This window comes from Novosphingobium sp. YAF33 (genome assembly GCF_052113265.1).
GTDB lineage: Bacteria > Pseudomonadota > Alphaproteobacteria > Sphingomonadales > Sphingomonadaceae > Novosphingobium.
In genome coordinates, this window is sequence record NZ_JBFRCW010000014.1 from 57,672 (window position 1) to 108,727 (window position 51,056).

Annotated in this window: 35 protein-coding genes and 1 other annotated feature (1 of these 36 only partly in view); of the genes, 13 read left to right on the top strand and 22 right to left on the bottom strand. The window is 67.1% G+C overall.

Annotation, left to right across the window (positions count from 1 at the left end):
• The 5 genes from AB4Z00_RS22290 to AB4Z00_RS22310 all read right to left on the bottom strand — a co-directional run.
• Positions 1 to 1,800: the 5' portion of a glycoside hydrolase family 3 N-terminal domain-containing protein gene (locus AB4Z00_RS22290; protein WP_442047295.1), read on the bottom strand. Its footprint begins 468 nt before the window's first position; the window shows 1,800 of its 2,268 coding nt (coding positions 1-1,800); the start codon lies at positions 1,798 to 1,800; its stop codon lies off the left edge, out of view.
• A 159-nt stretch (positions 1,801 to 1,959) separates the two neighbouring features.
• Positions 1,960 to 3,489, bottom strand: coding sequence for a glycine betaine/L-proline transporter ProP (gene proP, locus AB4Z00_RS22295; protein ID WP_442047296.1), 1,530 nt, complete (start codon positions 3,487 to 3,489; stop codon positions 1,960 to 1,962).
• A 263-nt stretch (positions 3,490 to 3,752) separates the two neighbouring features.
• The gene (locus AB4Z00_RS22300; protein ID WP_442047297.1) at positions 3,753 to 6,215 is read right to left on the bottom strand and encodes a TonB-dependent receptor; all 2,463 of its coding nucleotides are present in this window, start codon (positions 6,213 to 6,215) and stop codon (positions 3,753 to 3,755) included.
• A gap of 303 nt (positions 6,216 to 6,518) precedes the next feature.
• The gene (locus AB4Z00_RS22305) at positions 6,519 to 7,919 is read right to left on the bottom strand and encodes an ATP-binding protein (RefSeq protein WP_442047298.1); all 1,401 of its coding nucleotides are present in this window, start codon (positions 7,917 to 7,919) and stop codon (positions 6,519 to 6,521) included.
• A complete protein-coding gene (locus AB4Z00_RS22310; RefSeq protein ID WP_132268970.1) occupies positions 7,916 to 8,662 on the bottom strand; it encodes a response regulator transcription factor in 747 nt (248 codons plus the stop codon). The genes AB4Z00_RS22305 and AB4Z00_RS22310 overlap by 4 nt, the downstream gene beginning before the upstream one ends.
• A 192-nt stretch (positions 8,663 to 8,854) precedes the next feature.
• Here AB4Z00_RS22310 and AB4Z00_RS22315 point away from each other — a divergent pair, with 192 nt between their 5' ends.
• The 3 genes from AB4Z00_RS22315 to AB4Z00_RS22325 all read left to right on the top strand — a co-directional run bounded on the left by AB4Z00_RS22315 (position 8,855) and on the right by AB4Z00_RS22325 (position 14,752).
• A complete protein-coding gene (locus tag AB4Z00_RS22315; RefSeq protein ID WP_442047320.1) occupies positions 8,855 to 9,976 on the top strand; it encodes an efflux RND transporter periplasmic adaptor subunit in 1,122 nt (373 codons plus the stop codon).
• Positions 9,977 to 9,980: 4 nt separating this feature from the next.
• A complete protein-coding gene (locus tag AB4Z00_RS22320) occupies positions 9,981 to 13,232 on the top strand; it encodes an efflux RND transporter permease subunit (RefSeq protein ID WP_442047299.1) in 3,252 nt (1,083 codons plus the stop codon).
• Positions 13,233 to 13,345: 113 nt separating this feature from the next.
• Entirely contained in the window at positions 13,346 to 14,752 is a 1,407-nt protein-coding gene (locus AB4Z00_RS22325; protein ID WP_442047300.1) for an efflux transporter outer membrane subunit, read from the top strand.
• Between the two features lie 9 nt (positions 14,753 to 14,761).
• Here the strand turns inward: AB4Z00_RS22325 and AB4Z00_RS22330 are convergent, their stop codons facing one another.
• Positions 14,762 to 15,706 carry a DMT family transporter gene (locus tag AB4Z00_RS22330; protein ID WP_314468793.1) on the bottom strand — a complete coding sequence of 315 codons (945 nt, stop codon included), beginning with the start codon at positions 15,704 to 15,706 and terminating at the stop codon, positions 14,762 to 14,764.
• A 62-nt stretch (positions 15,707 to 15,768) separates the two neighbouring features.
• Positions 15,769 to 16,587, bottom strand: a complete 819-nt coding sequence (locus AB4Z00_RS22335) for an AraC family transcriptional regulator (RefSeq protein ID WP_442047301.1) — start codon at positions 16,585 to 16,587, stop codon at positions 15,769 to 15,771.
• A 155-nt stretch (positions 16,588 to 16,742) separates the two neighbouring features.
• Positions 16,743 to 16,798 (top strand) — a sequence feature (sul1 is cis-regulatory element that is thought to sense ions involved in sulfur or methionine metabolism; They are found in Alphaproteobacteria).
• A 64-nt stretch (positions 16,799 to 16,862) separates the two neighbouring features.
• Between AB4Z00_RS22335 and AB4Z00_RS22340 the strand changes: the two genes are divergently transcribed.
• Positions 16,863 to 18,359, top strand: a complete 1,497-nt coding sequence (locus AB4Z00_RS22340) for a SulP family inorganic anion transporter (protein ID WP_442047302.1) — start codon at positions 16,863 to 16,865, stop codon at positions 18,357 to 18,359.
• Between the two features lie 221 nt (positions 18,360 to 18,580).
• On the opposite strand, the gene AB4Z00_RS22345 is transcribed toward AB4Z00_RS22340, so the two are convergent.
• Entirely contained in the window at positions 18,581 to 19,906 is a 1,326-nt protein-coding gene (locus AB4Z00_RS22345) for a dicarboxylate/amino acid:cation symporter (protein ID WP_314468798.1), read from the bottom strand.
• Between the two features lie 350 nt (positions 19,907 to 20,256).
• On the opposite strand from AB4Z00_RS22345, the gene AB4Z00_RS22350 reads away from it, so the two are divergent.
• The 4 genes from AB4Z00_RS22350 (at position 20,257) to AB4Z00_RS22365 (ending at position 25,644) form a co-directional block, all read left to right on the top strand.
• Positions 20,257 to 20,409, top strand: a complete 153-nt coding sequence (locus AB4Z00_RS22350; protein WP_165921496.1) for a hypothetical protein — start codon at positions 20,257 to 20,259, stop codon at positions 20,407 to 20,409.
• Positions 20,410 to 20,431: 22 nt separating this feature from the next.
• Positions 20,432 to 22,876 (top strand): glucose/quinate/shikimate family membrane-bound PQQ-dependent dehydrogenase, encoded by a 2,445-nt coding sequence (locus AB4Z00_RS22355; protein ID WP_442047303.1) that lies wholly within the window; start codon positions 20,432 to 20,434, stop codon positions 22,874 to 22,876.
• Between the two features lie 87 nt (positions 22,877 to 22,963).
• The gene (locus AB4Z00_RS22360) at positions 22,964 to 24,337 is read left to right on the top strand and encodes a carbohydrate porin (RefSeq protein ID WP_442047304.1); all 1,374 of its coding nucleotides are present in this window, start codon (positions 22,964 to 22,966) and stop codon (positions 24,335 to 24,337) included.
• A 173-nt stretch (positions 24,338 to 24,510) separates the two neighbouring features.
• Positions 24,511 to 25,644, top strand: a complete 1,134-nt coding sequence (locus AB4Z00_RS22365; protein ID WP_442047305.1) for a BON domain-containing protein — start codon at positions 24,511 to 24,513, stop codon at positions 25,642 to 25,644.
• 98 nt (positions 25,645 to 25,742) lie between these two features.
• Here AB4Z00_RS22365 and AB4Z00_RS22370 read toward each other — a convergent pair whose 3' ends face one another.
• The 4 genes from AB4Z00_RS22370 to AB4Z00_RS22385 form a co-directional block, all read right to left on the bottom strand.
• Positions 25,743 to 26,723 (bottom strand): magnesium and cobalt transport protein CorA, encoded by a 981-nt coding sequence (locus AB4Z00_RS22370; RefSeq protein WP_442047306.1) that lies wholly within the window; start codon positions 26,721 to 26,723, stop codon positions 25,743 to 25,745.
• Positions 26,724 to 26,879: 156 nt separating this feature from the next.
• Positions 26,880 to 29,495, bottom strand: coding sequence for a bifunctional lysylphosphatidylglycerol flippase/synthetase MprF (gene mprF / locus AB4Z00_RS22375; RefSeq protein WP_442047307.1), 2,616 nt, complete (start codon positions 29,493 to 29,495; stop codon positions 26,880 to 26,882).
• Positions 29,477 to 29,953, bottom strand: coding sequence for a DUF2147 domain-containing protein (locus tag AB4Z00_RS22380; protein ID WP_132268824.1), 477 nt, complete (start codon positions 29,951 to 29,953; stop codon positions 29,477 to 29,479). The genes mprF and AB4Z00_RS22380 overlap by 19 nt, the downstream gene beginning before the upstream one ends.
• Entirely contained in the window at positions 29,950 to 30,747 is a 798-nt protein-coding gene (locus AB4Z00_RS22385) for an AcvB/VirJ family lysyl-phosphatidylglycerol hydrolase (protein ID WP_442047308.1), read from the bottom strand. The genes AB4Z00_RS22380 and AB4Z00_RS22385 overlap by 4 nt, the downstream gene beginning before the upstream one ends.
• A 260-nt stretch (positions 30,748 to 31,007) precedes the next feature.
• On the opposite strand from AB4Z00_RS22385, the gene AB4Z00_RS22390 reads away from it, so the two are divergent.
• From AB4Z00_RS22390 to AB4Z00_RS22400, 3 genes are read left to right on the top strand one after another with little or no spacing between them, the layout of a single operon-like run.
• Positions 31,008 to 31,466: a PDZ domain-containing protein gene (locus AB4Z00_RS22390; RefSeq protein ID WP_442047309.1), complete on the top strand. Its 459-nt coding sequence runs from the start codon at positions 31,008 to 31,010 to the stop codon at positions 31,464 to 31,466.
• Positions 31,467 to 31,496: 30 nt separating this feature from the next.
• Entirely contained in the window at positions 31,497 to 32,183 is a 687-nt protein-coding gene (locus tag AB4Z00_RS22395) for a winged helix-turn-helix domain-containing protein (RefSeq protein ID WP_132268819.1), read from the top strand.
• Positions 32,180 to 33,580, top strand: a complete 1,401-nt coding sequence (locus AB4Z00_RS22400; protein ID WP_442047310.1) for a sensor histidine kinase — start codon at positions 32,180 to 32,182, stop codon at positions 33,578 to 33,580. The genes AB4Z00_RS22395 and AB4Z00_RS22400 overlap by 4 nt, the downstream gene beginning before the upstream one ends.
• 30 nt (positions 33,581 to 33,610) lie before the next feature.
• Here AB4Z00_RS22400 and AB4Z00_RS22405 read toward each other — a convergent pair whose 3' ends face one another.
• The 9 genes from AB4Z00_RS22405 to AB4Z00_RS22445 form a co-directional block, all read right to left on the bottom strand.
• The gene (locus AB4Z00_RS22405; protein WP_442047311.1) at positions 33,611 to 36,991 is read right to left on the bottom strand and encodes a glycosyltransferase; all 3,381 of its coding nucleotides are present in this window, start codon (positions 36,989 to 36,991) and stop codon (positions 33,611 to 33,613) included.
• Between the two features lie 247 nt (positions 36,992 to 37,238).
• The gene (locus tag AB4Z00_RS22410; protein WP_132268813.1) at positions 37,239 to 37,391 is read right to left on the bottom strand and encodes a YezD family protein; all 153 of its coding nucleotides are present in this window, start codon (positions 37,389 to 37,391) and stop codon (positions 37,239 to 37,241) included.
• Positions 37,391 to 38,368 (bottom strand): sulfate/molybdate ABC transporter ATP-binding protein, encoded by a 978-nt coding sequence (locus AB4Z00_RS22415; protein ID WP_243654394.1) that lies wholly within the window; start codon positions 38,366 to 38,368, stop codon positions 37,391 to 37,393. The genes AB4Z00_RS22410 and AB4Z00_RS22415 overlap by 1 nt, the downstream gene beginning before the upstream one ends.
• Positions 38,365 to 39,204, bottom strand: a complete 840-nt coding sequence (gene cysW / locus AB4Z00_RS22420; RefSeq protein WP_442047312.1) for a sulfate ABC transporter permease subunit CysW — start codon at positions 39,202 to 39,204, stop codon at positions 38,365 to 38,367. Before cysW ends, AB4Z00_RS22415 begins: the two co-directional genes overlap by 4 nt.
• Positions 39,201 to 40,043 (bottom strand): sulfate ABC transporter permease subunit CysT, encoded by an 843-nt coding sequence (gene cysT / locus AB4Z00_RS22425; RefSeq protein WP_442047313.1) that lies wholly within the window; start codon positions 40,041 to 40,043, stop codon positions 39,201 to 39,203. The genes cysW and cysT overlap by 4 nt, the downstream gene beginning before the upstream one ends.
• Positions 40,044 to 40,092: 49 nt before the next feature.
• Positions 40,093 to 41,127 carry a sulfate ABC transporter substrate-binding protein gene (locus AB4Z00_RS22430; protein WP_132268807.1) on the bottom strand — a complete coding sequence of 345 codons (1,035 nt, stop codon included), beginning with the start codon at positions 41,125 to 41,127 and terminating at the stop codon, positions 40,093 to 40,095.
• Positions 41,128 to 41,419: 292 nt separating this feature from the next.
• Entirely contained in the window at positions 41,420 to 42,271 is an 852-nt protein-coding gene (locus AB4Z00_RS22435; RefSeq protein WP_442047314.1) for a TauD/TfdA dioxygenase family protein, read from the bottom strand.
• 130 nt (positions 42,272 to 42,401) lie between these two features.
• Complete coding sequence (locus AB4Z00_RS22440) at positions 42,402 to 43,940, bottom strand: CehA/McbA family metallohydrolase (RefSeq protein ID WP_442047315.1); 1,539 nt, start codon at positions 43,938 to 43,940, stop codon at positions 42,402 to 42,404.
• 77 nt (positions 43,941 to 44,017) lie between these two features.
• A complete protein-coding gene (locus AB4Z00_RS22445; protein ID WP_442047316.1) occupies positions 44,018 to 46,495 on the bottom strand; it encodes a TonB-dependent receptor in 2,478 nt (825 codons plus the stop codon).
• A 97-nt stretch (positions 46,496 to 46,592) separates the two neighbouring features.
• On the opposite strand from AB4Z00_RS22445, the gene AB4Z00_RS22450 reads away from it, so the two are divergent.
• Positions 46,593 to 47,240 (top strand): TetR/AcrR family transcriptional regulator, encoded by a 648-nt coding sequence (locus AB4Z00_RS22450; RefSeq protein WP_442047317.1) that lies wholly within the window; start codon positions 46,593 to 46,595, stop codon positions 47,238 to 47,240.
• A 33-nt stretch (positions 47,241 to 47,273) separates the two neighbouring features.
• Here AB4Z00_RS22450 and AB4Z00_RS22455 read toward each other — a convergent pair whose 3' ends face one another.
• Positions 47,274 to 47,960, bottom strand: coding sequence for a response regulator transcription factor (locus tag AB4Z00_RS22455; RefSeq protein ID WP_165921495.1), 687 nt, complete (start codon positions 47,958 to 47,960; stop codon positions 47,274 to 47,276).
• A 240-nt stretch (positions 47,961 to 48,200) separates the two neighbouring features.
• Between AB4Z00_RS22455 and AB4Z00_RS22460 the strand changes: the two genes are divergently transcribed.
• Positions 48,201 to 50,609, top strand: coding sequence for a TonB-dependent receptor (locus AB4Z00_RS22460; protein WP_442047318.1), 2,409 nt, complete (start codon positions 48,201 to 48,203; stop codon positions 50,607 to 50,609).
• The last annotated feature ends 447 nt before the right edge of the window (positions 50,610 to 51,056 follow it).

Below are 51,056 nucleotides of genomic sequence, written 5' to 3' on the forward strand. Positions count from 1 at the left end.
GGTGGACTTGCGGTCGTAGAAGAACGGTTCCTGGCCCGATTCCCAGGGGAAGCTGACCGGCAGTTTGCCTGAAGGATTGACCTTGCCGAACAGCACGTCGGCCACGGCATGGCCGGTCTCGGAACCGAGGAACCAGGTCGCCAGGATGGCCTGGGCATTGGCGACCCCGTCGTGAAGCGCCAACGCGCGTCCGTGGCGCAGCAGGACGACGACCGGCTTGCCGGTCGCGGTCACGGCATCCGCCAGGGCCTGCTGGGCGGCGGGAATCTCGATGGTCGTGCGCGATTGCGCTTCGCCTGACATGGTCTGCGATTCGCCCAGCGCGAGCAGGACGACGTCTGCCGCCTTGGCCGCGTCCACGGCCTTGGCGATGCCGCCGTCCATCGCATTCTCGATGCCGCAGCCGGGCGTGATCGTCAGCCTGGCCGGGTCTGCCAGCGCCGCGCGCAGACCGCTGGCGATGTCCACGCCCTTGCCCGGGTCCCCGTAGAACGCCCAGGGGCCGTAGACATTGTCCTTGTCTTCTCCGAACGGTCCGATCAGGGCGATCTTCTGGCCCTGCGCGGGGTCCAGCGGCAATAGGCCGCTGTTCTTGAGCAGGACGATGGAGCGCCCGGCAGTCTCTCGCGCCAGTTCGCGATGGGCGGGCGTGGCGATGTGAGTGCGTTCCACCTCCTCGTCCAGCGAGCGCCAGGGATTGTCGAACAGGCCCATGGCCATTTTCACATAGAGGATGCGCCGCACGGCCACGTCCACCGTGCCCATCGGCACGGCGCCGCTCTTCACCAGATCAGGCAGGTAGCGCACGTAGAGCCCGCTCTGCATCGACATGTCGACGCCTGCCAGCACGGCAAGGCGCGCGGCGTCGCGTTCGTCTTCGGCATAGCCGTGCGCGATCAGTTCCTCGTCGGCAGTATAGTCCGAGAAGACGAAGCCGCGGAACTCCATCTCGCCGCGCAGGATGTCGGTGAGCAGGGCGCGGTCGGCAGTGGCGGGCACCCCGTTGATCTCGCTGAAGGCGGCCATGGTGGTGAGCGCGCCAGCGGCGAAGGCGGCGGAGAAGGGCGGCAAGTGGGTTTCGCGCAGCGTTTCGTCGCTGATGTCCACGCTGCCGTATTCCAGGCCGCCTGCGACGGCGCCATAAGCGGCGAAGTGCTTGGGGCAGGCGAGGAGCGAGTCCGCGCGGCGCAAGTCGCGGCCCTGGAAGCCGCGTATCCTGGCCGCGGTCAGCAGCGCGGTCAGCGTGACGTCCTCGCCCGATCCTTCGACCACGCGGCCCCAGCGCTGGTCGCGCGCGACATCGGCCATGGGGGCGAAGGTGAGGTGCAGGCCGGCGGCGGTGGCTTCCACGGCCATGGCGCGGGCACTCCGCTCGGCCAGGGCAGGGTCGAATGTGGAGGCTTCGGCAAGGGGTACCGGGAAGATCGTCTTGAGCCCGTGGATCACGTCGCCGGCGAAAAGCAGGGGTATGCCGAGGCGGCTTTGCTTGACGGCAAGTTCCTGGGCGCGGCGGGCGCCGGCCACGCCGATGCCGTTGAACAGGCAGCCCACGCGGCCCTTGCGGATCTCTTCCGAGAGGCGCTTCTCGTCCTGGATCCCGGCTTGCGGATTGGGCGRGTTGAAGGGGCGGAAGGCGTCGGCAAGGCAGGTCATCTGCCCCGCCTTTTCCTCGATCGTCATGCGCGCGATCAGCGCGTCCACGCGGCTGACCTCGTCGGCGGCGAACGTGATGCGCGGCAGGCCGAGGGCGGCGGCGCCTCCAAGGATGCCAGAAAGGACGGCGCGGCGATGAATGGTCATGGAAACGAGAACAGGATCCGAGTGATGCAAACGATGCCCCCGGAACGCGGCTAGAGATATTATTGTTGCACTGCGGCACAAAAGCGACCGGCCGGGTGTCGCGTGGGACAACCGGCCGGTCGTGGTTCTGTCAGGCCGGGAAGGCCAACAACGTTGAGGTCAGGCGGGGCTGGCGATCATGACTGCGGGCCGGGCCTTCGGCGCTTCCGGGGCCATTCCCGGGATGGCGTCGTCCACGGTGACGGGCTGGCCGCTCTTGATGAGAGCGATGGCCTCGCCCCGGTTCTCCACGGCGGGCGGCGAACCGCGAAGCGGCATGCCGGCGGTCTCGCGCACGGTGAGCATCGTCAGGATGCCGATCGCGGCGGCGCCCATCAGGTAATAGGCCGGAACCAGCGGATCGCCGGTGCGGCTGACCAGCCAGGCGGTGACCAGCGGCGTCGTGCCGCCGAACAGCGAGACCGAGAGGTTGAAGGCGATCGAGAGGCCGCTGTAGCGCACGGGGGTGTAGAACAGCGCGGGCAGGGTGGAGGGCATCGAACTGGTAAAGCAGACCAGCGCCAAGCCCAGCGTCATCAGGCCGAGGAAGATCAGCCAATCGTTGCCGCTGCCGATCAGCAGCATGCTGGGGATCGACAGGACCATCAGCGCCACGCAGGCGCCGATGATCATCGGCCGGCGGCCGAGGCGGTCGCTGAACAGGCCGCCGACGACATTGAGCGGCATCATCACCAGCATGACCAGGATGATCAGCAGCAGGCCCTTGCTTTCGGCATAGCCCATCGTCACCGTCAGGTAGTTGGGCATATAGGTCAGCAGCATGTAGTCGGTCACGTTGAAGACGAGGACCAGTCCCACGCACTTCAGAAGCTGGCGCCAGTGCAGGCGGAACATGTCCGACAGGCCGGGGCGGTCCGCCTCGCGGGCGTCGACCTGCTCGCTATAGGCCTGGAACGCCGGGGTCTCCTCCAGCTTGAGGCGCATGTAGAGCCCCAGCAGGCCAAGTGGGCCGGCGACCAGGAAGGGCACGCGCCAGCCCCAGGACAGCATGTCCGCATCGCTGAGCGACATCTGCAAGGCCGTGACCGTGCCGGCGCCGGCGATATAGCCGCCGAGCGTACCGAATTCGAGCCAGCTGCCCATCAGGCCGCGCTTCTGGTCGGTCGAATATTCGGCGATGAAGGTGGCGGCGCCGCCATATTCGCCGCCCGTCGAGAAGCCCTGGACGAGCCGGGCCACCAGCAGCAGGGCCGGTGCCGCCAGGCCGATCCGGTCATAGGAGGGAATGAGGCCGATGGCGAAAGTGCCGGCCGCCATCATCACCATGGTCAGGGCCAGGATCTTGTGGCGCCCGTAGCGATCTCCGAGCGGGCCGAACACGAGGCCGCCAAGCGGGCGCACGAGGAAGGCCGCCGCGAAAGTCGCCAGAGTGGCGATGAGCTGAACCGTGGGGTTGCCCGAGGGGAAGAAGACATGGCCGAGCGTGACGGCGATGTAGCCGTAGACGCCGAAATCGAACCATTCCATGGCGTTGCCGAGCGCGGCAGCGCCGACCGCGCGCTTCAGCAGCGAGCGGTCTACCAGGGTAATGTCGTCAATGGCCATTTCACGGTGGGATTTGAACCAGCCGAATTGCGCATGTTGCGCAGCGGCGCCAGATTGCGCATTTCGCGCAACAGGATCGTGCATGTCTGTCTCCGTTCACGCCCGGGCAGGCGCAACGAAGCGGCACCACGATCACCAGGCGAGAGAACGGCCGCAAGGCGGCCGTAAAGGGATGCGATGCCGACAGGGCATCAAGCGGGGGAGGCGCCCCCATAGACAGGTTTGCGGAAAAAGGGGCTGCTAATGGCCGAACCGTGCCTCTGCAGCGATGAATCGAAAATACGTACGACTGAGTCGGCGGCGATTGTGCATCGCCGCCGACCAGGTTTTCGTCAGTTCAAAAGGGATCAGAACTGGAAGTTGACGGATGCCGAGAAAGTGCGCGGAGCACCGATATAGGCATAAGTCGTCGCGGTATTGGTGATGCCCGCGTCGTCGAAGGCACCGTAGTAGAACTTGTCGAACAAGTTGGTGACGTTGACTTGCACGAAGGTCTTGTCGTTCAGGCCCAGGAAGCCGAGGTTGAGGCGTGCGTCGAGGTTGACGACGGTATAGGCCGGGACCTTGGGAGCCCAGAGCTGGTTGCCCGAACTGTCGACCACGGCGGCGTTGAGGCTGTTGTAGTAGCGCGATCCGGTCTTCTTGACTTCCACGCCCAGCGATGCGGGGCCGGCATTGCCTTCCACGCGGCCGCCGAAGCTGTAGTGCGGCACGCCGCCTTCCATCTTGCCGGCGGTTTCCGCGTAGCTGGAAGCGCCGGTCTGCACGTCGTCGCGGATGCTCGACCAGAGGTAGGAGCCGAACAGATAGGCCGAGACATGCTTGTCGGGGCGGAACGAGACGCTGCCGTCGATGCCGTAGCGGTCCACGGTGCCGAGGTTGGTGTACGTGGAGGTCTGGGTGTCCGGGTTGTAGGCCGAGGACAGGCGGTTGGAGAAGATCGTGTACCAGCCCGCGACCGATGCCTGGAACATGCCCGAACGGTAGCGCAGGCCGAGGTCGAAGTTGTCGGTCGTTTCCGGCTTCGGATCGGCCGAGCCGTCCGAATAGTAGAAGGCGTTGGTGTAGAGGTTGTCCGTGCCCGGGACCTGCAGGCCCTTCGAATAGTTGGCGTTCATCGACAGGGCCGGGGTGAAGTCGTACGTGAAGCCCACGTTCGGCAGCACGCGGCTATAGTCGAACACCTTGTTCTGCGGCGCTGCATAGGTCGTGGTCAGGCTGGCCTCATAGGCGGCCAGGCTGTCCGCATCGGCAAGGCAGTTGACCGAGCCGCTGTTGCTGTAGGTCACGCAGTTCTGCGTCAGGTTGCGGCGGAAGAACGGTACGCGCAGGCCGCCGACGACGTGGAGCGAGTTGTTGACGAAATCGCCCGAGTATTCGCCCGAGACCTGATGCAGGATGGCGTAGGACAGGCGGTCGCGCTTCTGCAGGACGTTGCCGTTCACGTCGGTCAGCGCATCGTCGGTGTTGAAGTAGTTCGATGCGAAGCCGTTCGAGTCCAGGTAGCCCAGCTCGCCGGTCTGGTGGTGGCGGCCGCGATCGTAAGTATAGGCCACGCGGACACGCTGGTTGTCCGAAAGGTCATAGCGCAGCGAGGCGATCACGCCGATGCGGTAGGTTTCGGTCTGGCTGGGCGCCGAAAGGCGTACCGTGTCCAGCGTATCGCCGTCGCCGTTGAGGTCTACGCCGCCGAAGTAGGGGGTGCCGCCGATATAGCCGCTGGCGATGGTGCTGCTGTAGCTGCCTTCCTTGGCCGCCACGGTGCCGCCGCCGTTGGCGGAAGTATACTGGAGGTAGGGATCGACCGTCAGGGTCAGCTTGTCGCTGAGGGTGAAGCGCGAATTGATGCGGATGTTCGCGGTCTTCGACGGGTTGTAGCGATATTCCCAGGCCGATCCGCAGGAGCTGGCGGCATCGGCCACGCCTTCGGTGCCGGCCGGGATGGTGCAGCGGGCGACGGTATAGGCGTCACGCTCGTCGGCATTGGTGGGGATGCCGCTGGTGTTGGTCAGGGCCCAGTCAGAGGCCATGGTGTTGTGATTGACGTTGTAGTGGCCCGAGATCGCGATGAAATCGCCGTTGCTGCCCAGCGGCTGGTAGAGCTTGGCGTTGAACTGCGTCTTGTCGATCTGGCCGATGCCGCCGTAGAGCGCGTCGTACGTGTCCTTGGAGGCCGAGAACCAGGCGCGGGTGCCGGACGAATTGAGATCGCCGGTGTTGACCATGCCGAACACCCGCATCTTGCCGTAATCGCCGACGGTGCCGACCATGCGGGCGCCGAATTCGTGGCTGGGGTCGATGGAGCGGTAATTGACGGTGGAACCGGAGGCCGAGGCAGTCGGCGAATCGACATCGGTCGTGCCAAGGTTGACGTTGACCTGCTCGATCAGTTCGGGATCGAGCTGTTGATTGGTATAGAGTGCATAGTTGCCGGTATCGTTCAGCGGAATACCGTCGAAGGTCTGCGAGATGCGGCTGTCATCGAAGCCGCGGATCATCAGGCTGCCGCCCGAGGAGCCGTAGCCGTCGTAGCTCTGGAAGTTCACGCCGGGGATCAGGTTGATGATCTCGTCGATCGACTGGCCCGGCGTCTCGCGGCCGATCACGTCCTTTGTCAGGACCTGCTTGGCCTTGGGCGTGTTCGGAATCTCGATTCCGGCAATGTCGTTCTGGGTGCGGCCGGTGACGACGATTTCCGACTTCTCGAAATCGAGCGAACCGGTGGACTGGGCGCGGGCCGGGGCGGAACCGAGCACGCAAGCAACCGCGAAGCTCGCCGCGGAGGCGGCGAGAACGGAACGTTTCTGCATTGGATTTACGACCTCATTGGTTCCCCCTGAAGGGGGCATCATGGCTTCAGCATGCGTCTCCGGGCCTCGGGAAGCACAATCGTCCGCCAACGGTCGTCTTCGGGCAGCCAGGGCGTCGCTGCTGCCGAAGCCTTAATCGGTTTTATGTGACAGTGTCGAGACAGTTGCCGCAGAGTTGAACTGACGAAGATACCAAACTCTATTTGGTGAGGACTTTATGCAACGGCGTAAATCCACATTTCAATCGGATTTCAACTCTGTTGCACCGCCTTGATACAGTCGTGACCAATTGTATCGGCGTCGTCAATCGCGAACGACTTCGCCTTCACCGCGAATCGATGTCGCCGGAATGCGGATTTCGGCGATCAATCCGCCGCCGTCGCGGTTGCGCAGGCCGATTGCGGCGCCGAACGTACCGACCTGCGCCTGGGCGATCGCCAGGCCGATACCGGTGCCGTTGCCCTTGCTGGACGACAGGCGGCGGAAGGGCTGGAACGCCAGTGCCAATTCGTCCTCGGGCAGGCCCGGCCCCCGGTCCGCCACGCGGATCACGAGGTCCGCCCCCTCGCGGTGGCAGCTCAATTCCGCACTGCCGCCGTACTTGAGCGCATTGTCCACGAGGTTGCCGAGCGCGCGCGCCAGGGCATGGGGTTTGACCCGCGCTTCGACATCGCAGCCCTGGCTGAAGACCACGCGGTGCCCGAACTCGGCGGCGTCCTCCGCCGTGCTGGAGAGGATGGAATCGATGTCCAGCACCGACCAGGGTTCGCGGATCTCGCTGCTGCGGGCAAGGTCCAGCCCGTCGCGCACCATCTGCTGGGTCACTTGCAGGTCGGYGACGAGCCGGTCGCGCAAGGCTTCGTCCTCCACTTGCTCCAGCCGCAGGCGCAGCCGGGTGAGCGGGGTCTGGAGATCGTGCGTGACGGAGGCCAGGATCTGCGTGCGTTCGCGCAGGCCTTCGCGCACGCGCTCCTGCGCGAGGTTGAAGGTCTCCAGCGCGGCGCGCACTTCGCTGGGGCCCTTGACCGGGATCGGCTCGAACTCGCCGACCAGCGAGAAGGCGCGGGCGGCGCGTTCCATGCGGCGCAGTGGCGTGGTCGCCAGGCTGGCCGCGAGCAGGCCCAGCAATGCCCCGGCGACGATGATGAGTTCGATATAGGGCGGCCCGACGCGGTGCCGGTTCCAGCTGCGGTCGGGCCAGAGGTCGACGACATAGTCCAGCTTGCGGTCCCCGGCATCGACGCGGATGAACCAGCAGTCCGGCAGCGGGTCGGTGTTCATGCCCGCCGCGTGGGGATAGCGCGTCAGCTGGGCGAAGCATTCGCCGTTCAGCAGAGGCATGACCTGGGCGGGACGGCCGAGGCGCTCGGACAGGCGGCGCGAGAATGTCGGGTCCGGCGCGGTCATGCGCCATGCGGGATTGGCATCGTGCGCCCCCAGGATCACGCCGCGTGACAACAGGTTGGCGGTCCTTGCAGGCTGCCGCTCGAAGCGGTGAGCGATGTCTTCGGCGCTGTCGAGCGCGGCATCGACCTGGTCCCTGCGGAACGTATAGTGGCCCAGGCCGTCGGAGGCCTGCAGCGCCAGGATCGCCGAGGCCGCCATGCCCAGCGAGAGCACCAGCGTCAGGCGCCCGGCCAGCGAGCGCGGATAGTCGCGCAGGCGTTTCAGGAAGCCGGGTTTGACAGGTTCGGCGCTCGTCATTCGAAGGCGATGGGTCCGGGCAGGACGTAGCCTTCGCTGCGCACCGTCAGGATCAGTTCGTCGCCGCCCGGCTCGCTGGCCAGCTTGTGGCGCAGGCGGCTGATCTGGATGTCTATCGAGCGGTCGAAGGCGACGGTGGCGCTGCGCTCGGGCAGCAGTTCCTCGCGCGAGAGCACCTGGTTCGGCGCTTCGATGAAGCGTGAGAGCAGGCGGTATTCGGCGGAGGAGAGCATGACCAGCCGGTCGTCGTGAGTGACCAGGCGGCGCTGGTGCAGGTCCAGCCGCCACGGCCCGAGGCGCGCGAAACGGGCGACGCGGGGGCGCTGGCCGCCCTGTCCCGCCGCGCCGTCGAACACGCGCGAGCGGCGCAGGAGATTGCGCACGCGGGCCAGCAGCTCGCGCGGTTCGAAAGGCTTGGTGAGATAGTCGTCCGCGCCCAGTTCCAGGCCGAGCACGCGGTCGATCGGGCCTTCGCGCGCGGTGACCATCATGATCGCGCCCTGATGTCCGGCGGCGCGCAAGTCCCGGCAGATGTCCAGCCCGTCGCCGTCCGGCAGGTTGAGGTCCAGGATCAGCAGGTCCACCGGATCGCCCTGGAGGCAGGTGCGCAGTTCGGCCACCGAGCCGACCGAATCCACGCGCTGCGGCTCGCGCGAAAGCTGCGCGGCGATGAGTTCGCGAATGTCGGGATCGTCCTCGAGGACGATGATGCGGCCTTCCGGCGCATCGCTCTGCGGGATCATGAATGAAGCCATAAACGCGCTGCCCGGTGAAGTCTGCCCTGGTGATACACGATGAAACAATAGGCTACCGCCGGCAACTTGACGATACGCGCTGTTGATTGCCGTTCCGTGCTGCGGCGCACAATTGCAGGACCAAAGCTGCAAACGTGCACAGGAGCCCCCCGCTTGCGCCCTTCGTTCAAACATTTCGCCATGGCCCCGATGCTATCCATGGCCGCGCTTTCGCTGGCGACGCTGAGCCTTGGCGGGTGCGGGCAGCAGCAGGCCATGCCGCAGCAGGACGTCGAAGTGGGCGTGGTGACGCTGCGGGCCGAGCCGGTGACGGTCTCCACCACGCTGTCGGGCCGCACCGCTGCGACAACGGTGGCGGAAGTGCGCCCGCAAGTGGACGGGGTGATCCAGTCGCGCCTGTTCGAGGAGGGCTCGCTGGTCCACGCCGGACAGCCGCTCTACCAGATCGATTCGCGCCTCTATCGCGCGTCGCTGGATACCTCGCGCGCGCAGCTGGAGAACGCGCAGGCCACGCTCTACAGCGCCGAGGCCAAGGCGAAGCGCTATCGCACGCTCGGGGACAGCGAGGCGGTGAGCGGACAGGATCGGGACGAGACGATCGCCGCCGCCCGCGCTGCGCAGGCCGCCGTGCACCAGTACCAGGCGACGAGCCGCAGCGCCGCGGTGAACCTGGAATTCACCCGCGTGCTGGCCCCGATCACGGGGCGCATCGGGCGCTCGTCAGTAACCAAAGGCGCGCTCGTCACGGCCAGCCAGACCGATGCGATGGCGACGATCCAGCAGCTCGATCCGATCTTCGTGGACATCACCCAGTCCTCGGCCGATCTGCTGCGCCTGCGCAGCGCGCTCGCCAAGGGCAGCATGATGCCGGCCAGCGCGAAAGTCTCGCTCACGCTGGAGGACGGCACGAAATACCCGGGCGAGGGGACCATCGAGTTCAGCGAGGTCAATGTCGATCCCCAGGCCGGAACGGTGACCCTGCGCGCCCGCTTCCCCAACCCGGACGGCCTGCTGCTGCCCGGAATGTTCGTGAACGTCGCCGCGCCGCAGGGCGTGGTGCAGAACGGAGTGCTCGCGCCGCAGCAGGGCATTTCGCGCGATGCAAAGGGCAACGGCACGGCGCTCGTCGTCGATGCCTCGGGCAAAGTGGAGCAGCGCAAGGTCGTGACGGGCCAGGCGATCGGCGACAAGTGGCTGATCGTCAGCGGGCTGAAGGCGGGGGACCGCCTGATCGTGGAGGGCACCGACAAGGCCCGCGCCGGGGCCAAGGTCAAGGCCGTCACTGTGAAGCTGGGCGACTGATCCGATGAACCTCAGCCGCTATTTCGTCGACCGGCCGATCTTCGCCTGGGTCATCGCCATCATCGTCATGATGGCCGGTGTCGCCGGCATCATGAGCCTTCCCGTCGCGCAATATCCCGATGTTGCGCCGCCTTCTGTCACCGTCAGCGCCACTTATCCGGGCGCTTCGGCGCAGACGCTGGAGAATTCGGTCACCCAGGTGATCGAACAGCAGCTGACCGGCATCGACAACCTGCTCTACTTCTCGTCGAGTTCGGACAGTTCGGGTTCGGCTTCGGTCACCGCGACTTTCGCCAAGGGCACCGACCCTGACGTGGCGCAAGTGCAGGTGCAGAACAAGGTGCAGCAGGCCAATTCGCGCCTGCCCACCCAGGTCCAGCAGCAGGGCCTCACCGTCACCAAGTCGGGGTCGGACATGCTGCTGGTGGTCGGCCTCTACGACGAGAGCGACAAGACCACCGACAGCGACGTGGCCGACTATCTCGTCTCGAATTTCCAGGACGATCTCGCCCGCGTCAACGGCGTGGGCGGGGTGCGCGTGTTCGGCGCGCAATATGCCATGCGCATCTGGCTCGACCCGGCCAGGCTGGCGGCGCGGCAATTGATACCCTCGGACGTCACCAGCGCGATCTCGTCGCAGAACGTGGACCTTTCCGCAGGCCAGCTCGGCGCCGAGCCGCTGGCCAAGGGGCAGATGCTGAACGCCGTCGTCAAGGCGAAGTCGCGCCTGCAGACGCCCGAGCAGTTCCGCGACATCGTGGTGAAGACGCTGACGGACGGCTCCGTCGTGCGCCTTTCCGACGTGGCGCGGGTGGAACTGGGACAGGAGAGCTATTCGACTTCGGCCCGCCTCAACGGCCATCCGGCTTCGGGCATCGGCATCGAGTTGGCCTCCGGCGCGGACGCGCTCAAGACCGTGGCCGCGGTGAAAGCGCGCGTCGACGAACTCGCACAGGGCCTGCCCAGCGGCTACAAGATCGCCTACGCCCGCGACACCAGCGACTTCGTGAAGCTTTCGATCAAGGAAGTGATCGAGACCCTGGTGATCGCCATCGTGCTCGTCGTCCTGGTGATGTACGCCTTCCTCCAGAGCTGGCGCGCCACGCTGGTGCCGGCCATTGCCGTGCCGGTCGTGCTCATGGGCACCTTCGGCATCCTGGCGTTGCTGGGCTATTCGATCAACACGCTGACCCTGTTCGCCATGGTTCTGGCCATCGGCCTCCTCGTCGACGACGCCATCGTCGTGGTCGAGAATGTCGAGCGCCTGATGCACGAGGACGGCCTCAGCCCCTATCGCGCCACCGTCCGCTCGATGGAGGAGATCGGCTCCGCGCTGGTCGGCATCGCGCTGGTGCTTTCGGCGGTGCTGTTGCCGATGGCGTTCTTCGGCGGCTCGACGGGCGTGATCTATCGCCAGTTCTCGGTCACCATCGTCTCCGCCATGGCGCTTTCGGTGCTGACCGCGCTGATCCTCTCGCCCGCGCTCTGCTCCACTTTGCTGAAGCCGCGTGAACATGAGGATCACGCGCAGGTGCCCGCCACGGGCCTGCGCGGCGCGGTGCAACGGGGCCAGAAGCGGATCGACGGCTGGTTCGGCGGCTTCAATCGCTGGTTCGACCGCATGACCGGCCGCTATGTCGACACGACCGAGAAGCTGATCGCCCGCCGCCGCGTGTGGCTGGTGGTCTACGGACTGGTGATCGTCGCGCTCGTGGTGGTCTTCACGCGCCTGCCCACCGGCTTTCTTCCGACCGAGGATCAGGGCCAGGTCATGGTCGTCTACCAGCTTCCCGCCGGCGCGACCTCCGAGCGGACCGACAAGGTGCGCGAACAGATCGAGGCGGCCTTCGCCTCCGAAGGCGACAACGTGCCGCTGCGCTTCACCATCGGCGGCTTCAGCTTCAACGGAGCGGGCCAGAATGCGGGCATGGGCTTCGCCAGCCTGGCGCCGTTCGACGAGCGCAAGGATTCCAGCAAGAGCGCAGCGGCGATCAGCGGACGGATCATGGCCAAGCTGGGCAAGATCCGCGATGCGCAGGTCTTCGTGATGACCCCGCCTTCGATCCAGGGGCTGGGCCAGTCGAACGGGTTCTCGTTCCAGTTGCTCAATTCCACCAACATGGACCGGGCCAAGTTCGTCGCCCTGCGCGACAAGCTGATCGCGGCGGCCAACCAGGATCCCAAGCTCTCGCAAGTCCGCGCCTCCACCCTGCCGGATACGCCGCAGTTCGACATCCACTACGATGACGCCAAGCTCTCCGTCCTCGGCCTTTCGGTGGACAATGCCACTGACACCCTGAGCACGGCCTGGGGCGGCACATACGTCAACGACTTCATCGACCGTGGCCGCGTGAAGAAAGTCTACGTCCAGGGCGAGGCTACCGCGCGCATGCTGCCGAGCGACCTCGACAAGTGGTTCGTCCGCTCGACATCGGGCACCAATGGCGACGGCACGAGCAAGATGGTGCCGTTCTCCGCCTTCACGACGATGGGTTGGGAAACCGGACCGAACAGCCTCTCTCGCTTCAATGGCCGCTCGTCCTACACGATCCAGGGCGATGCCGGTTCGGGCTACAGCTCCGGCGATGCGATGAAGGAGATGGTCGCGCTGCAGCAGAAGATCGCGCCGGGCACGAGCTATGCCTGGAGCGACCTGTCCTACCAGCAGAACCAGTCGAGCGGGCAGGCGGTCTACCTCTATGCGCTGTCGATCGCGGTGGTGTTCCTGTGCCTTGCCGCGCTTTACGAGAGCTGGTCGGTGCCGTTGGCAGTGTTGCTGGTGATCCCGCTGGGCGTGATCGGCGCGGTGATCGCGGTGGCCGCGCGCGGGCTGGAGAACGACATCTACTTCCAGGTCGGCCTGCTCACCACCATCGGCCTTGCCGCCAAGAACGCGATCCTGATCGTCGAGTTCGCGGAAATGTCCTGGCGCGACGGCAAGGACATGCTCCACGCCGCGCTGGAAGCGGCCCGCGTGCGCCTGCGACCGATCATGATGACGTCGATCGCCTTCATGGCCGGCGTCGTCCCGCTCGCCATCGCCAGCGGGGCAGGCGCGCAAGGCCGCATCGCCATCGGCACTGCCGTGCTGGGCGGCATGCTGACCGCGACGGCGCTGGCGATCTTCTACGTGCCGATGTTCTTCGTCGTCGTTGCCAAGCTCTTCCACCGAGGCGGCAAGGACGACGCTGCCCGGGACCTGCGGCCTGCATCGCATGCCGAAGTCCCGGGCACCCCATCCGAAGGAGAGGCCTGAGCCTCCCCTCTCTCCCCATTCACCGGCGCGGAACAGTCGCACCCTCCCGCGCCGGTGAAGCCCGGAGCCCCATCAGGTCGGGGCTCCGGGCACCTTCATCGAGGAACCAGTCGATGCGTCGCACCACGATACCGCTCCTTGTCGCCGCCACGGCCCTTGCCGGCTGCAACATGGCGCCCAAGTACGTCCAGCCCGAAGCGGCCGCGCCTGCGCAGTGGCCGCAAGGCGCGGCCTATGCCCCTGCCGAAGCCGGCGGGGCAGGTATGCCCTGGCGCACGCTCCTTGCCGATCCGCGCCTGCAATCGGTGATCGAGCGGGCGCTTGCGAACAACCAGAACCTTCAGGCCAGCCTGGCCAATGTCGCTTCGGCGCGGGCGCAGTACCATGTCGAGCGGTCGTACCAGTTGCCGACCCTGGCCGGCACGGCCAGCGCGACCGGCACGCGCGGGCTCCGGTCCTCGCAGGGCGATACCCAGACCTACAGTGCCAATGCCGGCTTCAGCGCCTTCGAACTCGACTTGTTCGGGCGCCTCAAGAACCAGAGCCGCGAAGCGCTGGAGACCTATCTCTCGACCGAGTCCGGCTATCGCGCCGCCAGGCTGACGCTCGTGGCCAATGTGGCGACGGCCTATGTCACGCTCGCCTCCGACCGCGATCTGCTGACCTTGGCCCAGGAGACGCGCGCCAGCGGCCAGCGCTCGGTGGACCTGACGCAGAGCCTGCTGAAATCGGGGCTTGCGGCGGCCGGAGACCTGGCCTCGGCGCAGACGGTGCTGGAGCAGGCCAACTCCGACGTCGCTTCGCAGACGACGCTGGTGGCGCAGGACCGCAATGCGCTGGAGCTGCTGGTCGGCGGGTCGGTGGAGGATGCCCTGCTGCCCGCCTCGCTGGCCGAACTGGATGCACGCATAGGCCAGGTGCCCGCCGGCCTTTCCTCCGAAGTCCTGCTGCGCCGCCCGGACGTGGTGGAGGCGGAGCATCAGCTGAAGGGGGCCTATGCGCAGATCGGGGCGGCCCGCGCGGCGTTCTTCCCGACGATCTCGCTGACTTCCGCGCTCGGCCTGGCCAGCACGGCGCTGGGGGATCTCTTCACCGGCGGTGCGCTCGGCGCCAGCGGCACGGCGAGCGCGAGCCTGCCGATCCTGGGCGGCACCAACAAGGGCAACCTCGAATATGCCAAGGCGCAGCGCGAATATTACCTCGCGACTTACCGCGCGGCGGTACAGTCCGCCTTCAAGGATGTCGCCGACGCGCTCGCCCGGCGCGGCACCATCACCGAGCAGCGCGCGGCGCAGGACCGGCTGGTGACGGCGGCGGAGAGGAGCTACCGACTGGCAGACGCGCAGTACCGGGCGGGGACGGATACCTATCTCGATGCGCTGGTCGCCCAGCGGTCGCTCTACGCCTATCGCCAGACCCGGATCGCGACGATCCTGGCGGACCTCACCAACCGGATCACCGTTTACAGCGCGGTGGGTGCGGACGATACGCTGGCAGGGCCGGCGAGCGCTGCGACCTAGATCCCGACCCTAAGCAACCGCGGCGGCGCGTCTCGGGCCGTGCGCGGTCAGGCAGGAGACGACGCTTGCGCCCATGCAGGCGATGGCCAGCATTTCGGGAACGGTCGGCAGCCGGGCTTCCCAGAGGAAGGCGTAAAGCAAGGCGAAAGCGGTCTCGAACAGTATCATCTGGCCGACCATGGTGAGCGGCAGCAGGCGGCTCATGGTGTTCCACAAGGCATTGCCCACGACCGAGGCGAACAGCGCGACTGCGCCGGACACCGCCAGGAACCGGTACCATGCCGCCGCATCGTGCGCGGCCGGTTCGAGCAGGAGCGCGAGCGGCACCAGCACCACTGCCTGCAGTCCGGTGACGATGCCCAGCAGCAGGCTCCAGTCGTGGGCGGAGACGTGCTCCAGCCGCACCAGCCAGCGGCTGTTGATGATGGCGAACGTCGCCCAGGAGGCCAGCGCGCCCACCGCGCAAAGCAGCCCGATCAGCGGCATGATACCGGCCTGGGCATGGCTGCTCGCCAGGGTCTGCCAGCCGATGCAGCCGATCGCGCCGATGCCGAGCAGCAGCGAGGGCGCCAGCCGCGCCAGCGAAGGCGCGCTGGCATCGCGGCTGCCGACGATGGTGACGACGACCGGGATGAAGCCGATGATGAGCGACGTCACCGCGATCCCCGCCATCTGTACCGCGCTCGACAGCAGGATGTAGTAGAGCGTGTTGCCCAGCAGGCTGAGCCAGGCCAGCGCGATCCACTCGGTACGGCCGAGATGCCGCACCAGCATCGGCCACTTGGGCACCAGCAGCGCCGCCGCGATCAGGCCATAGGCAAGATAGCGCCCGGCGGCGAGGTAGAGCGGGCCGAAGTCTCCCGCCAGTTCCGGCGCGAGGAAGACCAGCCCCCAGACCGCGCCGGCCGCTGCGCCGAACCCTACTCCGACAATCGTGTTCCGCGCGTCCGACACTGCTGACTCCGTCCAGAAAGGCGGCAGATTGCAACGGTTGCCCGCGGGGGTCTTGTCCCCGTCTACGCCGGTTTTGACCGAGGCTCCGGCCCGGTCTCACCCTGCGTCTCTGGCGGGCTTTCCGCGATCGCATCCTGCATCTGGCGGCGATAGGCCGCCGGCGGCAGCCCCGTGGCCTTGCGCAGGGCGCGCGTCAAGGCGCTCTGGTCGGAATAGCCGAAGCGATAGGCCAGTTCGGCGATGGAGCGATGCCCAGCGGCCAGCGCCTCGCGCACCCGCTTCAGGCGCAGGTCGGAAAGCCAGGCGCGCGGCGTGGTGTCCAGTTCCTGGCGGAACAGCTCGTGAAGGCGGCTGACGCCGACACCGGCATGGCGGCCCATCGCGGCGGCCGTCCAGTCCCGGCCCGGCTCGGCCTCCAGGGCCGCGAGCAGGGCGGCCAGCCGCAGGCGAGAGCGCGGCATGCCGCCTGCCAGCGTATCGAGGAACAGCGGTGCCCAGCGATCCACCATGGCCTGTGTCGTTTCCGCCGAGGCATCCTGCTGCGCGGCCATCAGCGCCATGAAGTCCACCAGCTTGCCCGCGGCAGGCGAGAGCGCGGTGTAGGGGCGCCGGATCAGCTCCTCGCGCAGGCGCGGGGCCAGCGCCTCGGGGTCGAGGTCGAGAATGAACGAACGGTTCGGCACCGCGCTCACCTGGTCGTGGAACGTGTCGCTTTCGACGAAGGCCATGTCCCCGCGCAGGATCGCCGCGCCGCGCGTGCCGATCTCCATCGACAGCGCGCCTTCCAGCGGCAGCACGATCTGCGCGAAGCCGTGGCGATCGGTCGTGCTGTCCGGGCCGTAGCTGCGCAAGTCCAGGGAAAGGGTCGGTGGCGGCGCCATGCCCCCGTCTACCACCGATCGCCGCCCCGGCGACAGACAGTTTCGCCATCGGGACTGGCGGGCGGCTGGCTGGCGGGGCGCTGGCCGTGCGCAGGAACTGGCAGGTGCAAGGGTTGAAACCGGCTGGCAAGGTCGTGTAAGGGGCCGCCATTCGCAAGGAGCCCGGTGAGAATCCGGGTGGCTATTCCGGCCGCCGATCCGCCGGACAATCTCGCATGACTTCCTTCATTCAGCACCGGCACTGCCGGCGTCATGCGCAATTGCGGACCTTTTCCATGTCCAATGCTTTCGCCCGCTATCGGCGGCAGTGGTTCAGCGACGCCCCGACGGCGCGCCGCGACGTGCTTGCGGGGATCGTCGTCGCCCTCGCGCTCATTCCCGAGGCCATCGGCTTCTCCATCATCGCCGGGGTCGACCCGCGCGTCGGCCTCTACGCCTCGGTGGCGATCGCCATCGTGATCTCCATCACCGGCGGCCGCCCGGCAATGATCTCGGCCGCGACGGCCGCGGTGGCCGTGCTCATCGGCCCGCTGGTGCGCGATCACGGCCTCGAATATCTCTTCGCGGCAACGATCCTCATGGGCCTGTTCCAGATCGTCGCGGGCCTGCTGCGGCTGGACCTGGTGATGCAGTTCGTCTCGCGCTCGGTAATCACCGGCTTCGTCAACGCGCTGGCGATCCTGATCTTCATGGCGCAGCTGCCCCAACTGACCCATGTGGGCTGGGAGACTTACGCCATGGTCCTGGGCGGGTTGGCGATCATCTACCTGTTCCCGCGCCTGACCCGGGCCGTGCCGTCGCCGCTGGTGGCGATCCTGGTGCTTTCGGCCATCGGCATCGCCATGGGCCTGCCCGTGCACACGGTGGGCGACATGGGCCGCCTGCCCGAGGGCCTGCCGAGCTTCGCGCTGCCGCAGGTTCCGCTGACGCTGGACACCTTGCGCATCATCCTGCCCTATTCGCTGACGATGGCCGCGGTCGGCCTGCTGGAATCGCTGCTGACCTCGCAGATCGTCGACGACATGACCGATACCGACAGCGACAAGCGCCGCGAATGCGCCGGCCAGGGAAGCGCCAATATCGTTGCCGCCCTGTTCGGCGGCATGGGCGGCTGCGCCATGATCGGCCAGTCGGTTATCAATGTCAGCTCGGGCGGACGCGGACGGCTTTCGACGTTCGTGGCCGGCGCCTTCCTGCTGTTGCTCCTGGCGGTGCTCGGCCCCTGGGTCGGCCGCATTCCCATGCCGGCGCTGGTCGCGGTGATGGTGATGGTCTCGATCGGCACGTTCAGCTGGGCCTCGATCGCCAACTTGCGCCGCCATCCGCCGACATCCTCGGCGGTCATGCTGGTGACGGTCGTGGTCGTCGTCGCCACGCGCGACTTGTCACTGGGCGTGCTGGCGGGGGTCCTGCTTTCGGGGGTGTTCTTTGCGGGCAAAGTGCAGCGCATGTTTGCGGTGGAGCGGGCGCTTTCCGCCGATGGCTCGCATGCCACGTACCGCGTCACCGGGCAGATCTTCTTCGCCTCGGTCCAGCGCTTCACGCGCGCGTTCCAGTCCGAGAGCGAGGCCTCGCACGTCCTTATCGACGTTTCGGCAGCGCATTTCTGGGACATCTCGGGCGTCGGCGCGCTGGACAAGGTGGTCGCCCGCCTTCGCCGGGAAGGCCGCAGCGTGGAGATCGACGGCTACAACCGGGCCAGCGCCGATATCGTCGACCGCTTCGCCCTGCATGACAAGACCGGCTTCGAGACCGGCGCGACGCCGCATTGACGATGAACTCCGGGACTGCCTCGCGCCGTCCCGGAGCGCGTGGCACCGTTCAGCCGGTGCCTGCCGTGTCGCTTCCCGTGCGGATCAGAAGTGGCCCGAGCAATAGGCCAGCAGCAGGATGATGGGGATCGGAACGCCGATCAGCCAGAGAAGTCCCGAACGCATGGTTTTTCCTTTCCAATTGTTCGGGAAACAATCCACGGAAGCAGCCGCGGTTCCCGTCAGGACGCGGCCGGGGCACCCTCTTCGGCGGGCTGGAACTGCATCGGACCGCGCATCCCGAGACGCTCCGAGACGATCGTGGGCACCAGGGCCTGCCCCGCCACGTTGACCGCCGTGCGACCCATGTCCAGGATCGGGTCGATCGCCAGCAGCAGCCCCACGCCCTCCAGCGGCAGGCGCAAGGTGGAGAGCGTGAGCGTCAGCATGACGACGGCGCCGGTCAGGCCGGCCGTGGCGGCCGATCCGATCACCGAGACGAAGACGATCAGCGCATAGTCGGAAAGCTGCAGCGGCACGCCGTAGAACTGGGCCACGAAGATCGCCGAGATCGCGGGATAGATCGCCGCGCAGCCGTCCATCTTGGTGGTCGAGCCCAGCGGCACGGCGAAAGCGGCATAGGAGCGCGGCACGCCGAGGCGCTCCGTCACTTCCTCGGTCACCGGCATGGTGCCCACCGAGGAGCGCGAGAGGAAGCCGATCTGGATGGCCGGCCAGGCTACCGAGAAGAACCGGATCGGGTTGATGCCGTGGATCAGCAGCAGGATCGGGTAGACCGCCAGCAGGACGATCGCGAGGCCGATGTAGACCGCGCCGGCAAAGGCGCCGAGCGCGGAAAGAGCATCCCACCCATAGCTCACCACGGCATTGGCGATCAGCGCGGCGGAGCCCAGTGGGGTCAGCGCGATGAGCCAGCGCAGCATCTGTCGCAGCACGAGGTTGGCGGACGTCATGAAGGTCAGGAACGGTTCCGCCTTGTCACCGATGCGCACGGCAGCGGCGCCCACGGCCACGGCCGCGATGATGATCTGCAGGACGTTGAACGAAACGGCGGTTTCCGGGCCGTCCGCCTCGATGGTGGTCGATGCGGTGATGCCCAGGTAATTGGCGGGAACCAGTCCTTTCAGGAAGTCCAGCCAGCCGCCCACCGCCTTGGGGACTTGCGCGGCGCCGGCATCGACGCTGGCGTGAAGGCCGGGCTGGATCGTCAGGCCCAGGGCTATGCCGATGAGCACGGCGATCAACGCGGTGATCGCGAACCACAGCAGGGTCTGGCCCACCAGCTTCACTGCATTGTCGAGCCCGCGCAGCGCCGCGACCGAGGCGATGATGGCGGTGAAGACCAGCGGCGGCACCAGAGTGCGCAGCAGCTGGACGAAGATCTGTGCGATCGTGTGGAATGTCTCGCTCGCACCGCTGGCCAGCGCACTGTCGGCACCCAGTTGCCGGACCACCAGCCCCGCGCCGAGGCCGACGACCATGCCCAGCATGACCTGAGTCCCGAAACCGGGAAGCCATGACCGTTGGGAGCGCGGGGAATTCGACATTCGCTTACTTTCGTTACCGGCTTGCCGCCACTGGCCTGCTTCGCCGGTGCGGGCCATCGGCGGTGCTGGCCGGAAGGCCCGGGCCGCAGCCCATTTCGTCGCTTGCGGCGCATCCTGCAAGGGCAGGCGGCCGCAAACTGTCGATCCGGGCGCTCGCACACTGCCCCTTCAATGTCAACTTAATCGGTAGACAATGCGTCCGATCCGACGTTCTCCGCCTCCATGCCGCGCGGCCATAACGTAAAGATAGACTTCCATAACTTTATGGTTTGGAATACTATAGCAATAACAAAGCAATAAGCGATTGCCCTTGCGCAATTCAAATTGGTCGAGAGCGTGATGGAGTGCCAATGCGCGACGCTTCCAATCCGTGCAGTCACCAGACCGGCAAAGCATTGATTGCGCGCTGTTCCTGCTTTCCTGAACCGGAAGGCCGGATCGCGCGTGTCCTGACCGTTTCTGTTCGCCTTTTTCCGCGCTGCGCGATTCTGAATCGCATGTGAAATCAAAGCAAGGAGGTGCCGAATGCGGGGCACGAAGTACGACGCCAGGAAGCACGACGCCAATATGCCGACAAGGGCATGGCTCTTCCTGCTGGGGGTGGTGGTCGTGGCCGCCGGGCTCTTCTTCACGATCGGCGGCGCGAAGCTCGTCAGTCTGGGGGGCAGCCTCTACTTCGTACTGGCCGGCCTCGCGCTGATGGTCTCGGGCGTGCTCATCGCGCGCCGCCGGCCGATCGGCGCACTGCTGTTCGGCGCAGTCTTCCTGCTGACGGTTCCCTGGGCGCTCTGGGAAGTGGGCTTCTCGTTCTGGCCGCTGATCTCGCGCCTTCTGGCCATGGGCGTCGGCGCGACGGTGGTTGCGGTCTCCTATCCGCTGCTGCGCCGCGCTGCCGGGCTGGCTCCGGCGTGGAAACCCGCGCTGGGCGTGGCGGCGGTCGTCGGGCTTGGCTCGGCCGCGGGTTTTGCGGGCATGTTCGTGCCCCATGCGACCGTTGCCTTCTCGGGTCCGGAAGGCGCTCTGGTCCCGGTCGATCCCGCGCATGAGCAGAAGAACTGGGAAGCCTATGGCAATACCAGCGGCGGCAGCCGCTTCGCCGCGCTGGACCAGATCACCCGCGACAACGTGAAAAACCTCAAGGTCGCCTGGACCTACCGCACCGGCGACGTGGCCGTGAGCGACGGCAATGGCGCCGAGGACCAGGATACCCCGCTTCAGGTAGGCGATACCGTCTATATCTGCACGCCGCACAACAACGTCATCGCGCTCGATGCCGATACCGGGCGCGAGAAGTGGAAGGCGCGGATCGATGCGCGCGCTTCCGTCTGGAACCGCTGCCGCGGCCTGGCCTATTTCGATGCCGGGGCACCCCTTCAGCAGCCGGCGATGCCCGGATCGAGCCCGGTGACCGCCGTTACCGTGCCTGAGGGCGCGCCGTGCCAGCGCCGCATCCTGATGAACACCATCAATGCCGAACTGATCGCGCTCGATGCCGAGACCGGCAAGTTCTGCCCGGACTTCGGCAACGGCGGCCGCGTCGACCTCAAGGCCGGGCTCGGCAATGCGCCGGACCCGCAATATCAGCTGACCTCGGCGCCGACCCTGGCCGGCACTACCGTGGTCGTCGGCGGCCGCGTGGCGGACAACGTGCAGGTCGACATGCCGGGCGGCGTGATGCGCGGCTTCGACGTGGTCACCGGCCAGCTGCGCTGGGCCTTCGATCCCGGTAACCCGGCGATCACCGGAATGCCCGCGCCGGGCCAGACCTATACCCGCTCCACCCCCAATGTCTGGGCGGCGATGTCCTACGATCCGGCGTCGAACACCGTGTTCATGCCGGTGGGCAGCTCCTCGGTGGATCTCTACGGCGTTCCCCGGAGATCGCTGGATCACCGTTACGGCGCCTCGATGCTGGCGCTCGACGCCACGACCGGCAAGGAGAAGTGGCACTTCCAGACCGTCCGCAACGACCTCTGGGACTTCGACCTGCCGATGCAGCCCAGCTTCATCGACTTCGCGGCCAAGGACGGGCGGACGGTCCCGGCGCTGGTCTTCGGCACCAAGGCCGGCCAGCTCTACGTGCTCGACCGCGCGACCGGCAAGCCGCTGACCGAAGTGGCCGACGTCGCAGTCAAGGCCGCGGATATTCCCAACGAGCCTTACGCGCTCACCCAGCCGCGTTCGGTGGGCATGCCGCAGATCGGCGTGGGCCCGCTGACCGAGGCGGACATGTGGGGCGCAACGCCCTTCGACCAGCTCCTGTGCCGCATCGCCTTCAAGGGCATGCGTTACGAAGGGCTCTACACCGCGCCGGGCACCGACAAGTCGCTCAGCTTCCCGGGATCGCTGGGCGGAATGAACTGGGGCGGACTGTCGACCGACCCGACCACGGGCACGATCTTCGCCAACGACATGCGCCTGGGCCTCTGGGTGCGCATGGTCGCCCAGACCAAGGCGCAGGCGGGCAAGGCCGGCGCCGCGGGCGAGGCGATCAACACCGGCATGGGCAGCGTGCCGCTGAAGGGCACGCCCTATTCGGTGGTGAAGGACCGCTTCCTCTCCGCGCTGGGCGTTCCCTGTCAGGCCCCGCCCTTCGGCACGCTGACGGCGATCGACATGAAGACCCGCAAAGTGAAGTGGCAGGTCCCGGTCGGCACCGTGCGCGATACCGGCCCCATGGGCATCAAGATGGGGCTGCCGATCCCGATCGGCTTGCCGACCCTGGGCGGAACGCTGGCCACGCAGGGCGGCCTGGTCTTCATCGCCGGTACCCAGGACTACTACTTGCGCGCCTTCAATGCGGCGAACGGCAAGGAAGTCTGGAAGGCCCGTCTGCCCGTCGGCAGCCAGGGCGGGCCGATGAGCTACAAGTCGCCCCGGACGGGCAAGCAATATGTCGTCATCACTGCAGGCGGTGCGCGTCAGTCGCCCGACCGCGGGGACTACGTGATCGCTTATACGCTTAAGTAGCGGCTGGGGGCGGCGCCGGTCGCCGCCCCATATTCCTTCAAACGAAAGCAAGCCCGCGTCACGCAGGACGGCGGGGAGGAGGGGGCCTTGGCCCGACGCATCCAGACCTTGATTCGCCGTGCCGCCCGGACCACCGGTTTCGGGCTGCTTCTCGCCGCGCCGCTGGCCGCGCTTCCCGCTCATGCGGATGAACCGGAAGCGCCGCAAACCGCCGGGCCGGTCGAACCCCCGGCCGCCGCCGAAAAGCCGGTCCCGCCGCCCGCCGGGCGCGAGACCCTCACGGGGGACTGGGGCGGCCTGCGCACCCGGCTGAAGCAGTCGGGCGTGATCTTTCGCGGCGACTACGTCTCGGAGACATTCTCGGCCGTGGATGGCGGAGAGCGCCGCGGCACCACGTATGTCCAGCAAGTCCGCATGGGTACGGATCTCGACATGGAGCGCCTGGCCGGCTGGCAGGGCGCCACCGTGCACCTGACCGTGAACGACCGGCGGGGCGTGGGCCTCTCTTCGGACTATGTGGGCAATCGCCTGCCGATCCAGGAGGCGGCCGGCGGCTATTACGCGCGCCTGACAGAGGCCAGCATCGAGCAGAGCCTGATGGGCGGCAAGCTCGACCTGCGGCTCGGCTATTTCGCCATGGGCAACGATCTGGGCGGCATGCCGATCGGCTGCAATTTCGTGAACGCGGCCTTCTGCGCCCATCCGCTTTCGATGTCCGGCGACAGCGGCTGGTACAACTACCCCAATGCCCGCTGGGGCGCGGCCTTGCGCTATCGGTTGCGGCCGGACCTGATCGTGCGCACCGGGCTCTACCAGGTGAACCCGCGCCTCAACGATCAGGACAATGCCTGGAACCCCTTCGCCGGCGGCACCATCGGCGTGCTCCTGCCGCTGGAGTTCGAATACGATCCCGGCGCGGCGAAAGGCAGCCGCGTCCTTCCCGGGCACTACAAGGTGGGCGGCTATTACGATACGTCTCGCGTCACCCGGCAGGGCGGCGGCGGCACCGTGAAAGGGCGCTACGGCTTCTATATCCTGGCGGACCAGATGATCTGGCGCGAGAGTGGGGGGCGGAGCGGCAGCAGCCGCGGCCTCTCGGTCTTCGGGCAGTTCACGGCCAATCCGCAGATCTCGGCGCAGATCACCCGCTGGTACGCGGGCGGACTGGTCAAGACCGGGACGTTCGCGGGCCGCGATGCCGACACCGTGGGGCTGGGCTTCACCCACGCCGTGGTCGATCCGCGCCTGCGCCGCCTTCATGTCGATACGGCGCCGGTGCCGGGCAGCTATGCCTCGCTGCCGGCAGGGGAAACGGCCATCGAACTGAGCTACGGCTTCCAGGCGAACCGCTGGCTGGTGGTGCGTCCGGACGTGCAGTACATTCTTGACCCGGGCGCGTTCAACTTCCGCTCCACGGCGAATGCGCTCGCGCTCGGCTGTCAGGTGAGGATGCAGTTCTAGGCATTCGGGCGGCCGCATTTTCGCCGCGTGCGATGAAATCGATTCCTTGAGCGTTGGGCAGTGGATCGTCTGTCCGTCCCGCCACGTTCCACTATCAGCCGATGCAGAGCGCGCCCCCGCACCCCGGCCGGGGCCGGTCTCGGCATAGCAGAACGACACCAAGGAGAGCATCGATGAATCGGCGTGATTCGAACTTCGGCGGCCAGCAGTCCGGTGGTTACCGCAACGAAGACTCCGACTGGGAAACTCCCCGCCAGGCCAACCAGTGGCAAAGCGAATCCCCTCGCCAGACCGGCGGCTGGGGTAACGACGAAGACCAGCAGACCCGCTATTCCGAAGAGACGCGCCGCCGCCGCGCCACGTCCGCGGAGGACCTGGAAGGCCGCTATCGCAGCGATCCCCGCGACGAGTCCGGCTATCGAGCCGCTGGCCGCGACGGGGCGGGCTATCGAGAGGGCGGACGAGCCGGCGGGCGCTATGGCCGCGAGCGTGGCTACGGCGAACGCGCCTATGGCGACGATTACAGTCGCCGCGGCGGTGACCAGTCCTATCGCTTTTCGGGCGACCGCGGCGCTTATCCCAGCCGCGAATACGATGCCAGCGGCGGCAACGACTTCGCCAGCTTCACCAGCGAGGACTACGGCGGACGGGACTTTTCCGCCCGGCGCGGCGGTGGCGGCGGATTGAGCCCGAGCTTCAGCTACCGCCCGACGTTCGACACGTTCGGTCGCGGATATTTCGGCAGCCGTGGCTATGGCGAACAGGAAAGCGAAAGCCGCAGCCCGCGCGATTACGGCGAGTGGCGCGAATATGGCGAGGAACGCGGCTTCTTCGCAAAGGCCGGTGACGAGATCGCCAGCTGGTTCGGCGACGAAGAGGCCGCCCGCCGCCGCGAGGACGACCATCGCGGTCGCGGTCCTTCGGATTATACCCGATCCGACGAGCGCATCCGCGAGGATGTGAACGACCGCCTGACGCAGGACTGGCGCGTGGATGCCACCAATATCCGCGTCGTCGCCAAGGACGGCGAGATCACGCTGGACGGCACCGTGGGCAGCCGCAACGCCAAGCGCCGTGCGGAAGACCTTGCCGATGACGTCACCGGCGTGAAGCACGTCCAGAACAACTTGCGCGTCACCGGCGGCACGAACTGGACGGACACCGGCCAGGGGGCTTCGGTTCCCGGCTCGGCACGGACAGGTTCGACCGCCACCGGCTCGACGACGACTGGCTCGACGACGGCCGGTTCGAGCACGAGCGGGCTGACCCCCACTTCGGGTTCGAGCACCACAGGTAGCTCTTCGTAAGCGATCACGACCGCTTGCGAAGGTTGGCCGCGGAGTTCCTCAGGGAATTCCGCGGCCTTTCCTTTGGGCCTTTGGGATGTGCGGCGGGCGTGGGAGGATCAGAGCCAGCGGGTATGGCGGAACCACGCATAGAGCGTGGCGCAGAGCACGGCGATCACGGTCAGCACCCCGAAATAGCCGTAGCGCATGTGCAATTCGGGCATGTTCTCGAAGTTCATGCCGTAGATGCCCGCAATCGCGGTGGGGACAGCCAGGATGGCGGCCCAGGCGGCGAGTTGGCGGGTGATCGTGCCCTGGCGCTGCGATTCCAGCAGGTGGSTCACTTCGAACACCGTCGTCAGCACTTCGCGCAGGCTGGCGACCATGGAATCGACACGGCGCACATGATCGAAGACGTCCGCGAAGTAGGGCCGCACCGCCGCATCCAGATAGGGCACGTCGAGGTGGACGAGCTTGCTGCTCACTTCCGCCATCGGCCCCAGCACGCGCTGGAACCGGATCAGTTCGCGGCGCAGGCCGAACAGGCGCATCACGTCCTCGCGGTCGAGGAAGGCGTCGAGCGCGCGCTTCTCGATCTCCAGCACGTTTTCCTCGATGGTCTCGACGATGGGCAGGTAGCCATCGACGATGAAGTCGAGAATGGCGTGAAGGACGTAGTCGACGCCATTGGAGAGCAGGGTGGGCGCGGCCTCCAGCTGGGCGCGCAGCTCGGTATGGGCCCGCGCGGAACCGTGGCGGACCGAGATCACATGGTGCTTGCCCACGAACACCGAGGTTTCCCCATAGACGATCTCGTCGCCTTCGAGGTGAGCGGTGCGGGCGATGACGAAGAGCTGGTCGCCATAGATATCGACTTTGGGCAACTGGTGCGCCTTCAGCGCATCCTCGACGGCCAGGGGATGGAGGCCGTAGGTCTTCTGGACCGCGCGCAATTCGGCTTCGGTCGGTTCATGCAGGCCGATCCAGACGAAGTCCTCGCCCTGGCCCTGGGGCCGGTCCTGGATCGGCGGGCAGTTTTCGAGCGAGACCGGCTCGGCGGGGTGGCCCTGGCGATAGAGGCGGGCGGCAATGACGGACATCGGGGCGTTTTTCCGGAATTCTGGTGACTTCGCCGATTACGATAGCGGCGGGGGGAAGGCATGTCCTGCCTTATCGAGTGCCGTCCGCGGCCGGGTCCCGGCGCAGGGGAGCCGTGGGCCGGACGGGCCTGCCCATGTTCGGAACCCGCTTGCGCCTCAACGCATTTCCCGCTGCCGTTCGGTATGCTGGCGCGCGGCGCTGCCCTTGCCGTCGGCGATCAGCGACTGGAGATCCAGCAGCGCCCGGCCGGTGGCCATGCCGCCGTTGCAGGCGATGTAGCGCGGCTCCCAGAGGGGGGCGAACTTCTCCTTGTAGTTCCGCAGGCCTTCGAAGCCATAGAAGGCCTCGCCGTGGCGGAACAGCATCCCGGCGGCCCGTGCCCAGGTCGGCGCGAGGCGGCGGGCCTCGATGCCGGAGAGCGGCGCAAGGCCGAGGTTGAACCAGGCGTAGCCTTCCTGCCGGCCCCAGAGCATGAGACGGGTGAACAGGAAGTCCATGCAGCCATAGGGTACCTCGGCGCGGTGGCGCATGAGGTCGACCGAGAGTTCCTGCCGCCCCGCCGTCTTCCAGAGATTGGCGAAAGCGACGATCCGGCCCGCGCAGCGGACCACGGCCACGTCGCAGCGGGCGATATAGGCCGCATCGAAGCGGCCGACGCTGAAGGCTTTCTCGCGCTGGCCTTTCGCGCGCAGCCACTCGTCCGAAACCGCGCCAAGCTCGGCCATGAGGCTCGGCACGCGGGCGGCGGGGACGATGGCGAATTCGGCGCCCTCGCGCTCGGCGCGGCGCATGGCATGGCGCAGCGGCCGGGCGGCAGGGCCTTCGAGGCCGAAGCGGGTGAGGTCCACGCGGGCTTCCTCGCCGTATTTCATCAGCTGCAGGCCCATGTCGATGGCGATGGGCAGGACTTCGGGCGTGACCTGGTAGAGCAGGACGCGGCCCTGGTTGGCGTCCGCCCGCTCGCGCAGGCGCCAGAGCAGTTCGGGCCAGTCCGCGGGATCGCCCACGGGGTCTCCCATGACGATCCAGGAATGGCCCTGGACCTGGTACATCAGCATGCTGCGATTGTCGGGACCGGCCAGGAACAGCTTGTCCCCGGTGAGCGCCAGCATCGATTCCGAGCGGGTGGCATGGCGGAGTGCGGCGTCGACGTCGACCGCGACTTCATCCGGCAGGCGCGCCCGGCGCGAGGGGCGCAGGAAGGCGAGCAGGACCGAGGCGCACATCAGCACCGCGACGGCGAAGCTGGTGCGCAGATAGCGCGAAGCGTCGCCGGACCAGGCGAACTTCCACCAGAGGCTGCCGCGATAGGCGGGGAAAGTCTGGGCGAAGTAACCGATGACGATGGCCAGCGCGATCGTGGCGACCATCGCCAGGATCCAGTTCGCGCTCATCACGTCGGCCGTCAGCGCGGTCCGCCGCCAGAAGCCCTTGCGCGCCAGTTGCAGGATACCGGCCACCGCCAGCAGGGTGAGCGCTTCCTCCCAGTCCAGGCCCTTGATCAGCGAGAAGGCGGCCCCGGCCAGCAGCAGCGCGCGGGTGAGCAGAAAGGCCGCGTCCAGCCGGCGATAGAGCGCGGGGGCCAGCAGCAGCAGCAGCGTGCCCACCAGGCTGGCGGCGATCTGCGAGGCTTCCACGAAAGGCAGCGGCACGATGCCGCGGATGTCGGCCATGCGCTCGGGCAAGGCGGGGGTGGCGCCGGAGAGCAGCAGGATGGCGCCGCCCAGGAACACCAGCAGCGCCAGCGCGCGCGGGGCCAGGCTGACCATCATCGTCTCCCCCGCTTTCAGCGCCAGCACCGCGGGGCGGCGCCAGCGGGCATGTTCGTGGCGGACCAGCAGGACCATCGCGAAGGCCAGCGGCAGGAGATAGTAGACAATGCGGTAGACCAGCAGCGCGGCCACGAGTTCACCCGCCGGGATCTGCGGGCAGAGCGCGACGACCGTGGCTTCGAACACGCCGAGGCCGCCGGGAACGTGGCTCACCAGCGCGATGACGATGGCCAGGACGTAAGCGAGCAGCAGCGGAGGATAGAGCGCGATCGGCGCGTGAGGGAGCAGGACGTAGAGCGTGCCGCAGGCGGCGGCGATGTCCGCCAGGGCCACCAGGGTCATGCGTGCGATCGCTGCCGGGGGCGGCAGGTGCCAGCGCCGGGCCGTCAGCGCGCCGGCCGAGAGCAGCACGAGCAGCCCGGCACCCACGGCATGCTGGACGCCCAGCGGAAGGACGTGCTCGGCCACGACCAATGGCCGGCGATGGACCAGCAGCGCCAGCGCGCCGGAGGCCAGCACACCGGTCCAGAACGTGATCCCGGCAATGGCGGTGACGCGGGCGACTTCGCCGGTGCCCAGGCCTTTGGCGCCGTAGATGCGCAGGCGCGCGGCGGCGCCGGTCAAAAGGCCGAAGCCGAGGTTGTGGCTGAGGGTATAGCTGGTGAACGAAGCCAGCGCGGCCGTGCGATAGGGCAGCGGGCGGCCGATGGTGCGCAGGGCCATGACATCGTAGATGGTGAGCAGCAGGTAGCTCGCCCCGGTCAGCCCCAGTGCGGCGGCGAAGCGCCATGCGGGGATGGCGCGCGCGGTGCGGACCAGCGCGTGCAGGTTCAGCGACATGGCCAGCCGGTGCAGGCAGATCGCCGCCAGCGCCAGCACGAAAGCGGCCACGGCGAGCTGCGCGGGGATCGCCAGGCGGCGGGCCAGCGGCTGGAGGTGGGCGAAGCGGCGTCCGAGCGCCTGCAGGGTGCCGCCCGCGCTCATGACCGGCGTGTCCATGTCTGCGACTTGCAGATCAACCCGTGCAGGATGCAGCCGCTGATCTTGAGATGCGCCGGATCGGGCTGGCGAATGCGGGAGAAGAAGCTCTCGCCCATGTCCGGCACGAAGACCTGCCCCTGCCAGCCGCCGTCTTCCTCGCGGTGGTAGTCGCGCAGGAGCTGGGTGCCGACGAGATGGCCGACGCCGGCATCCGTGGCATCGGCCACCGCCGCGCCGCCGACCCAGGTGACCGTGCCGCACAGCATCGCCCCGCAAGGCGCGACCGAGACTTCCACGTCGCCGCGGGGATTGAGCCAGCGGCCGTAGGGGCTGATGGTATTGACCGGCCGGGCCGGGGCAGTGGCGGCCAGCGCGCCGATCAGCAGCGGCGCGAGCACCGGCAGGAAAGCGCGCAGGCGGGGACGCGGCAGGGTGCGCTGCAGAGCGCTCCGCAAGGCGCGGGTGAACGAAGTCATGGGGCGATCTCCGCGCCGCTCGTGAGGCGCTTGGCGAATATGCGACCGGGGCCGAAATGCGCGGCCAGGGCGCCGCGGATCGCAGCGAACAGGCGGTCGGCATCCTTGTCGAGGTAGTGGTCGCCGGGCAGGACGATCTGCGTCAGGCGCGGCAGGTGAAGCAGCGGGCAGAGGCTGTCCGGCTCGTCGCGGCCATGGATACAGACGACGGGAACCCAATCCAGCTTCATGGCGCTGGGCAGGGCAGGCGCGTCGGGCGGCGTGCGGTCCAGCCATTCGAGCGGCGAGACGCGCAGGAACACGGTGCGCGTGGGCACCGTCAGCACCACCATCGCGACATGGCGCCGCACGTCGGCGCGGAGATGCTCCAGCCCGACATGAACCATGTCGGAGCCGAACGACTGGCCGAGCACGATCACGCGGTCGGCATGGCCCAGCGCCATGGCGCGGTGGATGGCCTCGGCCAGCATGGCGGAAACCTCGGCGGGCGTGCGGCGGACCTTGAAGTATGTGAGCGAATTGACCGAGACGGTGGCCAGGCCGTGATCCGCGAGGCGGGTGGCCAGCTGCCCGCCCAGCCCGGCGCGCGGCCCCATGTCGCCCGAGAGCAGGACGGCGGCATAGCGTTCGCCCTTGACCGTGCCGGCGCTTGCTGCCGGCAGGTCCGCGAAAGGGCTGGCGTTCCAGGCGCCGAGCCATCCGAGCCAAATGGCCAGCACGGCCGCGGCGACGATGACCACCGCGGCCAGCCAGGCGGCGCGGCGCCGCGACCGACGGGGTGCTGTTCCTCTCATGCTGCCAGCCTTCTTCATGCTGCCGGTCTGGACGCGCGGACCTTGCCGCAGCGTGGAGCAAACATGGACTTTCCTTAATGTGACTCCGGCACGCCGTGCTGCGATAGTGCAGGGCAAGGGTGTAGCTTGCGGTCAGTCTCGTACTGGCGCCGAGGATCGTGCCGCTTCATGTTCGTTTCGCCCATCTCCCCTTTCCTTGCCGGCAGGCCCGGCGGCATGTCCTGCTGTGACCGAGCGGCTTTGGGCCAGGAGGCTTCCGCGTGAGCGAGGCGCAGGACCTGGGCAGCCGCCGCAGGACGCGGATACTCAGCCTGATGCCGATGCTGGGCGCGCTGCTGGCCGTGACCGGCGCGCTGACCTGGGGCGACATCTGGGCGCAGCGGCACTTCGGCCTGATCGGCCAGACCCTGCCCCATCCGCATGGCACGCTTTCGGCCGAGGGCTGGCGGCAGGTTCTGGACTTCACCGCGGACCCGGTGCCGGGGCCGCAGCCGGGGCTGGTCGTCACCAGCGTGCGATCGCGCGGCTATGCCGAGAAAGCGGGGCTGGCGGTGGGAGACTGGATCGAAAGCGCCGACGGCCACGAACCGCCGAGCCTGCAGGCCCTCGCCGAGGAGTTGTCTGAGCGCGGACAACGGCCTATTCACCTGAAGGTAGTGCACCAGGGCGCGGTCCGCACGATCGATCTTGCCCGGGAGCCGGAGCCGCAAGGGCTCTGAACCGCGATGTGAAGGGGGCCGGGCGAAGAAATGGGTCACAAGCTGCTGGTCGTCGAGGACGACGACGCCACGGCGACCTATATCGCCAAGGGCATGGCCGAGGAGGGCTTCGTGGTCGATCGGGCCGCGAACGGGCGCGATGCGCTGTTCCTGGCCAGCGACGGAACTTACGATGCCATCGTGCTGGACCGCATGATCCCGCAGATGGACGGCATGTCGGTGCTGGGCGCCCTGCGCGCGGGCGGGATCGAGACGCCGGTGATCGTGCTGTCGGCGCTGGGATCGACCGATGACCGCGTGGCGGGGCTCACCTCCGGCGCGGACGACTATCTCACCAAGCCTTTCGCCTTTGCGGAACTGCTCGCCCGGGTGCGCCTGCTGGTGAAGCGCAGCGGCGGGCAGGCGGCGGTGGAAACCCGGCTGGCCTGCGGCGATCTGGAAATGGACCTGCTGGCCCGCAAGGTGCGGCGCGGCAGCCGCGCCATCGATCTCCAGCCGCGCGAATTCCGCCTGCTCGAATACTTCCTGCGCCATGTCGACGAAGTGGTGACGCGCACCATGCTGCTGGAGGCGGTGTGGGACTATCACTTCGACCCCGGCACCAATGTCATCGACGTGCATGTCAGCCGCTTGCGCCGCAAGCTGGACGAGGACGGTGCGGCCCCGCTGCTGCACACCGTGCGCGGGGCGGGGTACCGCCTGGGACTGGCGGCTTGACGGGCGGCCTGACGGGCGGCGGGGTCGCGCCCGCGCGCCTGCCGCGCTTCCTGCGCTCGACGACGTTCCGCCTTTTCGTTCCGGTCGTGCTGTTCCAGCTCGTCGCCACCGGCGGGGTGCTGACTTTCGTATGGATCGCCGGTCAGCAGAGCGTGCGGGACGAGCAGCGGGCGCTGGTCCAGGAACTGCGCGACGACTTGCTGGACACTTATCAGGACGGCGGATCGGCGGCGCTTCAGGCCAATATCGAGCGGCGGCTGCGCAGCGAGGGCCGCCGTGCGCCGGTCCTGCTTCTGGCCGACCGCGAGGGGCGCAGCCTGGTGGGCAATCTTTCGGCCCTGCCGCCGCCCGATCCCGAGGCGGGCGGCCAGTTCGAGACCGTGCTTTACCGCAGCGACAGCGCCCAGCCGCTGAACATGGCGCTATCCGAGACACGGCTTGCGGACGGCACGATCCTGCTGGCCGGAATCGAGATCGGGCGCGACCTCAAGCTGCAGCACAGTTTCGAGCAGGCGCTGTTCGCGGCGCTGTTCCTGGCCCTGCCGCTGGCGATGCTGGTGGCGGTCCTGACCTCGCGGCTGGTGGGCCAGCGCGTCCACGACATGGCGCAGACTGCGCACCGGGTGGGCAGCGGCGCTTTCGACGCCCGCGTGACGCTGGACGGTTCGGGCGACGCTTTCGACGAGCTTGCCGGCGAGATCAACGCCATGCTCGCGCGGATCGAGACGCTGGTGGGCGAGCTGCGCGTGGTGGCGGAAGGGTTGGCGCACGACTTGCGCTCGCCCGTCACGCGGCTGCGCGCGGTGCTGGAACAGGCGGCGCTGGAGGCGCGCGATCCGGCTGCCGAGGCTGCCATGCAGCGCGCCCTGACCGAGGCGGACACGCTCACCCGCATTCTCACCACCGCGCTCCAGATTGGCCGTGCGGAAGCCGGTATCGGCCGCGAGCGTTTCGAGCAGACGGAAGCGGGCGATTTCCTCGGCGATCTCGCGGCGCTTTACGAGCCCTATGCCGAGGACGCGGGCTTCGTGCTGCGGGCCGAGGCGCCGGCGGGGCTCACCGTGCTGCTCCACCGCGAATTGATGAGCCAGGCGCTCGGCAACCTGGTCGACAATGCCGTCAAATATGCCGAGGGCGGCAGCACCATCGCGCTCTTTGCCCGGCGGCGCGAGGGACAAGTCGTGCTGGGCGTGCGCGACGATGGGCCGGGGATCCCGGAAGCGCGCCGCGAGGCGGCCTTGCAGCGTTTCGGCAGGCTCGATCCCAGCCGCGCGGTCGCCGGCTCGGGGCTTGGGCTGGCGCTGGTCGAGGCCGTGGCGAAGCTGCATGGCGGGCGCGTCGAACTGGCGGAAACGCCGGGCGGCGGGCTGGAGGTCCGGCTCGGCATTCCGGCCTGACGCCGATCTCCGCGCCGATTTCCGCGCCGTTCAGACCGTTTCCAGTTCGCGCTCCCGTGCCGGCGTTGCCGGGCTGCCGCCCGGCGTCGCGGTGACGCGGCCGGTGCGCTCCAGCTTGCCCCAGCCGATGCCCTTGCCGGCGAAAGCGGCGCTCACCGCGCGGATCACCACGCTATACATGAGCTGGCGGTAGACGAAGCGCTGCGCCAGCAGCAGCAGCGGCCGGAAGCGCTCGCGGCGGGTGTCGAGCCGGTACGCGATCCAGCCGCAGGCGAGGTCCACCAGCGTGAAGGCCAGCCAATAGGCGCCCATGCGCAGCACGTCGGTCTGGGTCTGGGCCCAGCCGTGCTGCGAGACGCGCAAGGCGGTGCCGGCGATCGAGATCAGCAGGGCAAGGTCGATGGCGGGCGAGATCACCGCGAAGACGATCTGGAACAGCCAGGCCTGCGGCATGCCGATGAAGGCGAGGCCGGAAGGACGGCCTTTGGCCAGGGTGCCGCGGTGCTTCCAGAGGCACTGGAGCGTGCCAAACGACCAGCGGAAGCGCTGCTTGGACAGCGCGCGGAAGCTCTCCGGCGCTTCGGTCCAGGCCACGGCGTCTTCGTCGTAGGCGATCTTCCAGCCCTTGCGCTGGATGGCGATGGTGAGGTCCTGATCCTCCGCCAAAGTGTCCTCGGGATAGCCGCCGACATCGTCGAGCGCTTCGCGGCGCCAGGCGCCGACCGCGCCGGGCACGACCATGATCGCGTCCAGCCGGGTCAGCGCGCGGCGCTCCAGGTTCTGCGCGGTGACATATTCCACGCCCTGCCAGCGGGTGACGAGGTTCACGCGGTTGCCCACTTTGGCATTGCCCGCGACCGCGCCGATGGCGGGATCGGCGAACCAGCGCACCAGGCGCGAGATCGTCTCGCGTTCGAACTGGGTATCGGCATCGAGCGCCACGATCACACCGCCGCGCGCATCCTTCAGCGCCCGGTTGAGCGCCGCGGCCTTGCCGCCGTTGACCAGGGTCAGCAGTTCGACGCGGGGATTGCTGGCGAAAGCCTCGCGGACGATGGCGCTCGTCCGGTCCTTCGATCCATCGTCGGCGACGATGATCTGGAGCTGGCGATAATCGCTTTCGAGCACGCGCCGCACCGAGGCCTCGATCACGCGTTCCTCGTTGAAGGCGGGAATGATGACGGTGACGAGCGGATCGCAAGTGTCCTCCGGCGCGGCCATCGGCTGCGGACGGCGCAGCAGGCTGGCCAGCGAGGCGAGGCCGATCGAGCGCAGCACGCCCAGCGAGATCGCGAAGAAGAACGTCCAGTTGAGCGCCACCAGGATCGCCGCCAGCGCGCCGAACAGCGCCACGTCGGCGCGAACGGCGGCCAGGTCCACGCCGTCGACCTTGGGCATCACCGCATCGTGCGAGAGGCCGGCAAGCGTGGAGACGGGCACGAACGTGTAGCCGTCCTGCTTCAGGCGCTCGATGATGACGGGCAGCGCCGCCACGGTCTGCGAACGGTCGCCGCCGCCGTCATGCAGCAGGATCACGTTCTCCGAACGGTCGGGCGAGGCGGATTCCACCTGCGCGATCGTGCTGTCGATCACATGCTGCACGCCGGGGCGCTTCCAGTCGTCCGGATCGACGTGGAGGCCGACCACCGTATAGCCGCGGGCGTGGGCGATGGCCGCCGGCACCAGTTCGTCGGCCGTGGTGGGCTCCGCGTCTCCGAAATAGGGCGCGCGGAACAGGCGCGTGGAGCGGCCGGTGGTGGCCTCTACCAGGCGCTGCGTGGCGTTGAGTTCCAGGCCGATGCCGGTCGCGGCTTCCTCGGCCATGTTCGGGTGCGTGTAGCTGTGGTTGCCGATCTCGTCGCCGTCGTCGGCGATGCGCTTGATGAGGTCGCGGTTGGTCAGCGCGTTTTCGCCCACGACGAAGAACGTGCCGGGGACGTGGTACTGTTCGAGGATCGAGAGGATGCGCGGGGTCCAGGTGGCGTCCGGGCCGTCGTCGAAGGTAAGGGCGACTTTCTTCGGCAGGGCGCCGATCCGGTGGACGACGTAAGGCGTGGGCAGGCGGGTGTAGCTTTCCGCCGAGATCATGCCGGTGGCCGCATCGAAACCGACCGTGCGGCTGCCTTCCTGTGGGGTGGCGGTCACGTCCAGGATCTCGCCCTGGCCTTCCACGTCGACATTGGCGGCCTGGACAAGGCGGGTGAGGTTCGGCCGCGTGCCGGTGCGCCAGGCCTTGACCGTGTTCCAGAAGCCGGGATCTTCGGAGCCGAGGCGCCAGAGCGCGATGTCGCTCACGCCCAGGCGCGAGAGAACCTGCATCTCGTTCCAGGTCGCGGCCGCATCCAGCATCCACACGTCGTGGCGGTGATCCTGGCCGTCCTGCGGATCGTCATAGGAATAGCCGGCATTGCCGCTCATGGCGTCGTACTGCGGCGGCGCGCCGCTGTCGTGCGCGTCGAGCCAGGCTTCCTCCACCGTCATGCTGTCGGCTTTGCCGTCGTGCCAGTTGTAGGCGTATTCGCCGAGCGCAACGATCGCCTTGCCGCGCGGCAGTCCGGCCAGGGCATGGGCGACCTTCTGCGCGAACCACGGGTTCGAGGCGATCGGGCCGGGCGTGCCGCCCTGCCAGTGCTCGTCATAGGCCATCAGCACCAGCCGGTCGGCGACTTGCCCGAAGGCGCGCATCGACCATTCGGGATTGTCGATCGGCATGGTGACCGAGACGATCCGGTGCTTCGGCGCCAGAACCGCGCGCAGTTCGCTCAGGAAGAGGCGCAAGTTGGGCAGGCTGGCGCTGGGCATGGTTTCGAAATCGACCATGACGCCGGCGGCCGAGGTCCGGTCGAGATAGGCGGCGACTTGCGTTTCCAGCGCGCGGCGGCGGACCGGGCGGGCGAGCAGGGCGGCGGTGGCATCGCCCTGCCAGTCACCGTCGACGGTGTTCTGGAGCACCGGCACCACCAGCGGGCGGTGGAGCGCGGAGGAAAGGATGTGCTTCAGGCGCGCATCGTCGTCGACCTTGAGAGCGCCGGTCGCGTCTACGGAGAGGGTGGCCGGGGCCACCCAGTCCAGCCGATCGATATGGCGTTCCAGCGAAGTGGCGCTGTCGTCGCTCCAGGGCGTGTAGAAGCCCACCGTGATCGGCTTTGCACCGGGCGTCGGGGTCTGGACGGCGGCCTTGCCGAACAGGAACTTGCGTGCGCTGCGGGTGAGGTGGCCGATCTGCGCGCGGAACGGCAGGGGGGAGGCATGTTCGTAAGCGATGGGCAGCGGCGGCGGGGCCGGTACGCTGGCCACGGTCGTCGCGAAGACGACACAGGCGGCGATCGCCAGCAGCAGCGCCAGGAACGACAGGCGGCGGACCCGGACGCGCCGGTTTCCGGTGGGGTCGAAGAAAACAGGTGCTGCCACGGCGTGCCTCACGAAGTTCCGGGCGGCGTGGGGGAACGCCGCCCGGAGGCTCATTGGTCTTCTGGAAGGTGCGGCCCGGGAACCAGAGGCAATGACGAGGGTGCGAATGTCAAATTCGGTTCCCGGACCGCATGGCCGTTCTAACCCCGGCGGCATGGAGCCGGCGTGGAGGCAAGGTTACAAAAGATTCATGTTGCGGCGCGAAAGGGGCCAGCGCTCCCGGACCGCGTCCGGGAGCGCTGGCGGATCAGAAGCGCTTCTTCTCGGTGACGTCGAGCTGGACGACGCGGCCGTCGTGGATGGTCAGGGCGATCTGGCCGTAGCGCAAGTCCTGCAGGGCCTCGCGGACTTTTGCGAGGCTTTCCTCGAGATTGCGCTCGGACTGGCTGTCGCGGGTCATCAGGCTTCCTCCGCCAGTGCAAAGGTCCGGGCCCGGCGTGCGGCGATGGCGACCGTCTGGCCGATCCCGGGCGGCGGCTCATGGGCATCCACGTCGATCTCGACGATCGTCTCGCTGCCGTGGAGCCGCCCTTCGACGCGCCAGGCGCCGCCCTTGCGGAACACGTTGTCCACCAGCAGCTGCCCTTCGCCCCGGCCGCTGGCCGCGGTGACGATCTCGATGTCGTGCGGGCGGATGTGGCGGCCGTCGGGCAGGCGGTTGGTCTCGCCCACGAAGTGCGAGACGAAAGCGGTGGCGGGCTCCATGTAGACTTGCTCGGGCGTGCCGATCTGGTCGATCCGGCCGTGATCCATCACCACCACGCGGTCGGCGAGTTCGAGCGCCTCTTCCTGGTCGTGCGTGACGAAGATCGAGGTGAGCCCCATCTGCTTGTGCAAGTCGCGCAGCCAGCGGCGAAGGTCCTTGCGGACTTTGGCATCGAGTGCGCCGAACGGCTCATCCAGGAGCAGCAGGCTCGGTTCGATGGCCAGCGCGCGGGCGAGCGCCACGCGCTGGCGCTGGCCGCCGGAAAGCTGGCCGGGATAACGGTCGCCCAGCCCTTCCAGCTGGACCACGCGCAGCAGTTCCTGCGCGCGTTCCTTGATCTCCGCCTTGGCGGGGCGCAGCCGGGCCTTGCGCACGCTGAGGCCGAAGGCGATGTTGTCGGCCACGGTCATGTGGCGGAACAGCGCATATTGCTGGAACACGAAGCCGACATTGCGCTTGCCCACGGGAATGTCGGAAACGTCCTGCCCGTCGAAGTAGACATGGCCTTCGTCCTGGAACTCCAGGCCGGCGATGATGCGCAGCAGGGTCGTCTTGCCGGAGCCGGAGGGGCCAAGCAGGGCGATGAACTCGCCCGGCTGGATCTCCAGGTCGATGCCGTGAAGCGCCGGGTAGTTGCCGAAACGCTTGGTGATGTTCTGGACGCGGATCAATGGCTTGCTCCCGAGTGAAGGTCGAAGCGCCATTCGAGCACGCTCTTGAGGACGAGCGTGACGAGGGCGAGGGCGGCCAGCAGCGAGGCGACCGCGAAGGCTCCGACGAAATCGTATTCGTTGTAGAGGATCTCGACATGCAGCGGCATGGTGTTGGTCTCGCCGCGAATATGGCCGGAAACGACCGACACCGCGCCGAACTCGCCCATGGCGCGGGCATTGCAGAGCAGCACGCCGTAGAGCAGGCCCCAGCGGATGTTCGGCAGGGTCACATGCCAGAAGGTCTGCCAGCCGTTCGCGCCCAGCGAGAGCGCGGCTTCCTCGTCGTCCTTGCCCTGCTCCATCATCAGCGGGATCAACTCGCGCGCGACGAAGGGGAAAGTGATGAACACGGTGGCGAGGATGATGCCGGGCACGGCGAAGATGATCTTGACGCCGTGCGCCGAAAGCCAGGGTCCCAGCAGGCCCTGCGCCCCGAACAGCAGCACGAAGATCAGGCCCGAGACCACCGGCGAGACCGAGAAGGGCAGGTCGATCAGCGTCAGCAGCAGGTTCTTGCCGGGGAAGCTGAACTTGGTGATCGCCCAGCTTGCGGCAAGGCCGAAGACCATGTTGAGCGGCACGCTGATCGCCGCGATGATGAGCGTCAGCCGGATCGCCGAGAAGGCGTCGGGGTTGGTCACTGCGTCCAGGAAGGGACGGACGCCCTGCTTCAGCGCTTCGCTGAACACCGCGACCAGCGGCAGCATCAGGAAGAAGGCCAGGAAAGTGAGGGCAAGGCCGATCAGCAGGACCTGTGCGGTCCGGCTCTCGGTGCCGGGAGCGTGCCGCCTCATGCGCCGAGCCTCCTGCGACGGATCGACTGGAGCGCGTTGAGCGTGAAGAGTACCGCGAAGGACACCAGCATCATGACCATGGCGATGGCCGTGGCGCCGTCGTAATTATACTGTTCGAGCTGGGTGACGATCAGCAGCGGGGCGATCTCCGTGCGGCCGGGCATGTTGCCCGAGATGAAGATCACCGAGCCATATTCGCCCACGCCGCGCGCGAAGGMCAGCGCGAAGCCGGTGAAGAGCGCGGGCAGGATCGCCGGGAAGATCACGCGGGCGAAGGTCTGCGCCCGGTTCGCGCCCAGGGTCGCGGCGGCTTCCTCCACGTCCTTGCCCAGGTCGGCCAGCACCGGCTCCACCGAGCGGACCACGAAGGGCAGGCCGATGAAGATCAGCGCCACGGTGATGCCGATCGGCGTGAAGGCCACCTTGATGCCCAGCGGATCGAGGTACTGGCCGACCCAGCCGCTGGGCGCGTAAAGCGCGGTCAGGGCAATGCCGGCAACGGCGGTGGGCAGGGCGAAGGGCAGGTCCACCAGCGCGCTCACCACCCGCTTGCCGGGAAATTCGTAGCGCACCAGCACCCAGGCCACGAGCAGGCCGAAGACGGCGTTGACGAAGGCCGCGGCGATGGCGGTGCCGAAGCTCAGGCGATAGGCGGTGAGGGCGCGGGAGGAAAAGCCCACGTCCACGAAAGCGTGCCAGCCCATGCCGGCCGACTTCAGGAACAGCGTGGAAAGCGGGATCAGCACGATCAGGGAAAGCCAGGCCAGGCTGAACCCGAAGGTCAGCCCGAAGCCGGGCAACACGGAGGGCGCACGCCAGCTGGCCTTGCGCGTCGTCATGGATGGCATCTGCAGTGGCCTGCTCGATTTCTGGCGCGAAGGGCGCGGTTTACTTCTTGGTGTAGATGCGGTCGAACACGCCGCCGTCGTCGAAGAAGGTCTTCTGCGCCTTGGTCCAGCCGCCGAAGTCCTTGTCGATGGTGACGAGGTTCAGCTTCGGGAACTGCCCGGCGAACTGTTCCGCGATCTTGGGGTCGCTCGGCCGGTAGAAGTTGCGTGCGATCGCGACCTGGGCCTCGGGTGTGTAGAGATATTCGAGGTAGGCCTTGGAAACCGCTTCGGTACCGTGCTTCTTCGCATTGTTCGCGATCACGGCGACCGGCGGCTCCGCCAGGACCGAGATCGAGGGGACGACGATCTGGAACTTGCCGGCGCCGAGCTTCTTTTCGGCCAGCAGCGCCTCGTTCTCCCAGGCCAGCAGGACATCGCCGATGCCGCGTTCGACGAAAGTGGTCGTGGCGCCGCGCGCACCGCTGTCAAGCACCGGAACTTGCGCGAAGAGGCGCTTCGTATACGTCTCGGCGGCGGCATCAGATCCTCCCGCCTTGCGGCCGTAGGCCCAGGCGGCCAGGAAGTTCCAGCGCGCGCCGCCGCTGGTCTTGGGATTGGGCGTGATGACCTGTACGCCCGGCTTCACCAGGTCGGCCCAGTCGTGGATGCCCTTGGGATTGCCCTTGCGGACCAGGAACACAATGGTGGAGGTATAAGGCGCGCTGTTATCGGGCAGGGCCTTCTGCCAGTCGGCCGGGAGCAGCTTGGCCTTGTCCGCGATCACGTCGATGTCATAGGCCAGCGCCAGGGTGGCGACGTCTGCTTCCAATCCGTCGATGATGGCGCGGCTCTGCTTGCCCGATCCGCCGTGGCTCATGCGGAAGGTCACGTCCTGGCCGGACTTCTTCTTCCAGTAGGCGGCGAAGGCCGGGTTCACGGCCTGATAGAGTTCCCGGGTGGGGTCATAGGAGACATTGGTGATCTCCACCGCGTTGCCCGACTTGCCGCCCGAGCAGCCCGCCAGAGAGGCGGCCAGTGCCGTTGCGGCGGCCACCGAAATAAACAGGCGGCGATTGAGGGTTCCGGCTTTCATCGTGTCATGTCTCCCGTCAGAAGGCGCATTGCCTAAACTCAATCGATTTGGTTGACATTAAATATGTATTTGCAGGGTGGCAAGTCCACCTTTTGGCCGATGCCGAACTCCGCGGTTTCCCAAGGGTTCGGCGGCCCCGCCAGCGCCGAAGCGCGCGAAAAGAGCGCCCTTCGGTGCGTTTCCATAAGGACGGCTCCGTCCCGGGCCCTACCCAAAGGGAGCAGCGCCCCATCGTGCTGCAAAGCCCCGCACCCTTCAACTGCGAGAAAACCCGGGTGCCGCCGCGACCGATTCAGCCGAGCTGGGTGCCCTCGATGGTGATGCGGTGCATTTCGCGGCGATGGCCGTGGTAATCGTTGTAGGCGTAGTGCCAGGTGGCACGGTTGTCCCAGAAGGCGATCGAACCTTCCCGCCAGTGGAAATCCTCCTGGAATTCCGGACGGCGGCAATGGGCATAGAGTTCTTCGAGCAAGCCGCGCGAGTTCTCTTCGGACAGGCCCTGGATGTGCAGGGTGAAGCTGGGGTTCACGTAGACTGCGCGCTTGCCGCTGAGGGGGTGCGTGATGATGACCGGATGGACCGGGTCGTCCAGCAGGTCCGCAGCGCCGGCATTGCCGATTCGGCCGTCCCGCCGGGTGTCCTGCGCGGCCTCGTAAGCGCCGGCCCTGCTTCCGAAGACATGGCGTGCGGAATGGACGGCATGGCGCCCCTCCACTTGCGCCTTGAGCCGCGGCGGCAAGGCGTCATAGGCGGCGTACATCGAGGCGAAGGCCGTGGATCCGCCTTGCGGCGGCAGTTCGCGGGCCACCAGGATCGAGCCCAGCGCGGGGGCGAAGTCGTAGGAATGGTCGGTGTGCCAGCCGCCGCCGATATTGTGCTGCTGGTCCGGTTCCTTCACCACCAGCGCGATTTCCGGATAGACCGAATGGGCGGTGAAGAAGCGGTTGATGTTGATCGCGCCCCAATGGCGGGCGAAGTCGATATGCTGCTGTTCGGTGATGGACTGGTCGCGGAAAAAGACCACGCCATGTTCGGCAAATGCCGCGCGCATCGCCGAAAGATCGTCTTCCGCCAGCGGACGGGCGAGGTCGATCCCGAGGATTTCGGCGCCGACGCGCCCATGCTTGCGGATTTCAATCGGCATTGTACGAACTCCTGACCGGGTATTCTCAACCTATTTGATTGAGTTTACCCGGTCAAGCCGTCCCAGCCGTCCCCCGGCAAGCGTTTCGCCGCAGTTCAGGCCCATCCGGTCGGGCTGCGGAGCGGGAAGCTCAGTAGTTCACATATACCGGATTGGTCATGAAGAGCCGCTGCGCTCCGTCGCGCAGTTCGAAACGGATCCAGTGGCGCTGGCCGTCCGAGGTCCACCTGAGCGGCAGGGCCTGCCGCGCTTCGGTCAGGCTCTCGGCCGAGAGTTCCGCCGCCGGCTGGCCGTCGACCAGACCCACGAGCTTGCGGCCTTTCGCGCCCGTGATGGTGAGCGCCAGTTCCAGGGTTTGGCCGGCAGGCAGCGCGAAGGCATCCCCGACCGTTCCCGCACGGGCGCCGCCGCGCGCCGAGAGATCGAAGCCGAGGCCCGGTTTGCCGGTCATGTCGATCATGACGTGGCCTGCCTTCACGGCATCGAGAATGGCGCGTTCGGACAGTTCCGGCGCCCGCACCAGCGTGGTCGGGAAGCCGACGCCGAGGCGGCCGAGATCGACGTCATGGTTGTCGCTGCCGCCGATCGCGGTGATGCGGCGGCCCTGGGCGAGCTGCTTTTCCCAGATCGCCACATCGCCCCCGGCGTCCCCGCCGCCAAGCTGCTTCCAGAGGTTGCCGCTGTTCATCACTTCCATGGCGTCGGTCGCGGCGTAAGTCGCCTCGGGGGCGGACCAGCCGCAGCCGCGGCAGCGGAAGTCGGTGGGCGATCCCGGATGGTTGATCGAGAACAGGCCGCCCGCGGCATGGGCGCGCTCGATCATGGTCGCCATGTCGGGCATGGATTTCTCGCCGAGGCGGTGGTCGATATATTCGGTGGTGCCGAAGACGTTGGCGTGGCCCTGCTCGGTGGTCATTTCGCGGCCGGGGATCAGCAGGATATCGTCGTAGAAGGGCTGGAGTTCGCGCATCGAGCCATAGAGCGCGACATTGTTGTGATCGGTGATCGCCGCGAAATCGAGATGGGCGGCCAGCGCCGCATCCACGGTGCGGTAGAGCGGGCAGGGCACGCTGCGACCCCGGCGGCTGGTGCAGAACCCGTCGCTATGGCCGGTGTGGAGATGGAAGTCGCCGCGATACCACTTGTCGGCCACTTCCAGCGGCTCGGGCGAGAAGGTCGAGACGGCTGGCACTTCGCCCGGCCGCCAGAACCAGATGCGGGCGGTATAGCGCGAGGTCACGCCTTCGCCGATATAGGACACGCCCAGATCGAGCGACCAGCGCCGCCCGCCGACCGGCCCGGCGATGAACGAGGGCGTGGCGTTGTTCTCGTCGATCACGACGGTGTGCTTGTTGCTGCCGCTCCAGCCGCGGAACGTCTTGCCGTCGAACAGGCCGAGGTTGATCACGGTCTTCCCGTCCGGGCGGGTATATTCGTACTCCACGCCGATGCGGGTAACGCCTCCGGGGACGTCGAACGAGACCGGGACGTTGCGCTGGTAGTCCGAACGGTCGACCGTGCCGGTCAGCACGAGGTCCGGCTTCTCATGCCCTTTTGCCAGAGGCACCTTGTCCCATTCCGGCAGGTCCTGCGCGATTGCCTGGTGCGACCCGAGGGCAGAAGCGAGAAAGAGGGCGAGCGAGGCGAGGCGGGAGAAGGTCTTGGGCATGTCGATTGTCCCCGGAGGTGAGGGTTCCGGCGGGCGCGGCCAGGGCGCCCGCCGGAGGGAGAGAGCGGAGAGGCCGATCAGAACCTGAACGTCACCGCGCCGCGCACGCTGCGGCCGAAGATCGAGCGCGCGATGTAGACGAGGTCGCCCACTTCCTCGTTGTCGATCGAGCCGGCGCGGGGATTGCCCTCGGTCAGGCCGATCGTGTTGGTGAGGTTGTTGACGTAGAGGTTGAAGGTCAGCCGGTCGTTGACGTCGAACTTGGCGTTCAGGTCCACGGTCGAATAGGCGGGCAGGCTGATCTGGTTCGCCACTTCGGCATAACGCTGGCCGTAGTAGGCGAAGTCCGCCTCCACGCGCAGGCGGTTGTCCATCAGGTTGACGCCCGGAGTGATGCGGAAGCTGTGCTTCGGCACGCGGATCAGGCGGTTCTTGGAATAGTCGACGACCTGGCCGCTGGAATTGGTGTAGACGAAGTCGGTGAAGCGCGCGTCCTGCCAGGTCCAGTTGGTGTGGATGTCGAACCACTTCGCGGGGCGCCAGGTGGCTTCCAGCTCGGTGCCCCAGGTCTTGGTGTCTCCGTAGACCGTGTTGAGCACATATTGCCCGGCCGCGTTCTGGCGATAGTCGCTGATCTCGTAGCTCTTGTAGATCGAGTTGAAGCCGGTGAGATAGACGTCGAACGTGGGCGAGGCGTACTTCAGGCCGACCTCGTAGAAGTCCATCTTCTGCGTGACCGGGCTGGCCGCCGCATTGCCGAGGAAGCTGGAGACGCTGGGCAGGCGGAACGTGGAGGTGAAGCGGGCGAAGGCGCCCATGCGTGGCTGGAGCTGGTAGTTCGCGCCCAGCGTCCAGGCCATGTGATCGTACTTGCGCGAGAACGGCGCGAACACGCCCGAGCCGACCAGCACCGCGTCGTCGGCGGCGGTGGCGGACTGGCCGAGGTTGATCGTGCTCTTGCCTTCCACCTGGCCGCTGGTCTTGATCTGCTCCCAGCGAATGCCGCCATCGACGCGCAGGCGGTCGGTCAGCTTCCATTCGTCGCTGGCGTAGACGGCGATGGTGTCCGACTTGCCGAAGGCGTTGTTGAATTCCGAACCGTAGCTGGCGATGCCGTCATTGGTGAACTGGTAGAGCGTGTTGCCGGCCGCATCGCGCAGCACGGCGTCGAGCAGGGCGGCATTGTCCTTCACGTCGGTGAAGATCGCCGCCGAGTTCGAATGGTAGGTTTCCTTGACGTGGGCATAGTAGAAGCCCAGCGCCAGGTCGTGGTGGCCGGCCAGTTCGAAGTCCTGCAGGAAGCGGGTGTCGGAAACGAACTCGTCTTCGGGAATGGTGAAGGAACGGGCGAGGTTGAGCAGGGCCAGGCCGTTGCCGTTGGCATTGGCCAGGTCCATCGGGCCGCTGCCGTTGGTATAGTTGAAGCCCAGCGTCTGGCCGGCGGCCGTGTCGACGTACTTGCCATAAGTCGAGGACAGCAGGTCGGCGGCCGAGGCGACCGTGCGCGGGGTGATCGAGTTGCGCTTGGTGTAGCTGTCGCGGTAGCGCATCTTGTGCTCGACGCGCAGGCTGTCGGTCAGTTCGTAGTCGAATTCGCCGGTCAGCTGGGTGAGCTTGATGGTGGTGCCGGTGCCGTTATCGAACTTTTCCACGCCGTCCGGCGTCAGGAAGTCGAAATAGCGGGTTTCCTTGCCGGCGATGATGTCGCGCTTGGCGTTGAAGCCGGGCACGCCCACCGGATCGCCGTTGCCGTCGTTGACGAAGGGCGTGACCATGGCGTTGCCGATGCGCTCGTCGATGCGCTTGACGCCCAGCATGAGCGAGCCGCGCTCGAACTCGCGCGAGATCGTGGCGCGGATCTGGCCGCCTTCGTCCTGGCGGTAGCCGGTGTGGCGCTGGCCGTCCGACAGGCGGTAATAGCCGCCGACCAGGAAGCGCCAGTCGCTGTTGCCGATCGGGCCGCCGACCCAGCCGTCCACGCGGTGCGAATTGTAGTCGGCCACTTCGTAACGGACCGAACCTTCCAGATGGTCGCCGCCGCGCCGGGTGATGAAGTTCACGACCGCGCCGGGGGCGTTCGAATAGAAGATCGACGACGGACCGCCGCGCACCACTTCGATGCCCTGGATGGTCTGGTCCATGCGCAGGGCCTGGTCGCCGTTCAGCCAGCCGAGGCCGGCGTCGTGCTGGATGGTGATGCCGTCTTCCAGCAGCGAGAGCGCGGAGAAGCCGTCGGTCGGGATGCCGCGCACGCGGATATTGCCGCTGGCCTCGCCGGAGGAACTTTCGATCCAGAAGCCGGGCACGTTCTTCAGCGCCTCGCCCACGCCGATGGGCGCCTTCATCTGCAGTTCGGCTTCGGATATCGTCGAGATGGCGTAGCTCGCCTCGACCTTCTTCTGCGCACTGCCGGCGCGCGCGGTGACGATGATGTCGTCACCCGATCCGGCGGCGGGATTGGGCGAGGCTTCGTCGGCATGGGCGATGCCCGAAGCGCAGGCGAAGACGGCCATCGCGCAGGCCGAGGCCTGCACGCGGAAACGGGACTTGAACATGGATGCGACCCCTGTATTTGCTGTGCGGGCCGCATATGGTAGCTATAATTATCATTTTTATGACACCACGCGGCATTTGCGGTGTCCGGAGCACGAATTGGACCCTGACAAACCCCCTTACCGCAGGCCCATGCAGGAGCGATCGCGCAAGACATTCAATGCCTTGCTCGATTCCGCCGCGCATCTGCTGGGGGAGGTGGGCATCGAGCGCATCTCGACGAACCAGATCTGCGAACGCGCCGGAATGACCCCGCCCGCGTTCTATCGCTATTTCGACGACAAATACGCGATTCTCCATGCCCTGGCCGAGCGTTTCATGGAGCGGCAGAACGTGGCGCTACAGGCCTGGCTGGACAATTACCGCGAGGCCGGGCTCGACGTGATCGAGGGCAAAGTGGTCGAACTGATCCGCACCATGCATGAGATCACGGCCAGCGAGCCCGGCGCCTTGTGGATCATGCGGGCGCTGCGAGCGATCCCGAGCCTCACTCCGATCCGCCTGTTCTCGCACAACTTCGTCTCGGACCTGCTGACGGACATGTACATGCGCTATCTCGCGCATGTTCCGCGTGAACTGGTGCTGCGGCGCACCCGCATGTCGGTGGAGATCGCCTATTCGCTGGACGAGATGCTGAAGGAAAAGGAAATGGACGCAGAAGCGCTGTTCGCCGATGCCGGCCATGTCTTCAGCGCCATGTTCCATTATCCCGAATATGCGCGGCCCGGGCACAAGGGCCCGGATTGACCGCGGTTTCGCAGCCGCAGTTGGCCGCCGCCCTCAGGCTTCGGCGCTGTCGAAGACATATCCGAACGAACGCACGGTGCGCGGCAGGTGCGGGACCTGCATCGAGCGCAGCTTGCGGCGCAGGCGGCTGACCCAGGAGTCCACGGTCCGCTCGTCGCAGACCTCCACGCTCTTGCCCAGCACGCCGATCAGTTCGCCGCGCGTGAACACCCGGTTGGGATTGCGCGCGAAGTGATTGAGCAGGCGCTGCTCATTCGATTGCAGCGGCACGACCAGACCCCGGTACCGGGTGAGATGCGAATCGGGCTGGATCATCAGCTCGCCGATCTGGATCGCCGGGGTTTCCTTGCGCGCGGCCGCGGCAGGCTGGTAGATTCGCAGGCGCTGTACAAGCGCATGCGGGGTGAGGGGCGCGATCAGGTAGTCGTCCGCCCCCGCGTCCAGCGCGCGGGCCTGGGCGCGCGGATCGGCCTCCGGCAGGATCATCGTCATGTGGAGGGGATGGTCGTTGATGCGGTCGCGCAGCAGCCCGCAGAGCTGAAGTCCCGACATTTCCGGCAGAAGCCAGTCCACGAAGATCCAGGTCGGGGCCCTGGCGGGCCGCGCGCAGAGTTCGGTTGCGTTCATCACCGCCGCCTCGAAGGAGAGGAAGTTGTCCCGAACGGCGCTGACATGGGCAAGGTCGCCCGAGGTCAGCACGATGTCGCCAGATTTGATCATGGTATCCTGCAGTTTCGATACGAATGATCCGGCCACATAGTGCCGTGATCGCCGCCATGCACATGTCAAATTTGTCATGTTCGGCTGGCCGCGTGTCGCCACAATTGCGTCAAGAAAATTACAAGAAAGCAACACGGATGTGACGCGGGTCGCGCCTAGTCAGCCTCCCTGTCGCCCCGCCGGGCGGGCCCCTTGCCGCGACTGCAAGGAGGAAGACCAAGCATTTCAGGGAGTTTTCGCATGATTCGCCACGCCATCCGTCTGGCGGCCACTTGCAGCATCGTCGCGTTGAGCCAGGCGCCGGTAGCCGCTTTCGCCGATGAAGCCGCAACAATCGCTCCCGCTGCCGACAGCGCCGCCGCGGCCGACAGCGACGGCTCGGTACCGATCATCGTCACCGCCACCAAGCGCGAGACCGACCTCCAGAAGACTCCGATCGCCATCGCCGTCATCGGCAGCGCCGATATCGAGAAGCAGCACGTCCAGAGCCTGATCGACCTGGCCAGCGGCACCGTGCCCTCGCTGCGCGTCGCCACGTTCGAAGCGCGCCAGTCTGCCCTTACCGTCGGCATCCGCGGCATCGTGCCGTTCGACGCCAACCAGACCGCGCGCGACCAGGGCGTGGGCGTCTACCTCGACGGCGTCTACCTCGGCCGCCAGCAGGGCCTGAACGCCGCGCTGTTCGACGTGCAGCGCATCGAAGTGCTGCGCGGGCCGCAGGGCACGCTGTTCGGCCGCAACACCGAAGGCGGGGCGCTCTCGATCGTCACCAAGGCGCCCACCGGCGAATTCGGCGGCCGCGTTTCGGCGGGCCTCGGCAACTATGGCCAGCGTGACGGCGAAGCGCACATCGACTTCCCCGAGTTCCACAACATCTCGGTCAAGGTAGACGGGGTCTACCAGCACCAGGACGCCACGGTGAAGAACCCGCTCGCGGGGCAGACCGGCTGGAACTACTACGACCGCGTCGGCGGCCGCATCCAGGCCCAGTGGAAGCCGTTCGAAGGGCTGACGGCGAACATCTCGTACGACAAGTCGCGTGACGACAACACGCCGATGTACAGCCAGCTCATCAACTACAACCCGAACAATCTGACGGTCGCCACGCTGGCGGATATCGCCAGCCAGGGCGGCAAGCTGAAGGCCGGGCAGATCGCCCCGCTTTCCCCGCTCGTCCAGGTCAGCGGCGACAAGCGCATGAAGACCGCGGACATCGGCGTGCCGCAGCAGCCCAGCGTCGATCGCACGCAGGGGGTGATGGGCAACCTCAGCTACGACCTCAATCCGAACCTGACGCTGCGCTCGATCACCGCCTGGCGGGACGTCCACACCGACCAGTACGACAACTCTGGCGGCGCTCACCGCACCGTGTTCCTGCCGAACGCCAAGTTCAGCCGCTACTCGCTCTCGTTCCTCGACCAGAACCAGTTCAGCCAGGAACTCCAGCTGGTCGGCAGCCTGCCGCACCTCGATTTCGTGGCCGGTGCCTACTACTACAACGAGCACGCCAGCGAGAACGCCGCCACTCCCAGCTCCAACCAGTGGAACGCGGACGGCTCCGGCTACACCGTGCTGAGCCCCAGCGTCTCGGGCGTTGTGAGTTCGTCCAACCAGGGCTGGGACGACAGTTCGCTGTTCCTCCAGCGCGACAGCCACGCCAAGGCCCAGAGCCTGGCCGCCTTCGCGCAGGCCACGTATACGCCTGCCGGGCTTGACCAGGTCCACCTGACCGCCGGCGGCCGCTTCACGCACGACAAGCGCGACGGCGTGCTCGATATCGTCAACGGCGCGGCTTACGATTACACCTTCCGCTACCGCAAGGACCGCTTCGACCCGATGGTCACGCTGGCCTATGACGCCACGCAGGACGTGAACCTCTACGCCAAGTACTCGACCGGCTACCGGGCCGGCGGCGCCAACGACCGCTCGCAGACTTTCGACGCCTTCGGCCCGGAAACGGTGAAGTCCTATGAAGTCGGCGCCAAGATGATGTTCCTCGATCGCAAGGTTCGCCTGAACCTGGCCGGCTACATCATGGACCGCGATGGCACCCAGGTGGACTTCGACAACGTCAACACCGATCCCACCAGCCCTTACTTCAACCTGCACACGCAGGAGACGCTGAATGCGCCGGGCACCACCAAGATCCGCGGCGTCGAGGCGGAACTGAACGTCCACCCGACGCACAATCTCACGTTCGGCGCCTCTTATGCCTATACCTATACGAGTGTGCCGCGGACGCTTAATCCGTTCCTCAGCACGGCCGACAACCCGGTCTACCAGAACGTCTTCATCGTCTACACGCCGAAGAATGCCGCTTCGGTCTTCGCGGACTACACGGTGCCGGTGGGCAGCGGCGACGAAAGCGTCCAGGTCCATCTCGACGCAGCCTATGCCGATGCGCAGTACAGCTTCGAGGACGAAGACGTGAAGGCGCAGAGCAGCTTCATCGTGAATGGCCGCATCGCCCTTGCCGACATCCCGATGTCCGACAACGGCACCAAGCTGACGGTCTCGGTCTGGAGCCGCAACCTCCTCAACGAGACGCACATCTACCGCCTGTCCTACGCCAATGCGAACACGCTGGGCGCTTACGGCAACTTCAATCCGCCGCGCACTTTCGGCGTGGAGGGCACCGTCAACTTCTGACGTTTCACCGTTTCGGCAGGCCTCTCCCTGTGGTCTGCCGGCAGGTTCCTGCCTGCATTCCTGCACGCGGCGCGGCTCCGGCCACGCCGCGTGTCGTTTTTGTGGTCACCCCGGCGGGTGTGGAAAACTTTTCAGGAAAAAGGGTTTGACCGAATCGCGGGTGGCACTTAGAGGGCCTCTCACCGCAGCGGACCACACGGTTTTGCAGCGGTCGCCAACAGAGACGGACAGCTTGTTCCCCCATCGCAAGAAAGCGGGGAGCGCTAGTTGTCCGGCTTTACTGTTCGGCGGGTCCCGCGAGGGACCGGTTCTTTGACATTGTAGGTTTTAGATGAAGGGACATGTGGGCGACGGCGCCTGCTCCCGGGGCTTCAGGGCTCGGGGTGGCAGTAGATAGTCGTTACCTTTACATGTCCTTACGTAACCATACGTTTAGATATGTGCAGG

Coding starts and splice junctions, on each gene's coding strand:
- proP (WP_442047296.1), bottom strand. CDS start 3,489: ATGCACGATCCTGTTGCGCGAAATGCGCAATCTGGCGCCGCTGCGCAA.
- AB4Z00_RS22300 (WP_442047297.1), bottom strand. CDS start 6,215: ATGCAGAAACGTTCCGTTCTCGCCGCCTCCGCGGCGAGCTTCGCGGTT.
- AB4Z00_RS22310 (WP_132268970.1), bottom strand. CDS start 8,662: ATGATCCCGCAGAGCGATGCGCCGGAAGGCCGCATCATCGTCCTCGAG.
- AB4Z00_RS22315 (WP_442047320.1), top strand. CDS start 8,855: ATGGCCCCGATGCTATCCATGGCCGCGCTTTCGCTGGCGACGCTGAGC.
- AB4Z00_RS22320 (WP_442047299.1), top strand. CDS start 9,981: ATGAACCTCAGCCGCTATTTCGTCGACCGGCCGATCTTCGCCTGGGTC.
- AB4Z00_RS22325 (WP_442047300.1), top strand. CDS start 13,346: ATGCGTCGCACCACGATACCGCTCCTTGTCGCCGCCACGGCCCTTGCC.
- AB4Z00_RS22335 (WP_442047301.1), bottom strand. CDS start 16,587: ATGGCGCCGCCACCGACCCTTTCCCTGGACTTGCGCAGCTACGGCCCG.
- AB4Z00_RS22340 (WP_442047302.1), top strand. CDS start 16,863: ATGTCCAATGCTTTCGCCCGCTATCGGCGGCAGTGGTTCAGCGACGCC.
- AB4Z00_RS22345 (WP_314468798.1), bottom strand. CDS start 19,906: ATGTCGAATTCCCCGCGCTCCCAACGGTCATGGCTTCCCGGTTTCGGG.
- AB4Z00_RS22350 (WP_165921496.1), top strand. CDS start 20,257: ATGCGCGACGCTTCCAATCCGTGCAGTCACCAGACCGGCAAAGCATTG.
- AB4Z00_RS22355 (WP_442047303.1), top strand. CDS start 20,432: ATGCGGGGCACGAAGTACGACGCCAGGAAGCACGACGCCAATATGCCG.
- AB4Z00_RS22365 (WP_442047305.1), top strand. CDS start 24,511: ATGAATCGGCGTGATTCGAACTTCGGCGGCCAGCAGTCCGGTGGTTAC.
- mprF (WP_442047307.1), bottom strand. CDS start 29,495: ATGGACACGCCGGTCATGAGCGCGGGCGGCACCCTGCAGGCGCTCGGA.
- AB4Z00_RS22380 (WP_132268824.1), bottom strand. CDS start 29,953: ATGACTTCGTTCACCCGCGCCTTGCGGAGCGCTCTGCAGCGCACCCTG.
- AB4Z00_RS22385 (WP_442047308.1), bottom strand. CDS start 30,747: ATGAGAGGAACAGCACCCCGTCGGTCGCGGCGCCGCGCCGCCTGGCTG.
- AB4Z00_RS22395 (WP_132268819.1), top strand. CDS start 31,497: ATGGGTCACAAGCTGCTGGTCGTCGAGGACGACGACGCCACGGCGACC.
- AB4Z00_RS22410 (WP_132268813.1), bottom strand. CDS start 37,391: ATGACCCGCGACAGCCAGTCCGAGCGCAATCTCGAGGAAAGCCTCGCA.
- cysW (WP_442047312.1), bottom strand. CDS start 39,204: ATGAGGCGGCACGCTCCCGGCACCGAGAGCCGGACCGCACAGGTCCTG.
- AB4Z00_RS22430 (WP_132268807.1), bottom strand. CDS start 41,127: ATGAAAGCCGGAACCCTCAATCGCCGCCTGTTTATTTCGGTGGCCGCC.
- AB4Z00_RS22435 (WP_442047314.1), bottom strand. CDS start 42,271: ATGCCGATTGAAATCCGCAAGCATGGGCGCGTCGGCGCCGAAATCCTC.
- AB4Z00_RS22440 (WP_442047315.1), bottom strand. CDS start 43,940: ATGCCCAAGACCTTCTCCCGCCTCGCCTCGCTCGCCCTCTTTCTCGCT.
- AB4Z00_RS22445 (WP_442047316.1), bottom strand. CDS start 46,495: ATGTTCAAGTCCCGTTTCCGCGTGCAGGCCTCGGCCTGCGCGATGGCC.
- AB4Z00_RS22455 (WP_165921495.1), bottom strand. CDS start 47,960: ATGATCAAATCTGGCGACATCGTGCTGACCTCGGGCGACCTTGCCCAT.
- AB4Z00_RS22460 (WP_442047318.1), top strand. CDS start 48,201: ATGATTCGCCACGCCATCCGTCTGGCGGCCACTTGCAGCATCGTCGCG.